Origin of the sequence: Caldimonas taiwanensis NBRC 104434, assembly GCF_001592165.1 — a bacterium.
Lineage (GTDB): Bacteria > Pseudomonadota > Gammaproteobacteria > Burkholderiales > Burkholderiaceae_C > Caldimonas > Caldimonas manganoxidans.
Genome location: NZ_BCWK01000007.1, coordinates 1 through 56381 on the forward strand (window position 1 = coordinate 1; position 56381 = coordinate 56381).

At 65.0% G+C, this 56381-nt stretch carries 51 protein-coding genes (1 of these 51 running past the window's edge); 24 read left to right on the plus strand and 27 right to left on the minus strand.

Going from position 1 to position 56381, the window contains the following annotated elements:
- A partial coding sequence (locus CTA01S_RS07690; protein ID WP_157451326.1) for a lysozyme occupies positions 1 to 249 on the plus strand: 249 nt, incomplete at its 5' end.
- Positions 250 to 335: 86 nt separating this feature from the next.
- Here the strand turns inward: CTA01S_RS07690 and CTA01S_RS07695 are convergent.
- The 9 genes from CTA01S_RS07695 to mads1 all read right to left on the minus strand — a co-directional run bounded on the left by CTA01S_RS07695 (position 336) and on the right by mads1 (position 15556).
- Entirely contained in the window at positions 336 to 1058 is a 723-nt protein-coding gene (locus tag CTA01S_RS07695; protein WP_062194120.1) for a hypothetical protein, read from the minus strand.
- A 5-nt stretch (positions 1059 to 1063) separates the two neighbouring features.
- Positions 1064 to 3058 carry a BREX-3 system phosphatase PglZ gene (pglZ, locus tag CTA01S_RS07700; protein ID WP_062194123.1) on the minus strand — a complete coding sequence of 665 codons (1995 nt, stop codon included), beginning with the start codon at positions 3056 to 3058 and terminating at the stop codon, positions 1064 to 1066.
- Complete coding sequence (locus CTA01S_RS07705; protein ID WP_232301022.1) at positions 3055 to 5679, minus strand: helicase-related protein; 2625 nt, start codon at positions 5677 to 5679, stop codon at positions 3055 to 3057. The genes pglZ and CTA01S_RS07705 overlap by 4 nt, the downstream gene beginning before the upstream one ends.
- 200 nt (positions 5680 to 5879) lie before the next feature.
- Positions 5880 to 7652: an RNA/DNA-binding domain-containing protein gene (locus CTA01S_RS07710; protein ID WP_062194126.1), complete on the minus strand. Its 1773-nt coding sequence runs from the start codon at positions 7650 to 7652 to the stop codon at positions 5880 to 5882.
- 19 nt (positions 7653 to 7671) lie between these two features.
- The gene (locus CTA01S_RS07715; protein ID WP_062194128.1) at positions 7672 to 10437 is read right to left on the minus strand and encodes a DNA methyltransferase; all 2766 of its coding nucleotides are present in this window, start codon (positions 10435 to 10437) and stop codon (positions 7672 to 7674) included.
- On the minus strand, positions 10434 to 11099 hold the full coding sequence (locus tag CTA01S_RS07720; protein WP_062194131.1) for a DUF8453 domain-containing protein: 666 nt from the start codon (positions 11097 to 11099) through the stop codon (positions 10434 to 10436). The genes CTA01S_RS07715 and CTA01S_RS07720 overlap by 4 nt, the downstream gene beginning before the upstream one ends.
- Positions 11100 to 11111: 12 nt before the next feature.
- On the minus strand, positions 11112 to 14837 hold the full coding sequence (locus tag CTA01S_RS07725) for a DUF6079 family protein (RefSeq protein WP_062194134.1): 3726 nt from the start codon (positions 14835 to 14837) through the stop codon (positions 11112 to 11114).
- Positions 14838 to 14849: 12 nt separating this feature from the next.
- On the minus strand, positions 14850 to 15317 hold the full coding sequence (gene brxF / locus CTA01S_RS07730) for a BREX-3 system P-loop-containing protein BrxF (protein WP_062194137.1): 468 nt from the start codon (positions 15315 to 15317) through the stop codon (positions 14850 to 14852).
- 11 nt (positions 15318 to 15328) lie between these two features.
- Positions 15329 to 15556: a methylation-associated defense system helix-turn-helix domain-containing protein MAD1 gene (gene mads1, locus CTA01S_RS07735; RefSeq protein WP_062194140.1), complete on the minus strand. Its 228-nt coding sequence runs from the start codon at positions 15554 to 15556 to the stop codon at positions 15329 to 15331.
- Between the two features lie 103 nt (positions 15557 to 15659).
- Here mads1 and CTA01S_RS07740 point away from each other — a divergent pair, with 103 nt between their 5' ends.
- The 4 genes from CTA01S_RS07740 to CTA01S_RS07755 all read left to right on the plus strand — a co-directional run bounded on the left by CTA01S_RS07740 (position 15660) and on the right by CTA01S_RS07755 (position 21191).
- Complete coding sequence (locus CTA01S_RS07740) at positions 15660 to 16802, plus strand: hypothetical protein (RefSeq protein WP_062194144.1); 1143 nt, start codon at positions 15660 to 15662, stop codon at positions 16800 to 16802.
- 11 nt (positions 16803 to 16813) lie between these two features.
- Positions 16814 to 18928, plus strand: coding sequence for an ATP-binding protein (locus tag CTA01S_RS07745; protein WP_062194486.1), 2115 nt, complete (start codon positions 16814 to 16816; stop codon positions 18926 to 18928).
- A 3-nt stretch (positions 18929 to 18931) separates the two neighbouring features.
- The gene (locus tag CTA01S_RS07750; protein ID WP_198150816.1) at positions 18932 to 20026 is read left to right on the plus strand and encodes a DNA methyltransferase; all 1095 of its coding nucleotides are present in this window, start codon (positions 18932 to 18934) and stop codon (positions 20024 to 20026) included.
- 643 nt (positions 20027 to 20669) lie between these two features.
- A complete protein-coding gene (locus CTA01S_RS07755) occupies positions 20670 to 21191 on the plus strand; it encodes a GFA family protein (protein ID WP_019562288.1) in 522 nt (173 codons plus the stop codon).
- An 82-nt stretch (positions 21192 to 21273) separates the two neighbouring features.
- Here the strand turns inward: CTA01S_RS07755 and CTA01S_RS17005 are convergent, their stop codons facing one another.
- The 7 genes from CTA01S_RS17005 to CTA01S_RS07785 all read right to left on the minus strand — a co-directional run bounded on the left by CTA01S_RS17005 (position 21274) and on the right by CTA01S_RS07785 (position 24315).
- Entirely contained in the window at positions 21274 to 21519 is a 246-nt protein-coding gene (locus CTA01S_RS17005; RefSeq protein ID WP_371326085.1) for a DUF6920 family protein, read from the minus strand.
- Positions 21488 to 21883: a GFA family protein gene (locus tag CTA01S_RS07760; RefSeq protein ID WP_062194153.1), complete on the minus strand. Its 396-nt coding sequence runs from the start codon at positions 21881 to 21883 to the stop codon at positions 21488 to 21490. Before CTA01S_RS07760 ends, CTA01S_RS17005 begins: the two co-directional genes overlap by 32 nt.
- A gap of 35 nt (positions 21884 to 21918) precedes the next feature.
- Positions 21919 to 22557 carry a dihydrofolate reductase family protein gene (locus CTA01S_RS07765; RefSeq protein WP_062194157.1) on the minus strand — a complete coding sequence of 213 codons (639 nt, stop codon included), beginning with the start codon at positions 22555 to 22557 and terminating at the stop codon, positions 21919 to 21921.
- A 75-nt stretch (positions 22558 to 22632) separates the two neighbouring features.
- Positions 22633 to 23106: an SRPBCC family protein gene (locus tag CTA01S_RS07770; RefSeq protein ID WP_062194161.1), complete on the minus strand. Its 474-nt coding sequence runs from the start codon at positions 23104 to 23106 to the stop codon at positions 22633 to 22635.
- Complete coding sequence (locus tag CTA01S_RS07775; RefSeq protein WP_062194164.1) at positions 23103 to 23387, minus strand: toxin-antitoxin system YwqK family antitoxin; 285 nt, start codon at positions 23385 to 23387, stop codon at positions 23103 to 23105. Before CTA01S_RS07775 ends, CTA01S_RS07770 begins: the two co-directional genes overlap by 4 nt.
- 5 nt (positions 23388 to 23392) lie before the next feature.
- On the minus strand, positions 23393 to 23809 hold the full coding sequence (locus tag CTA01S_RS07780; protein ID WP_019562293.1) for an SRPBCC domain-containing protein: 417 nt from the start codon (positions 23807 to 23809) through the stop codon (positions 23393 to 23395).
- Between the two features lie 26 nt (positions 23810 to 23835).
- A complete protein-coding gene (locus CTA01S_RS07785) occupies positions 23836 to 24315 on the minus strand; it encodes a VOC family protein (RefSeq protein WP_062194167.1) in 480 nt (159 codons plus the stop codon).
- 89 nt (positions 24316 to 24404) lie between these two features.
- Between CTA01S_RS07785 and CTA01S_RS07790 the strand changes: the two genes are divergently transcribed.
- Positions 24405 to 24890, plus strand: a complete 486-nt coding sequence (locus CTA01S_RS07790; RefSeq protein WP_062194169.1) for a MarR family winged helix-turn-helix transcriptional regulator — start codon at positions 24405 to 24407, stop codon at positions 24888 to 24890.
- 313 nt (positions 24891 to 25203) lie between these two features.
- On the opposite strand, the gene CTA01S_RS07795 is transcribed toward CTA01S_RS07790, so the two are convergent.
- Positions 25204 to 26223: an AraC family transcriptional regulator gene (locus CTA01S_RS07795; RefSeq protein WP_084362353.1), complete on the minus strand. Its 1020-nt coding sequence runs from the start codon at positions 26221 to 26223 to the stop codon at positions 25204 to 25206.
- A 210-nt stretch (positions 26224 to 26433) separates the two neighbouring features.
- Here CTA01S_RS07795 and CTA01S_RS07800 point away from each other — a divergent pair, with 210 nt between their 5' ends.
- On the plus strand, positions 26434 to 27492 hold the full coding sequence (locus tag CTA01S_RS07800; RefSeq protein ID WP_062194171.1) for an NAD(P)-dependent alcohol dehydrogenase: 1059 nt from the start codon (positions 26434 to 26436) through the stop codon (positions 27490 to 27492).
- 150 nt (positions 27493 to 27642) lie between these two features.
- Here CTA01S_RS07800 and CTA01S_RS07805 read toward each other — a convergent pair whose 3' ends face one another.
- The 4 genes from CTA01S_RS07805 to CTA01S_RS07820 are packed head-to-tail and all read right to left on the minus strand — an operon-like array spanning position 27643 to position 30499.
- Entirely contained in the window at positions 27643 to 28293 is a 651-nt protein-coding gene (locus tag CTA01S_RS07805; protein WP_062194177.1) for a flavodoxin family protein, read from the minus strand.
- A 13-nt stretch (positions 28294 to 28306) separates the two neighbouring features.
- Positions 28307 to 28618, minus strand: coding sequence for an NAD(P)H-binding protein (locus tag CTA01S_RS07810; RefSeq protein ID WP_232301023.1), 312 nt, complete (start codon positions 28616 to 28618; stop codon positions 28307 to 28309).
- 10 nt (positions 28619 to 28628) lie between these two features.
- Complete coding sequence (locus tag CTA01S_RS07815) at positions 28629 to 29555, minus strand: alpha/beta hydrolase (protein ID WP_062194182.1); 927 nt, start codon at positions 29553 to 29555, stop codon at positions 28629 to 28631.
- A 26-nt stretch (positions 29556 to 29581) separates the two neighbouring features.
- Positions 29582 to 30499 (minus strand): alpha/beta hydrolase, encoded by a 918-nt coding sequence (locus tag CTA01S_RS07820; RefSeq protein WP_062194490.1) that lies wholly within the window; start codon positions 30497 to 30499, stop codon positions 29582 to 29584.
- A 129-nt stretch (positions 30500 to 30628) separates the two neighbouring features.
- Here CTA01S_RS07820 and CTA01S_RS07825 point away from each other — a divergent pair, with 129 nt between their 5' ends.
- Positions 30629 to 31621, plus strand: coding sequence for a LysR family transcriptional regulator (locus tag CTA01S_RS07825; RefSeq protein ID WP_062194186.1), 993 nt, complete (start codon positions 30629 to 30631; stop codon positions 31619 to 31621).
- Positions 31622 to 31933: 312 nt separating this feature from the next.
- On the opposite strand, the gene CTA01S_RS07830 is transcribed toward CTA01S_RS07825, so the two are convergent.
- Positions 31934 to 32134 carry a DUF2905 domain-containing protein gene (locus tag CTA01S_RS07830; protein WP_062194189.1) on the minus strand — a complete coding sequence of 67 codons (201 nt, stop codon included), beginning with the start codon at positions 32132 to 32134 and terminating at the stop codon, positions 31934 to 31936.
- Positions 32135 to 32386: 252 nt separating this feature from the next.
- Between CTA01S_RS07830 and yajC the strand changes: the two genes are divergently transcribed.
- The 4 genes from yajC (at position 32387) to CTA01S_RS07850 (ending at position 38132) form a co-directional block, all read left to right on the plus strand.
- Positions 32387 to 32713, plus strand: a complete 327-nt coding sequence (gene yajC, locus CTA01S_RS07835; RefSeq protein WP_019561858.1) for a preprotein translocase subunit YajC — start codon at positions 32387 to 32389, stop codon at positions 32711 to 32713.
- A 137-nt stretch (positions 32714 to 32850) separates the two neighbouring features.
- Positions 32851 to 34725 (plus strand): protein translocase subunit SecD, encoded by a 1875-nt coding sequence (gene secD, locus CTA01S_RS07840; protein ID WP_062194192.1) that lies wholly within the window; start codon positions 32851 to 32853, stop codon positions 34723 to 34725.
- Positions 34726 to 34753: 28 nt separating this feature from the next.
- Positions 34754 to 35785: a protein translocase subunit SecF gene (secF, locus tag CTA01S_RS07845; protein WP_062194196.1), complete on the plus strand. Its 1032-nt coding sequence runs from the start codon at positions 34754 to 34756 to the stop codon at positions 35783 to 35785.
- 46 nt (positions 35786 to 35831) lie between these two features.
- Positions 35832 to 38132: a DUF1631 family protein gene (locus CTA01S_RS07850; RefSeq protein WP_019561855.1), complete on the plus strand. Its 2301-nt coding sequence runs from the start codon at positions 35832 to 35834 to the stop codon at positions 38130 to 38132.
- A 61-nt stretch (positions 38133 to 38193) separates the two neighbouring features.
- On the opposite strand, the gene CTA01S_RS07855 is transcribed toward CTA01S_RS07850, so the two are convergent.
- The 3 genes from CTA01S_RS07855 to CTA01S_RS07865 form a co-directional block, all read right to left on the minus strand.
- On the minus strand, positions 38194 to 38646 hold the full coding sequence (locus CTA01S_RS07855; protein ID WP_019561854.1) for a Smg family protein: 453 nt from the start codon (positions 38644 to 38646) through the stop codon (positions 38194 to 38196).
- 88 nt (positions 38647 to 38734) lie between these two features.
- Entirely contained in the window at positions 38735 to 39856 is a 1122-nt protein-coding gene (gene dprA / locus CTA01S_RS07860; protein ID WP_019561853.1) for a DNA-processing protein DprA, read from the minus strand.
- Positions 39857 to 39945: 89 nt separating this feature from the next.
- Positions 39946 to 41118: a LysM peptidoglycan-binding domain-containing protein gene (locus tag CTA01S_RS07865; RefSeq protein WP_062194199.1), complete on the minus strand. Its 1173-nt coding sequence runs from the start codon at positions 41116 to 41118 to the stop codon at positions 39946 to 39948.
- Positions 41119 to 41366: 248 nt separating this feature from the next.
- Between CTA01S_RS07865 and def the strand changes: the two genes are divergently transcribed.
- The 4 genes from def (at position 41367) to CTA01S_RS07885 (ending at position 44163) form a co-directional block, all read left to right on the plus strand.
- Positions 41367 to 41876 (plus strand): peptide deformylase, encoded by a 510-nt coding sequence (gene def / locus CTA01S_RS07870; protein WP_019561851.1) that lies wholly within the window; start codon positions 41367 to 41369, stop codon positions 41874 to 41876.
- Positions 41877 to 41885: 9 nt separating this feature from the next.
- Positions 41886 to 42842: a methionyl-tRNA formyltransferase gene (gene fmt, locus CTA01S_RS07875; protein WP_062194204.1), complete on the plus strand. Its 957-nt coding sequence runs from the start codon at positions 41886 to 41888 to the stop codon at positions 42840 to 42842.
- Positions 42843 to 42905: 63 nt separating this feature from the next.
- Positions 42906 to 43763, plus strand: coding sequence for a zinc metalloprotease HtpX (gene htpX / locus CTA01S_RS07880; protein ID WP_019561849.1), 858 nt, complete (start codon positions 42906 to 42908; stop codon positions 43761 to 43763).
- A 70-nt stretch (positions 43764 to 43833) separates the two neighbouring features.
- A complete protein-coding gene (locus CTA01S_RS07885; protein ID WP_019561848.1) occupies positions 43834 to 44163 on the plus strand; it encodes a hypothetical protein in 330 nt (109 codons plus the stop codon).
- A gap of 71 nt (positions 44164 to 44234) precedes the next feature.
- Here CTA01S_RS07885 and CTA01S_RS07890 read toward each other — a convergent pair whose 3' ends face one another.
- Positions 44235 to 44813, minus strand: coding sequence for a 5-formyltetrahydrofolate cyclo-ligase (locus CTA01S_RS07890; protein ID WP_019561847.1), 579 nt, complete (start codon positions 44811 to 44813; stop codon positions 44235 to 44237).
- A 7-nt stretch (positions 44814 to 44820) separates the two neighbouring features.
- Between CTA01S_RS07890 and CTA01S_RS07895 the strand changes: the two genes are divergently transcribed.
- From CTA01S_RS07895 to CTA01S_RS07910, 4 genes are all read left to right on the plus strand, one after another.
- Positions 44821 to 46845, plus strand: a complete 2025-nt coding sequence (locus CTA01S_RS07895) for a lytic transglycosylase domain-containing protein (protein ID WP_062194209.1) — start codon at positions 44821 to 44823, stop codon at positions 46843 to 46845.
- Between the two features lie 23 nt (positions 46846 to 46868).
- Positions 46869 to 47828, plus strand: a complete 960-nt coding sequence (locus tag CTA01S_RS07900; RefSeq protein WP_062194493.1) for a complex I NDUFA9 subunit family protein — start codon at positions 46869 to 46871, stop codon at positions 47826 to 47828.
- A 44-nt stretch (positions 47829 to 47872) separates the two neighbouring features.
- On the plus strand, positions 47873 to 49093 hold the full coding sequence (locus tag CTA01S_RS07905) for a multifunctional CCA addition/repair protein (RefSeq protein ID WP_062194212.1): 1221 nt from the start codon (positions 47873 to 47875) through the stop codon (positions 49091 to 49093).
- A 104-nt stretch (positions 49094 to 49197) separates the two neighbouring features.
- On the plus strand, positions 49198 to 49578 hold the full coding sequence (locus CTA01S_RS07910) for an MJ0042-type zinc finger domain-containing protein (protein WP_019561843.1): 381 nt from the start codon (positions 49198 to 49200) through the stop codon (positions 49576 to 49578).
- 24 nt (positions 49579 to 49602) lie between these two features.
- Here CTA01S_RS07910 and CTA01S_RS07915 read toward each other — a convergent pair whose 3' ends face one another.
- Complete coding sequence (locus tag CTA01S_RS07915) at positions 49603 to 51129, minus strand: YifB family Mg chelatase-like AAA ATPase (RefSeq protein WP_062194216.1); 1527 nt, start codon at positions 51127 to 51129, stop codon at positions 49603 to 49605.
- A gap of 282 nt (positions 51130 to 51411) precedes the next feature.
- On the opposite strand from CTA01S_RS07915, the gene CTA01S_RS07920 reads away from it, so the two are divergent.
- From CTA01S_RS07920 to CTA01S_RS07935, 4 genes are all read left to right on the plus strand, one after another.
- Positions 51412 to 52083, plus strand: coding sequence for a TorF family putative porin (locus CTA01S_RS07920; protein ID WP_062194219.1), 672 nt, complete (start codon positions 51412 to 51414; stop codon positions 52081 to 52083).
- Positions 52084 to 52140: 57 nt separating this feature from the next.
- Positions 52141 to 52479, plus strand: a complete 339-nt coding sequence (locus CTA01S_RS07925) for a P-II family nitrogen regulator (protein WP_019561840.1) — start codon at positions 52141 to 52143, stop codon at positions 52477 to 52479.
- Positions 52480 to 52504: 25 nt separating this feature from the next.
- Positions 52505 to 53908, plus strand: a complete 1404-nt coding sequence (locus tag CTA01S_RS07930) for an ammonium transporter (RefSeq protein ID WP_019561839.1) — start codon at positions 52505 to 52507, stop codon at positions 53906 to 53908.
- A 314-nt stretch (positions 53909 to 54222) separates the two neighbouring features.
- A protein-coding gene (locus tag CTA01S_RS07935) for a cupredoxin domain-containing protein (RefSeq protein WP_157451327.1) crosses the window boundary here: on the plus strand, positions 54223 to 56381 show its start. Its footprint extends 4981 nt past the window's final position; only the first 2159 of its 7140 coding nucleotides appear in the window; it begins with the start codon at positions 54223 to 54225; its stop codon lies off the right edge, out of view.

Sequence of the window (56381 nt, forward strand, 5' to 3'; positions counted from 1 at the left end):
CTGCGCTACTGCCCTGTGCTGGCGACCGAGCCGGAAGGGCGGCTCGCGGCCATCGTGGACTTCACCTTCAACCTCGGCGCCGGGCGGCTGCAGACCTCGACGCTGCGGCGGCGGGTCAATCAGCGGGACTGGGATGCTTCTGCGCGGGAGCTGAGAAGGTGGGTATACGGCGGAGGAAGGGTGCTTCCTGGTCTCGTTACCCGGCGCGAAGCTGAAGTTGCTTTGCTCCTCATCACAGAACGGCGTTGACCGTAGGAACTGCATCCTTTGTCAACCTGTCAGGGGCCGTTATGGACCGATTCCCATGCTGCGATCTTACATCGCTGCGCAGTCATTCACTCACTCGCTTTCAAGGAAACCACTTGGCTGCTTGACCCTTGGGAATGGACGGCCAGGTTCGGGCTCTTCGAAACGAGGTACCCCAGCGGCTGATCGAGCACGAATGGATAGAGGACGACCTGAGACGATAGGGCAGAGACGGACACCGCTTTGCCGACGTAACGCAGCGCGGCCTCGACCAACCAAGCTACGGCCTGCTCGTCGCTGACCACGATCGGCTTCATGCGCACGAGGCGCTTGCCCTTCTCGACGCGATCGATCGCGCCCCAGCTTGCCTGCGACTGAAGCACCATGTTGGTCATCCGGTACGTGCCTTCACGCTCGCCATAGGCTTCGCTCATTCGGCGATGGACTTCCGCCGAAGCACAATCACCCTGCAGCGCCGAGAGGCGCCCCACCAGCTCCGCCACCTTGCCGAAGAACGGATAGGTGGCAATGGCCATGCCCCAGGTCAGGGCGGCGATAGGGACGCTCGGGTCGGCCTTTAAGATCGCGACGCCACGCTCGGCGAAGTCGGCGAGTTCCGGGCGTGGCGCAAGCCACAAACGATTCAGCACGGTCCGTGTCTTCTTTCGTGCTGCTACACCCAGTCCAGCAGCATCCAGCAGGGCATTCAGCTCATCGAGCGTGCCGAGTTCGGCGCGCACCTTGAGCGCGGCAGCTGCCCATTCGATCGCTATAAAGCGATCAAAGCCAATCTGGGGTGATGACGACGCCATTCGATTCAATTCGCGTAGCTCACTTTCACGAAGGGCACGATTAGTTCCTCTACAGAGACACCGCCATGAACCACGACCTGGTCATCCTTCGGTACGAACGCTCCGCGTCCTCCTGCGAATAGCGGCATGAAGCTCGCCGGAAGTCCAGCGACATCCAGACGGAAGGTCTTCGGATTGGCTGCCGCCGTCTCCGCGATCAAAGCCTCGCTGCGATAAATCCTGACACGCTCCCCGCGCAGCTCAGACGCGACCCCTTCGTTCGGGCGGCCAATGCCCACCGCTTCGACGTTGCCGTGGTCTGCGGTTAGGTAGACGTGGAATCCGTTGTCCAGCAGCATCGAGAACAGACGATCCACGAAGCCCGACTCGCACCAGCTTGCGATCTGGGCTGCAATGCCACGCTTTCCAAGCACTGCCCCATGGATGATCTCGTCGACGGTGTCCACGACAAGGCCAGCCACTTTCAGAGACGGATGGGTCAGGGCTGCTTCAAGCGCGGGGAGGTCATCGGTGCGTTTGATCGACCTGCGGTACAGCACCTCATTTGCGCGAAGACCATGGTCCTGCCAGAACCGTGTCCATTGCGCCGGTTCCTGAGAGGTTGATTCGATGCTGTCGGCGAACTCACGTGGGCGCAAGCCGGAGAACAACGCCTGCCGGGACACTGAAGTCAGGGTTGGCAGCCACGCAAAGCAGGCACTCTCGTCGAACATCAGCCGCTGCGACCGACTGACCACGGTCTCCCGGATCAGTATCCACTGATCTACGGCCAGCCCGTCAAATACCACCAGCGCGATCTTCTTCTCGCCGTTGCCCCGGCGCATCGCCAGATACCTCGGCACATGGTGGACCATGATCGGTCCCTTGGCGGCGGGCAATGACGGCAGGTCCGCATAATGCTTGCCTACCCATTCACGCAGCCGATCGTCAGCAGAGACAACAAGGTCCTGCATCGCGTCCCTGAGGCTCTCCGCCCGAGCCGCATCCAATCGGTGAAACCGTGAGATGACTTCGCCTAGGCGACGTGAGAAATGGGTCCAGTCGCGGTGTGGTGACTCGATGGTTGGCACTTCCGCCTTAAGGCTCTTGACGCCTTCAAACACCAGGTTCTGCATCGACGCCGGGTCCTGCAACACGCCCGCCTTGACCCATTCAGGCAGGGTGGCCGGCACGCCCTGGACCACCAGCGGGTGCAGCGTGCCGTCCAGGAACATCGAGTCGACGATCACCCGGACGTCATGGTGGTCGAAAGGCAGGTCGAGTTTTGCGACGTAATCCGGCGGCGTGGGTTCACCAGTGCGGGTTCCAGTGACTCCCAGCTTGGTGAGATAGCGAAACCAGGCTTCCTGCACGACACGCAGCGTGAGGCTCTTGTGCGCAAACAAGTCGGCGATGGGTATGCCCTTGAAGGCGTTATGCTCACCGACCACTTGCTCCACGTGCTGCGCAAGCACGGGCGGGAGGACCGCCTCGCGGTAGTGCAGACGAAGGAGTTCACGCCAGAAGTCCTCCGGGCGCGTGATCAAGTGGGGGCTGATCCGGAAGATGTGCGTCAGCACGAACTCCTTGGTCGCCGCTTCGCCCAGCGACTGATGCGCGTGCCTCGCCTGCGCATCGAACAGCGCGGGCAGCATCTCACTACCCAGCTGCCTCACCACGGTATAGCTCAGCCTAGGGAACAACTCAGCGAGACTCAAGGAGAGCTTGCGCGCCTGACGCAGGTAGTCCCAAGGCAAGTCGGCGACGTTCATTCCCCGCAGATGGAGGATCAAGGCACGGGAGGGACCTGGCTCGCCGCGATCCCACGCCGCCCGATAGCGCTCCTCGTACTCTGCCCGGAACGCGATGCTGTCCTCGAAGGGCAGTACTTCAAAGCCGTGCTCACGCAATCCCGACAACACCTGCTCATCCAGCAGCACATCGTCCGGGTCGGCAACGATCCAGAGCCGGGCCAGATCGACGGGAAACTCCTTCAGGATGCGGTCAACCCAGGCTGTCATGCTGGCGTACCTCCCGGGTGACCAATGCGAAGCATCAGCACCGCATTGAGATCCGGCGTGCAGGCTTCCGCGTCCGCCAGCGCTGCCATGCGTGCCTCGTGCTCAGCTACGAGCCGTTTGCGGCGGTGCTCCCTGACGGCGGGAAGGCCGATCCGACCGATCGCCTGGTAACGCGCCTCGAAGGCGTAGCGCGCCCGTTCACGCTCCTCGGCGAGCCAGGCACGGTGCTCCTCCAGCAGCTCGGTAAAAAGCCGCTCCCCCTGTGCCTTGGCCGCAGCCAGCGACGTTTCGAAGCAGGCCAAGGCATGCTCTACCTCGACCTTCGGGGCGAGCGTCACGTTCTCGGTCAGCAGCAAATCCCAGATCCGCTTGGCGGTCGGCACGAAGGTGCGGCCATCGTCGGTAACAAACACGGGCAAGAATCGCCGCCGGTTGAAGTTCTCAGAGAGATTGGACGCGCTCAGACTGATCTCCCACAGCGACCACACGCCGTGCACCGTATCGGGCAAGCCGCTGACTGCCGCAATCGGCAGGGGCTGGCCCGCCACGCAGCGCGGCAGTTCGCTGATGACTGCGCGGGCACGTGGATCTTCCAACGTGATCCACTCCATCTCAGGGTTCTGTTCGGCGGTGCGCGCGTCGAAGCAGACACGGGGTGACTCGCTCCCGTCCGCCCACCTCACGCGCCAAGCGTCGCCTGCCTTCTCAGCCGCTCCACCTCTCGCAGGCAACCCGGCGGTGATCGCACGCTCCAACCAATACTGCGCTGGATGATCCCGCCACTTGCGGGCATCGTCTGCTTCCAGCGTGTGGTCTTCCGTCAACAGATCGGTGTCTTTGCGACTGGCGGCGACCTTCTCGCGCACCTGGCTGATGACCGCATCACATTCCTTGTCGATCAATGCTGGGTTTTGCAGTCCATGCACGAACAGCTCGTCGAACAGCGGCTCCACCTCCACCGAATCCATCACGTCGGCTGCCTTGTCGACACCGAACTCTTGGGCGATGACGGCAAGCTTCTCCTCCAGCACCTCGCGCACCCGGTGCTCTACCGTGTCTTCCAGCACGAGGTTGATCGCTCGCACGACATGGGGCTGGCCGATGCGGTCCACGCGGCCGATACGCTGCTCCAGCCGCATCGGGTTCCACGGCATGTCGAAGTTGACGATGACATGGCAGAACTGCAGATTCAGTCCCTCGCCGCCGGCGTCGGTGGAGACCAGCACTCGCACGTCGCGTGAGAAAGCCTGCTGCGCACGAGTGCGCGCGTCCAGGTCCATGCCGCCGTTGAGCAACGCCACCGAAAAGCCCCGGCTCTCCAGGAACTCCGCCAGCATGGCCTGGGTGGGAACGAACTCGGTGAAGACCAGCACCTTGAGCTGCGGGTCGTTCTCCTCCTGCTGGAGCTTGTAGATCAATTCCAACAGCGCTTCTGCCTTGGCATCCGTTCCCTGTCGCTCGGTTTCGCGGGCGAGATCCAGCAGCATCTCGACCTCCGACTTCTCCCGCTCCCACCCGCTGGCCTGCACGGCAATGTCGAGCTGGGACTGGCCGTCGAGTTCTGCCCACTCATCCGGGTCAACTGCCTCGAACAGGCTCGCCTGCGCCTGAGGCGCCTCCAGCACGGCCTGGCGCTTCTCCAGGGTGGCGCGGATGGCGGCCGTACTGGACGTCACCAGGCGCTGCATCAGAATCATGAGGAAGCTGATGTGCCGCTGCTTGGCAGCCATCGCCTGGTTGTAGCCGTGCCGGACGTAGTCCGTCACGGCCTCATAGAGCCTTCGCTGAGCGGCATGCCGCTCTTGCCAAGCTACCGGGTGAAGTCGTGTGGACCGAGGCTTGAACAGCGGCTGGCCATCGGCGTCGATGGCGGCCCGTTTCTCGGTGCGGATCACGAACGGGCGCACCCGGTCACGGTTGATGCTGCCTTCATCCGGAAAGGCCTCACGGTCCAGCAACTGCATCAGCCGCATGAACTGGTCGGTCTTGCCCTGATGCGGCGTCGCGGATAGCAACAGCAAGTAGGGAGCGGCCTCGGCCAAAGCGGCACCGAGCTTGTAGCGGGCAACCTGCTCAGTACTGCCGCCGAGGCGGTGTGCCTCGTCGATGATCACCAAATCCCAGCCTGCCGAGATCAGATCCTCGAAGCGCTCCCGGTTGTAGGTAGCGAGTTGCTCCAGGCTCCAGCCGCGCCGGCCCTCGATGGGTTTCACTGAATCCAAGGAGCAGATCACCTGGTCGTGCATGCGCCAGAGGTTGTCGTCGCCCTGTGCGCCGTTGTCACGCCACTGGCGGAACGCGGCCAGCTCGGAAGGCTCGACGAAGCGGAAGACCTCGCCGAAGTGCAGCCGCATTTCAGCCTGCCACTGGCGCACAAGACCTTTCGGTGCCACCACCAGCACCCGCCGCACCATGCCGCGCAGCTTCAACTCGCGCAGGATCAGCCCCGCTTCGATGGTCTTGCCCAGCCCCACCTCGTCCGCCAGCAAGTAGCGGATACGATCTTGGCTCATGGCCCGATTCAGCGCGTAGAGCTGGTGCGGCAGCGGCACCACGCTGGACTGGATCGGCGCCAGCAGCAGGTTGTCTTCCAGCGCGTCGAGCAGCTTGGCCGCGGCCACCGTGTGCAGGATCTGCTCCACCGTCGGACGCACGTTGGTCAGTTCGCCCAGATCCTGGGCGCGGGCGCGCACCACGGCATCCTTGGCCGGCAGCCAGACGCGGTAGGCGACCTCGCCCCACACGTCCTGGCGGTCGATCACCCGGCAGGGTGACGCCTGCCGGGCATGCCAGCACCAGTCACCGACGGCGAAACCACCACTCATGCCTCATCCTTCTTGAGCACTGCCCGTCCCTGTTCGGTCAAGCGGTACCGCTGCTTGCTGCTCTGGGGCTTGTCGGGAATCGTCATTTCCAGCAAACCGGCCTCCAGGGCGGGATGGAGATAGGCATCCCCGAAGTGCTTGCGGTCCTTAAGACCCAAGGCGTCCATCAGTTCCTGCCGTGCCATCTCCCCCGTAGCCTTCATCAATAGCGCGAGGACTTGCGGGGTAACTTGTGGGGTAACTTGGGGGGTGACATGGGGGGTCACTTGCGGGGTGACTTGTTCAGTCGCCCGGGCGAATCGTTGCCGCAGCGCATCCCGTACCTCGAACAGAGTCTCGCTCACAGGCTGAAGCAACTGCTGACGAACCAGGAAATCGGCGATTTGCTTGGCCTGCTGCGTCGTGCTTACACCCAGCCCGCGAATATCGGTCAGGCTGATACGCTCACCAGCTGAGCGTCCGAGCCCGAGGGCCAGCACGTCCGCCTGCTCTCGGGTCAGGTTCACCCCGATGGCCTGGCGGAAACGCTGCATCGCCTCGGTGACCAGCGGCCTGTTGATAAGCACCAGCTCGAACTCTTTACGCGCCTTGTCGTTCTTCAATTGCGGCGGTACGCGCCCCAGGTCGTGCCAGTTGCGGAAGATGGCACGGATGCCTGTTCCCGCCTGATCCGACAACCCGATTCGCCGGAACGCCTTCACAATGGTCGGGTTGCGTACTTCTTTCTCCGTCGGGTCCAACAGTTCCGCCTCGGTCGCAAAGGCATCGCCGGGATTCCAGAAGATGGTGCGATCGGCGAACAGGCGAATGGATGCTTTACGTCCGTGATCGCCGTAGTCCTGATGGATCAGCAGGTTGATCGCAGCCTCCCGGAAGGCCACATAGTCGGGCGGATCGTCATTGCGGCGAAGTGTCGCGGGGTCGAGCGAAAACGGGTGCTCGGCGATCCGCATGTAGCGGGCAACCAGGCCCTGCCATGTCTGGAATATGTTCTCCTCGAAGACGTAGCGGTCATGCCAGCGCTGATCCGCCGACCGCTGGTCGAAGGGCGTGTCGATGCGCTGATAGTCCAGCACCGGCCGCGGCAGAATCTGCCGCACATAGCGCCCATCGCCAAACAGCAATACGCCTGCGCGGGTGGGCAGCATGCTGCCGCTCTGTTCGACGATGAAATTCCAGTTGAGCAGAAACTCGATCGGGTCTGCGATCTCCGGGTGCTCCGGATTGCGACGGGCGAACTGCGCTTGATACCACTTGACCGTCTCCAGGTCGAAGCAGCGATCCACCGGGATGTCCGGAAGCGCCATACCGTCATAGCGATCCTGTGCGGCATCGCGCAGGAAACGCTCGAGCTCGCTTGGGGTGCATTGTTCATCGCCCGCGCCTCGGCGGATGTAGCTCTGGCGCGGATCACCTTTGAGATAGACCGGCTTGTCGGCCCGGGATGACTCGGGCACGTGGAAAGCGAAAATATGCTTGCCGTCGATCTCGAACTTCCGCGGCTCAACGGCGATGACGCGGTTCAACTTCTGACCGCCACGCAGCGCAGCCAGAAAATCGTTCTGCACCTTGTCCGGCTCCTCGACCCCGGTGATTTCCAGTTCCCCGTCGCGCTCGCTCACGCCGAACACCAGCCAGCCTCCGGCCGTGTTGGCGAAGGCCGAGACGGTCTTGTAGGCGTCCTCGGGCACGCCGCGCTGCGCGCGTTTGCACTCGAAATCGTTCCACTCGAAGCCGTTCAGGCGCGCGAGCAGCTCATCCTGGTTCATCGTGGCACCTCAATCGCCATCAGGAACCAGCCTCCGTACGCGTCAGCGCCTGGTCATACCAGAGCAGCAGCTTCTCGTCTTCCTGCAGCGCCTCGTCCGGGATCTTCTGGGCGACCTTGATGATGGTTGCGTAGTCCTTCTTGCTCCATGCGTCCTTGAAGCCGGCGCGCAGCACCTCCAGTCGGAACTCCTTGAGCTTGCGGCCGCTGTGTTGCTGGTACTGCTCGAACTCCTTCAGCAGTGCCTTTTCGCGCTTCTTCTCCAGATCCTGCGCCTTGTTCGGATCCGGCACGTACCAGCGATCCTTGGCCTTGGTGATCAGTCGTGGGTCGCTCTTCTCCAGCCCGCGCAGCTCTTTGAAGTTGGACGAAAGGTAAGCGTGGATCTGGCTCGGGACTTCCCCCGATCCGTCGTACTTCAGGAAGTTGTTCTCCAAGAGCGCCATCAGCTCCGGCTTGGCCTCATGCTTCTTCCAGCCGGCGCCGAGTTGGGTGGTGAACTCAGGGTGAATCTCCTGGTAAGTCGAGGGACGTCTTTTCAGGAAGTCAGCCAACCAGTCGATGGCGCTGCGCTCGTCGGAAACGAACAGCTCCATCTGCGGTGCCTGCGATACCGAAGCGCGCTTCTTGTCGTATTCCGCCACCTGTTCGGTCAGAAAGATCATGCCGTCGCGCTCGGAGAAGCGGCTGCGCAGGCCACTCAAGAACTCGTCCGACGACAGGGGCACCGGCGCATCGTGGCGCACGAACCAGGCCACCATCCGATCGTAGATACGCCGAGGATCGCGCTCGACGATGAACTCCAATTCGCCGTGCTTGGTCTTGGCCACCGGGAGATACTTGAGGTGCGTCTGCACGAAGTCCCAGGCCGAGGCTTCCGACGCGCCCCGTTCGCGGAATCGCTGCTCCAGCCCGCCGTTGGGCTTGTAGGCGGAGATCACCAGGTCTTGCTTCACGGCTGTCGTGGACGTCACCTGCCGATAGCTGCCTTGCACCTTGTCCAGGGCGGTGACCTCGGCCACGACGAACCCGGCCTGCTGCAAGGCCACCTGAATGGCATTCCACACCGCGGCCTTGCTGTTGGAAAACACCACGGTCATCCAGCGGCCGGGCTTGAGCACGCGGTGGTATTCGGCGAAACAGCGCTGCATCAAATGCTGGTACTCGGGCAGCGCCTTGTGCTTGAAGCGGTCGATGATGGCCTCGGGCTTCGCGTCCGTGGTCACTCCATGCCATGACTCGACCAGGAAGTTCAGGTCGGCGTAGTAGATGTTTTCGCCGAAGGGCGGGTCGGTGAAGATGTAATCCACCGAGTCATTGGGCAGCGGCAGCCGGGCCGCCGTGCCGGTGGTGATGGCCGTCCCGCCCGCGCCGACTTTTGCGTTGCGGAAGGCTTTGACCAGCCGATCCAGTTTTCCGCCCAGGTTGTACCAAGGGCTGCACTCCGCGTGCTGCGATGCGACGTAATAGACGCCGTTCAGCATGCGATTGACTTGCGAGAAGTGTGTCGGGCCGTAGCGGTTCAGCACCGATAAGCCCCAAATCGCCTGCTCGACCATGAAGAGCAAAAAGGAACGGATGCGCGCATCGGGATGCGCCTTTGCCTTCTCCCACAGCTTGCCCATGGTCTGCGCGGCACGAGGCAGGAAGAAGTGGTGGATGTGGGTGAATCCCTTGGGTGCAATTCGCGACCCGTGATACATGTCCTCAATGGGAAAGCGACTGGTCGGTACGGCGGCCGGTAGCGGCATTGATTCGATCTTGGCGATCACGGCCAGATCTTGGGGATCTGGCGCCTTCTCATAGCGGGTCTTCCCAACCGTGTAGATGATCAGAGACGGCTTGAACTTCACCCTTTGCCACGGCTCGCCGGTGGCCGGATCGAGTCGGTTCTCCAGCACCCGCTCCAGACGATCCTTGTTGAGTTCAGCACTGCAATGGGGACACGGGAAGGTGTCATGGACTCGCTTGCTTTCCTCGTCCAGGGCCTCGTTCAGGAAGTTCACCTCACCTGCGCACTCCGGGCAGGTGAATACCTCGCTCCACACCGTGTACTCGATCCGCCCCTTCGTCTTGCCGTCCGAGTGCAGGGTCTCGTACATCCAGCCGATCTCGGCTTCGAGCTCATCGAGCAGTTGCTTGCCTGCCTTGGCGAAGGCGTCCACATCCACCGGCAGGTTGTAGTTGGCGGCGATGAAGGTGGCCGCGGGCGACAGGTCGTTGAGGATGACGCGCCGCGCCCCCCATTTGGGCGCCGGACGGCCTTCCTTCTTCCAGGCCATCTCGATCTCGTGCCGGTAGCTGGCCGGCGCCGATCCACACCACTGCGCCGCCACGCCCGTCATGCCCGAACCCGCGAAGCCATCGAGCACGAGGTCGCCCGGCTCGGTGTAGTGCAGGATCGATGGCACGATGGCCAGGTGTGGCACCTTGGTGTGGTAGGAATGCGCCTTGTAGATCGGATCGGTCTTGCCCACCGAGACGTCGATGGCCAGCGGCTCGCGCCGGTACGGTTCGTTCGGGTCGTAGGGCTTGCCGTAGTGCTTGACGAAGTCCGCGAGCCACGGGTTCGGGCAGGCGGTGTAGTACGGCGGATCGGACATGGCGAGGATGGCCTCGTCCATTCCTATCGGGAAACCTTCCTGGTTGCGGAATGCCGGGTCCTCCAGCTTCTCAGCGAGCAGCTTCAGAAAGTGCTCGCGGCGCGCACGGTCGCTCGGAAAAGTCTGTCCGAGGCACTCGACGGGGACGTCATCGCGTGTTGTGCTCTTGAATAGGGTGCTCATTCATTTTCCTCGACGCGGCTGGCCTGAATCAGTGAATTCGCAGACTGCTTGACTGCACCACTGAGGTTGTCGATGGATTTTCTGACACGCTCCAGCTCTTCCACTACCGGATGATGAGGAACGCTGGTACCCATATACGGCCGCAGGTCGATGTGTGTTTTCTCGCTGTAGTCGATCTTGCCGTGTTTATACTCTGCCGACACGGTGAATGTCTGTGGACATTTCGCCGTATCAGCCTCATTAGCAAAAATGCTGGGGCCGGTGCCGAGATCGAAAAGTAGCTCTGACATCGGCGGTAGACAATCAATCGGGTTGGTGAACGCCGACTGCTTGGCCAGATTGCGTGCTTCCGACTTGTCTCCAAACTGGTGGAAGTCGCGATCTATATGAAGCCTTAGATCCTGCGCCGGCGATCGGCCGACATTCCTTACCAACAACTGCAACACCTGTGTCCCCATACGGACCTGGACTGACACGTGGACATAGGGCCGATTCTGGTCAGCAAGTTGATCGCGCATTGCTGCGACGGCCGCACGGTTGGCGCGCAGGATGAAGAACGTCAGGCCGGCGAATATCGCGGTCAATAGGACGTTCGCGAGCGTCAGCCATTCGGACAAGTTGGCGGGCATCGTTATCTGGCTCCCATCAATTACCGGGCTCATCTTCGCCGCGCATCAGTCGATGACAAACCGCAACTTGCCGGCATCCTTGCCCTTGCAGCGCTCGCTCAGGAACGACTCGAAACGCTTGCGCAGATCCTCGGGCGTCGCGGGGGATCCACCAGCGAGCAGCGCCCTCTTGATGTCGTCGCCGGTGACCACGATCTTTTCGAGGCCGGACAGCGCTTCCTGAACCGCTGCGACGAACTCGGGCGTGACCGGATCCGGCAAGGCTTTCGACGCAAGGAAGCACTTGATCAGGTCCCGCTGCTTAGGCCTCAGCAGTTCGAAGTTCGCCTGGATGATCGGGTCGTCGAGGTTGTTCAGCAAGGTTCGCTGCCACCCTTCCAGGAGACGATCGAGTTCGTCGTCCAGGGCCTTGAGCAAGTTGGCGGCCGGCAACAGGTCGCCCTGTTCGTTGGCGGGGCGAAAACCGCAGTGCGGGCATACCGGGCTTGTTTCCAGCTCCCTTTCCACCAGGGATGCGCAGCTCTTGAGCTTGTCCAGTCTGTCTTCGAAGGTGGTGAGCTGGCCGGTGGGCATGAGGGAGATGCCAGCCAAGGCGCGCAGGGTCACCATGCGCAGATCCTTGCGCAGAGCGGACTTGGTCTTGTCCTCCGCCACGCCGAGCCGGGCCTTACTGTGTTGCGCCACGTAGGCGGTGATGTAGTCCTTCTTCAACGTAGCCAGACGCTGGCGGTATTCAGCGGCATGCTGCGCACTGCGGTCCTCGGCGAGCTTGTCGAGAATGTCCTTGCGGGCAGCCTGTGCCTGCTGTACCCAGGGATGATCGCCGGGCAGCACCATTTCGGCTTGGGAGAGGTAGGCGGCAACATTGCCCAGCTCGGCAACCAGGTCACGCAGTCTCTCCACTGCGGCAAGCGCATCGAGGTTCTTCTTCTGAGTCTCGATGTCGTCCTGGGTGATGCGCAGATTCTTGAGCTTGCCGATAGTGTTGTAGGGCGACAGCCCTTCCAGGAAGCCCTTGAGTGCTTCCAGCCTCTGTTGTCTGTCGCGCAGCTCTTCTTCGCGCAGCAGGGATTGACCCCAGAAGCTGAGGCGATTCCGCAGGTCGGTGCCGACGGTCAGCACGCGGTTGACCAACTTGGCGACCGCATCCAGTAGCTCCTTGACGGGCTCCTCCTTGCCCTGAGTCGCCATCTGAGCCAAGCCACTGGGCAATCCCAGCAGCTCGAACAGCGAGCGCAGGACGGCGACATTGATTTCCTTGGGCGGTTCGATGTGCTTGAACTGGATCAGGTCGTCCAAGGATCGTTCGGCCAGGAGCGACAGCTTGCCGGCGTCGATCTTGTCGCCGGTAATCGCCAGCACGATGTCGCCCGAGTAGACCAGGCTGGCCAGCACCACCACGAGCAGGTCGGGTTCCAGGCGGAAACGCACGGGCGCGAAGTACTCGACGTCGGTGGCGCCGCTGATGAGCTCGCTGCGGTTGAGCACCTGGCCGTGACCTTTGGCCTTCAACCGGTTCAGCACTTCTTGGGCGTACTTGGATCGCGTGGGCTCGATGCGGTCGCCATCCAGCATCTCCAACGCATCCAGGATGGCGATGGCGTCCTTGGTGCGCGCTCCCCCCGCCAGCGCCTTGAGGGCATTGGTGATGAGCTGCTTGCGGTTGGATTCGGTGACCAGCACCGAGAAGGTCGGATATTCCGGCGCCAGATCCGCGAAGTGGGTGCCGAGGGCAAGGCCGGCAGTTACGTTGACGATGTCGCGGAAGTTGGCGCGCTCATCCGGCCCCAACCGGAGCTTGTCGCGCATCGACACGCCCTTGGCCCATTCCTGCAGGGTCTTGGTCTTGCCCTGGTAGGTGACTTCGAAGGCGGTCATCTGCTTGTCCTGCAGCCACTTGCTCATGTCGCGCAGGGCATCCTTGGCCTTGTCCAGGTAGACGGCCTTCGCCGCACCGCTAGCGGTCGATGCCAGTTCCTGGGCTGCGGCGTAGAACGCGAGATGGCGCTTGATGACGTCATCCAGCCCCTTCAACCGGAAGAACACCTCGTCCGGCTTGGCTTCGTCGCGAAAACGGGGTGGCTCGAACGGCTGGATGAAATAGATATAGAAGTCGCGCTCGGGCTGGGCGGTCGGCCGGTCGTTGGGCGCTCCGAGGAACAGGTAGCCGTTGCGATCCACGCGGCGTTCCTGCCATTCGACCTGGTGTTGCCAGATCTTGTAGCCGGTGACGTAGGCATGCTCATCGGTGCATTCCATGAGCTGCATGAGCGCGCTGTAGTAAGCGCGATCCAGCGCGTCGTCCGACAGGGCTTCGGCGCGCTTCTCGATCTGGGCGTCGTAGTCGACGTCCTTTTTGAGATCGAGGTAGTACTGCTCGGTGTCCGGTGCCTTGGAGATGAACTGGCCGTTGACCGTCTTGACGATCTCACGCAGGGTCGTCTGCACGGCGGTCAGCAGGTCGTCGGCGGGCTCACCACCCATATCCTCGATGCCGGGCTGGTACAGGCAAAGCGTGTCACGCAGTTCCTCGGCCGTGGGTCCCACCGGCACGTAGATGTCGCCGCCGGTCGTCAGCCGGTGGACAGACAGCCCCTTGATGATCCGCATGGCCATCGCCTTGTAAGCGGGACGCGTAAAGGCCTTTTGTACGCGCTCGCCAAGCACCTCGGCCACCTTCAATACTGGGCCGATATTCGGGTCTGAGCGCAGCACCGAGTTGGAGGTGACCGTGTCCCAGAACTTGTCGTAGCCGATCAAGCCGGGGCGATCGGTCGGCACCTCCTCATCCAGGAGAGCCTGGATCTGGTCGCGCAAAGTGACCAGCGCGCCGCGCTTTTCGGTGAAGATCAGCCGCTCGAAGGTGCCGATGTAGTCCGGATGGACGGGAAACAGGCGGACATACTCATCCATCCGCTCGTTCATGTTGCTGTAGAACTTGGCGAAAGGCGTGAGGTAGGTGCGGATCTTGTGCTGCTGGTCCGCCGACTTCTTGAGCAGACGCTCCGCCACCACAAAGCTCACGTCCTGGCGGGCCAGCAGGACCTGGGTGAAGCGCTCGTTCACGCGGCGCAGACTGTCGGCCACATGCTGGAAGCGGCTGCTGTCGAAGATGGCTTCCTGCACGCCGGCCACAAAGCGGAAACGCAGGTGCTTGGTGACCTCGCCGATCTCGCGCAGGAAGGACAGGTCCAGCACCAGATCGTGGTCCTTGCGGGAGCGCAGGTATTCGAGGAACTCGTCAACGACGAGGAGGACCCCATGGTTGGGGTGCACCTCGTCGAAGGCAGCCATCATCTCCTCGAAGGCGGCCTTGTTGTTGACCACTTTGTCGGCCGGCGGGAATGCGTAGCTGACGCCCTGGTTCTCCAGGAAGATCTCGAGCTCCTGCGTGATGATGTCGCGCAGGGACATCTGGCTGGAGATCTCGATACGGTGCACCTTGAACTTGCCGGCGATCGAACCGGCAGCCTCCGCGACCTTGGGGTGGTGGATCATCGGGACGTAGGCAGCGTCCTCGGCAATCAGCGAGAGCACCGACATCAAGTGCGACTTACCGGTGCCGTAGTTGCCGACCACGAGCACACCCTTGTGGTCGACCGATTCGTCGAACGAGAGCTGCGGGATCATCTGCTTGGTGATCCGCTCGGCCATGTCGTCGGAAATGACGTAGGTGGCGACGAGCTTCTTTGCCTCATCGGGCCGGTTGGCGTCGAGCAGCTGAATGACCGACTCGATCGGCTCGAACTGAATGAGATCCCCGTAGCGCATGCGTTTTCCTCTTTACCCCACCGTTTCAATCTCGAACGGGACCAGGCCGTCGAGGCCGTAGTCCTGATATTCCGGATGCCCCATCTCCGCGTAGATCAGGCGGCCATCCCGTAACTCTCCCGGCCACACCGCCACCACACGCCGGGCATGAGCGTGGCGCTTGAGCAGATCCAGCGGATCGAGCTTGAGCGACTGATCAAACAGCAGCTCGATGTTGTCGAGCAGGAGTAGATCGCCGCTTGCATATTCATCTGCCAGCTCCCGCAGGGCGACGTTGGCCTGGAGCGCCCGTTGCCGCTGCGGCAGCGCCGCGAGACGCTTTCCCAACACCGCTCCGACATTCATTACCTTCATACCGCGCTGATTGGCCAGCTCGGCCAGCAGCGCGCTCTTGCCGCATCCAGGGCGCCCAACAAGCAGGATCAGCTTGCTGTGCAGGGCCGCGATTTCGTCTACGAGACGGTCCAGTCGTGTGAGCATCCGGCAGCCCTTCACCCATTGCCGCCATGAGCCCCGCCAGGACCATCGTCGCCCTGGGCTTCCGCCGTCTGCCTCTTGATCCACTGGTCGATTTCCTGGCGACGAAACCGCCACGTACCCCCCACCTTGAATGCCGGGATCTTCTTGGCTGCCGCCAAGCGATAGACCGTGCGCTTGCCCACCTTGAGGTAGGCCGCCACCTCATCGAGGGTGAATATCTCTCCAGTGTCTTCTTTCATCGCTTCCTCACCCGGTACCAGGCAGGGGCCGGTGATGATGGTAATCTTGGCTAGGATACGGCAATATTGGACACGGTTGAACAGCTAGATGGCAGGAGGGGGGATGATCGACCCGGCAAGCCAGGCCCAACTGAAGGAGGCCATCGCGGACTGCATCGGCACCGACCAAGGGGTGCTGGATGCACTGCGCGAAGAGATTCGCCCTCTGAAGAGCGCCACACGCCGCATCCAACCACGTGCCACGACGTCGATCTCGCTGGTCGGCACCGATGGCGGCAACAACCAGCTCCAGTTCGACCCCTTCCTCATCCAGCTGGTCCGGGTGGTGGACAGCAGCAACAACGAGTACTGCCTGGAGGCGGTCTCGCCGACGACACCCATCGGCAAGCTCGACAAGCGCCAATTCGAACCTGATGGAACACCTCGCACGGCGCTGGGCGAGATGATGGCCTTTTTGGGTGTGGACAGCCTGCCGGCGCTCTCCCACATGATTCGGCCAACCGATAAGGGGAAGCCGGTTTCGCCGAGCTGGGTGCAGGTCTACAGGGAACTGGTCGAGTGGGCGATCTTGTTCGCCATCCTGAAGAAGGACTTTGGCACCGACACCTTGATCGTCTGCGACGGTCTGTTGCGCAGCAAGGCATTCGCGAAGGACCTGTTTCCAAAACTGCTCCAGGGCATGAAGGACCGCATTGAGACGCAGTGGAGCAAGAGCCGTCGTCGGGTGTACCTGGCTGGCGTGGCCAAACACAGCAAGGTGCTCTCACGGTACCGTCTAGCGATGGCCCTGGAAGGCGTCCTTCAGACCGACTACCCAGCCTACGTGGAGGTGCCGCGCGAGGTGGAGGAACAGGCCTACGTCTGGTCGGAATTCGCGCGAGGCGATGACCGCGCCGGGGAGGGTGGAGAGATCAACAAGTTCGTCGGCGGCAAGATGTTCCTGGTGAAGTTCGGGTCACACCGACGCGACCCCGTGTGGCCGGTCGACATCTTTGTGCCCCAAGTCGGAGAGTGCCAGATCATCCTCGGCTCGATGCTCGCTGACGCGATCAACGGCTTCCCAGTGCCGCACTATCCGCGTTGTCTGCAAAAGGCACATGAAAACGCGGCCCTGGTCGATTTCGATTTCGACATCCTGCAGGACTTCATTTACGAAGGTGTGCGATCGAGTCTCGGTGGCGACGCGGGGACATTGGACGCATTTCAGCTGCAGGACGCTGACCCAGCGCAACGCCGGTACGGATAAGGGTGAACAACATGGCAGAAATTCAACTCTTCCCCAGGGAACAGGTCGTCGGCATCTTCCGGGGCTTCCAGCAAGGAGGCATGGAGTTCCACGCCGACCTGGTGCTGCCGTACCGGAATGAGTTCCAGAACATCCCGATGCACGGGCAGTTCCTCCTCGTGCAATTGGAGACGCCTGACGAAGCCGTGCTAGGCCGCATCGCCTCCTTCTCCTCAGAGGGCAAGCTGTCGTTCGGCTCCGGCGAGGAGTTCAATATCCGTGCAGTCCGCGAGGATAGGCCGATTCCCGAAGACCTGCGCGAGCAGTACCTCAAGTACCGGGTCAACATCCGCGTGTTGGGCGTGCTGCGCAAGAATGGCAAGGGGCTGACCTTCGTCCCCTCGCATCGCCGACTCCCCCATGTCGGTAGCAAGGTGGCCTTTCCAAACGATGAGGTGCTGCGCGAGATCGCCGGTCACAACATCGATGGCGCTCCCATCGGCTATCTGGCCTTCGGCGAGTACATCTACGCCGCGGGCAGCAAATCATTCCAGGCAGAAGATTGGATGCAGGTGGTCAATCCGGAGGTGTTGGTCCGCTTCCCGATTGAGTCATTGGTATCTCGCCGCAGCTTCATCTTTGCCAGAGCGGGCTTCGGCAAATCCAATCTCAACAAGCTGCTCTTCTCGAAGCTCTACGAGACGACGCCCTTTGTCACCAAGCGTGCCGGCAAGCAGGTCCCTGTGGGCACGGTGATTTTCGACCCAGATGGCGAATATTTCTGGCCCGATGACAAGGGCCGTCCAGGGCTGTGCGACGTCCCCGCTCTGGAGGACAAGGTCGTCGTCTTCACCGACAGGAAAAATCCGAGTCCTTTCTACCAGTCGTTCGTGGCTGGCGGCATCAAGCTGGATATTCGCCGCCTACGCCCAGGAGACGTGATTTCAATCGCACTCGGACCGGAACGTCAGGAGCAGCAGAACGTTCGGAAGCTGCGCGGGCTTCCGCAAGACCGGTGGGAGTCGTTGGTCAACCTGATCGACACCAACGGCAACACCACGCCGCTTGACGATATCTGCCGACTGCTCGACCTTGATCCTCAGCGGCAGGAGGCCGAGGCTCTGGCCGCCAGAGGCAACATGACAGCGATCGTGAAGATGCTGCATGACAAGAGCAGCCAGCTTATGGACATGCTGGTTCACGCGCTCTCCGAGGGGAAGCTGTGCGTCATTGACGTCTCGCAGATGCGCGGCGGCCAATCGCTCGTTCTCTCGGGCCTGATCTTGCGCCGGATCTTCGACCGGAACCAACAGGAATTCACTGCGGCCGACCCAAAGACCATCCCGACCATCGCAGTCGTCGAAGAAGCCCAATCGGTGCTGAACGAAAACGCACCGGCTGCCGAGCCGTACATCGCCTGGGTGAAGGAAGGTCGGAAGTACGATCTGGGCGCGCTGCTGATCACCCAGCAGCCGGGCAGCATTCCTGTCGAGATCCTCAGCCAGGGTGACAACTGGTTCATCTTCCACCTGTTGTCCGCGGCGGATCTCACGTCCCTGAAAAGAGCCAACGCCCATTTCAGTGATGACTTGTTGAGCTCGCTACTCAACGAGCCCATTCCAGGCCAGGGTGTGTTTTGGAGCTCAGTGGGAGGCAAGCCCTATCCAGTCAGCCTCCGCGCCCTGTCGTTCGAGAGGATGTTCTCGATGCGGGACCATGACTACAACCAGCCAGCCGGTCACACCTACGCCCAAACGCTGCGCAGCACCTTCTCCGGGATGAGGCAGATCGCGACGACAGCGCGCGTTCCCGAAGCCGAGGGCGCAGGCACTTTGTTTCCTGCAGAGGCCGAACACGAAGACGCCGAGCCGGTAGACGTCATGGCAAACATCGAGCAGCGGGCTATCGACGCCCTGCGGGCCGATGCCAAGCTGATCGCAAAAATCGAATCCACCGATGGAGCCGCATGGGGCTCGATCAAGGCGTTCTTCCTCGATCAACTGCCGGAGCATCTGGATGACAGGGATACCCTGGCCTTCCGGCTTGTGAAGAAGGCGCTTGACCATTTCTATGGCCCACAAGACCAGGGGTGGGAGCAATACCGCCATCCGACCCGCAACACTGCCTACGTCAGAAAGAGGAGCTAGGCAGTGTCCACCGCACAAACGGCTCTGAACGGAATCTGCCCCTACTTCACAATGTTCCCGCTCGACTTTCCGCTCAACATCCTGAAGCGGCGAGCACAGGCAGGTGATGTAGTGCTTGATCCCTTCTGCGGCCGGGGCACCACCAATTTCGCTGCACGACTTGTCGGCCTCCGTTCCCTTGGGGTGGACTCCAGTCCGGTTGCTGCAGCCATCACGGCCTCCAAGCTCGCAACGACCACCGTTGATGACATCCTTGCCGAGGCACGCAGGATTCTGACCGAACGTGAAGCGCGCCACATCCCGACCAGCGAGTTCTGGCAATGGGCGTTTCACCCGACCGTGCTGGACGCGCTGTGTCGATTCCGGGAGGCATTCCTGGAGGACTGCACTACGGATGCCCGCATCGCGCTCCGCGGCATCGTCCTGGGTGCGCTGCATGGCCCTAAGCAGAAGACCTTCCCGAGCTACTTCTCCAACCAATGCCCCCGCACCTACGCCCCCAAGCCTGCCTATGCGACACGCTTCTGGCAGGGGCGAGGGCTTGTGCCTGAGCCCATCGATGTCTTGGCCGTGATTGAACGGCGGGCGAAGCGCTACTACGGAACGTCTTCCGACATCACGGGAGTCGTGCGATTGGCGGACAGCCGGGAGGCTGAGGCGCTCCAGCCAGAGACACCGGAAACCCGCTTCGACTGGGTGATCACCTCACCCCCGTACTACGGCATGCGGACCTACATCCCCGACCAGTGGCTCCGCAACTGGTTCGTGGGTGGCCCCGACGCTGTCGAATACACCAATCGCGCCCAGATCGTTCATTCAAGCCCTGAGGACTTCGCAGCCGACCTGCGCCAGGTATGGCGCAACGCGGAGAACGTGTGCGCGGAAGATGCCAAGATGGTCATCCGGTTCGGCGGCATCACAGACAGGCGCGCCGACCCGCTGGACCTCATCAAGAGCTCTCTCAGTGACAGCGGCTGGCGCATCACCACCATCAGGGAGGCTGGGACTGCCACAGAAGGCAAGCGCCAGGCGGATGCCTTCCTGCGCACCAAGTCCAAGCCGATGGTCGAGTACGACGTCTGGGCGATGCGGGTATGACACCCACGTCGTGAACGACGTACCACCAGCGGCGCCAAATCATCGAACCTCCGCCCTCAAGCCCGCTGACTTGCTATCTTGTTCGGAATCCGGGTTGTGTTTCGGTGGTGTCTGCACCACCACCATTCCACGCCCAACCGCCCTCGGTTGGGCGTTTTGCTTTGTGCGGGGCGCGACACCACGCGGGGTGGTGGGCCATGGTGCGTGTGCTGCGCGGTGGTGACGTGGCGTCCTGAAGTGACCCCGTTCGACTCTCTTTTGCTCTCTCTTCTCTCAAAACCGGCGCCAACGTCGTCGCCCAAGCACACGCAAAAGCCCTTGTGTGGCAGTGACTTGCACGTGCGTCACAACGAGCGGTTGTCCATCGCGCTTGGATGAGCAGGATCAGCAGGAAGTCGAAGTCCCAGCAGGCGAGGAACGTAGACGCGGAGCTTCTTCGGGGGCTGCACGAAGCGGGTCAGCCCGGCGAGCAACCGGGCCCCAGCGCCAGGCTGACGATCATGCTCAGCACCACACGGACGTGAATGAACTGCGCTGGGTCGATGGCGGGGTGGGGTCCATGCATCACTTCCTCTGTGAGCGACGGGTGCTTCCTGGCGCGCTAAGATGACACCGGGCCTCGTCCCTCCCGCAAGGACACCAGATGCTCCCCTCTGCTGCGTTTCTCATCGAAGGCGGCTGCGACTGCCGTGCGGTGCGCTACCGCATGGAAAGTGCCCCGCTGTACGTCCACTGCTGCCATTGTCGCTGGTGCCAGCGAGAGTCGGGTTCGGCGTTTGCGTTGAACGCCTTGATCGAGGCCGACCGGGTGGCGAACCTGGGAGAGCCCCCGGAACAGGTGAACACTCCGTCGCAAAGTGGCGCTGGCCAGCTCATCGCGCGCTGCCCGAAGTGCAAGGTGGCGGTATGGAGCCACTACGCCGGCGCCGGTCCGGTGGTGAAGTTCGTGCGGGTGGGCACTCTGGACAACCCCGACCTGTTGCCGCCGGACATCCACATCTTCACCGCCTCGAAACAGCCCTGGGTGGTGTTGCCGGCAGGGGTACCTTCGGTGCCGGAATACTACGAGCGAGAGCGCTACTGGCCGCAGGAGAGCCTGGAGCGGCGCCAAGCCGTCCTGCCGCTGATCGAGGCGTATCAGGCGGCGAAGGCGGGCGGGCGGTGAGGCTTGAGGTGCTCTTTGCGCTTGGATGGCCAGTCCTCGACATGTCGAGCATCAACGTGACAGCGTCCGGGTGGGTATTTCTCTACCGGTGGCATCTCAGATCGGTAATCGTTTGCCGCCAGTACGGTTTGCGACCCTCCGGCGTGACCCAAGCCACTTCGCCCTGAACCGGGGGCAGCATCCCGTCGCGCCTCTGTGAATTTGCTTTCATCCGGGACCGTTGTGTGACACGCTCCTGCTGGTTGCTGCTCGAGAGCGTCCACGTGGCTTGGTGGCTGCCACCGGCAAAGCTCAGGTTACAGATAGGACGTGACTGCCGGTGACGCATCCCAGCGGTCGTGTGCCCCGTCCACGTAGGTCACGGGCAGCGCTGCGAGTCGCTCGGGCGTAAGTTCGTCGAGGCAGTTCACGCTGATCGCCACACCGCTGCCGTCGGAGGCCATGCCAAACGGTTTGACGCCGCAGACGCTGCAAAACCGATGACGGATACGCTGGGCGCCAAAACGATAGTCGGAGAGTTTTTCTTCCCCTGCGAGCAGGCGGAAGCGCTCGGCCGTCACGAAGACCAACCAGAAGCGCGACCGAGTACAGATGGAGCAGTTGCAGCGCACGGTGCCGGCGTCGAGATCCGCGTCGGCTTCGAACCGTACGGCGCCACAGTGGCAGCGTCCGCGGTAGGTTGCTAGTGGCATCGTAGCTTCCTTCACTAAAGTTGATGGCGTGTCGCTCAGTCGCGCACGTAGCGCAGGTGGGTGGCCGTGTCATCGTGCAGCACGCGCTCGATGCGCCAACGCGGGAAGGGCTCGGCCAGATGCTCGAACAGCCGGCGCCCCCCGCCGAAGAGCACCGGGGCGAGCGCGATCTCCAGTTCATCGACGACGTCGAGATTGAGGTACTGCTGGATGACGTCGGCACCGCCCGAGATGCGGATGTCGCGGTCGCCGGCCGCTTCGCGCGCCAGCGCCAGCGCGCGCTCGGACCCGTCGCTGATGAAGTGGAAGACCGTACCGCCAGGCCGCACCCAGGGTTCGCGCGGCTGATGCGTGAGTACGTAGACCGGGGTGTGAAACGGCGCCTCTTCCGGCCAGCCCCTCTCGCCGCCGTCGAACATGCGTCGGCCCATGATGTGCGCGCCCGTACGTTCGAAGGTGTGGCGCAGCGCATCGTTGACCGGGCCGGTTTTTCCGCCTTCACCGAGTTTCAGCTTCTCGCGCAGATAGCGTTGCTCGAGCGCCCAGGTCATGAGCGCGCCCCACTTGGCGCCCCAGTTCTTGTAGCCGGGGTCGGCGAAGTGCGCCATGTCCATCCCGTCGGGGGCCAGGTAGCCGTCCAGCGAGAGGGCGATGTTGACGAAGACTTTGCTCATGTTGGCTCCTTCGTTTGGCGTTCGATCGAAAGATGCCACACTGCCGTGCGCGGCATCGCATCGGTGCCGATCCGGTCATCGGGCTGGCGGAGGGGTGCGTGTGGCGTTCGCCGCGACCACGCCGTCCTGACCGCGGGCAGCCGCTTCGGCATGCTGCCGCAGCGCGTCCAGATGGGCAGCCCAACCGGCGCGATGTGCCTGGGCGAGTACGGCGCCCGCCGTTCCCAGCGCACTCCAGCCCGAATGACAAAGCGTCAGCCGGGTCGAGGTGCCACAGGACTCCAGCGCGATCGAAACGCGCGTTGCGACGGGCCAGTCGTCGTCTTGCCACGAAAGGTCCAGCCGGTGTGGCGGTTCGATGTGCAGCACGGTGCCGCGCGTCGTCACCGCTCGGTTGCCGTTGCACCAGGTTTCGATGAAACCACCGCCTGCGCGGGCGTCCAGATGCATGTGCGTGCCGAACCACTGCGCCAGTGCATCGGCACCGGTCAAGCAGGTCCAGACAAGTTCGATGGGCGCGGCAATGTCCTGCGCCAGATCGATCGTCATGACCGCCCTCGCTTGGCCTTGCCGTCGGCGAAGGTTTCACGCTTCTCGACGGAACCATCGCGGGCGAAGCGCAGCCACTCCCCGTGTTTCAAGCCATCACGGAAATGGCCGACCTGCCAGAGTTCGCCCGTCTCGCGCCAGAAGCGCCACTCGCCCTGCATGACGCCGTCGATGGAAATGCCCTCGGCCTTCTTGAGGCCAGTCTTGAAGAAATGGGTGAGCCGCTCGCCGGTCTGGACGAAAACCGGCTGGCCGTTGGCGTAGTGGGTCTTGCCTCGCACAGCACTCAGCCTGCGCGGGTGGCGAAGGCCGCGTAGCTGTCGAGGATCGCCTGCCAGCCCTGACGCTGCATCTCGATGGAGTGCGTGCCCTCCGGGTCGAAGGTGGTGGTGACCCGAGTGCCGGCGCCTTCGGGAGTGAAGGTCGTGCGCGCAAGACGACCATCGTCGAGCCGCAGCGCGACGACGTGGGGCGCCTCGACCTCCTCGTAGGTGCCGGCGTAATCGAAACCGAAGGAGCCGTCGCGCGCCTCCATCCGGGCGACATGCCGCCCGCCGACCCGCAGGTCGACCGTCGCTCGGGGACAATGCCAATCAGGCGAGGCCTGGTTCCATTGCGTGATCGCCACGGGGGAATTGAATGCCTCCCAAGCCCGCTCGGGCGGGACGGGAACATGTGTCGAGATCTCGATCGGTGGCGTCATGGCGGATCTCCTTCAATGCGTTTTAGTCATCCGCGCCGCGCCGCATCGATCGCGGCGTGGTCGATCTTCTTCATCGTCATCATCGCGACGAAGGCGCGTTCGGCCTCGGCCCCACCCGCCGCCAGCGCCTCGGTGAGCGTGCGCGGCGTGATCTGCCAGTTCACGCCCCAGCGGTCCTTGCACCAGCCGCATTCGCTCTCGCGCCCGCCGTTGCCGACGATGGCGTTCCAGTAACGGTCGGTCTCCTCCTGCGTGTCGGTGGCGATCTGGAAAGAAAAGGCCTCGGTGTGCGGAAAAGTCGGCCCGCCGTTTAGCCCGATGCAGGGGATGCCGCAGACGGTGAAGCGCACCACCAGCACATCCCCCGCATTACCGCCCGGATAGTCGCCTGGCGCACGGCTGACCGCGGTCACGGCGCTGTCGGGGAAGACCGATGCATAGAAATGCGCGGCTTCTTCGGCCTCGCGGTCGTACCAGATGCATACGGTGTTCTTCGGGATCGGCATGTCGGTCTCCTGAATGGCGAGGATCTGGGGGCGAACGCGGGACGTGGGGACTGTGGACGATCTACGTTGATATCAACATAATTGCGAGTGTGCGTGACACCTTTCCCCATGTCAAGACCGTCGAAGTGGCCCAAGCGTGTCTGTGCCTGCACGCGCAGCGGGCGGCGCGGGTGCTCGCCCGTCACTTCGACGAAGTGTTTCGCCCGCTGGATCTGACCAACGGGCAGTTCTCACTGCTGATGGCACTGAACCGCCCGCACGCACCCACCGTGGGCGAACTCGCCCCGTTCCTGGCCATGGACCGGACCACGCTGACGGCGCTGATCAAACCGCTGGAACGACGGGGGCTGCTGGCGGTGATCGCCGATGATGAAGATCGCCGCAAGCGCCGCGTGCGCTTGACGGCGTCGGGGCATGCGCTGCTCAAGCGGGCCTATCCGCTGTGGTGCGACGCCCATGCCACGCTCGAACGGCGATTCGCGGATGCGCCTGTCCTTCGGGACCTGCTGAGCCAGGTGACGTCGCTGCCGCAGACGTTGCGTGCTGATCGGAAGACGCTGGAGGATCGGCCTTGACTTGCCAGCAGCGCTGGGCTGATGCAAGCGGTGCTGATGGCCTGTTACGACAACCACGCCTCCGCTGGCGAATCCGATCTCACGACAACGCGCTCGAGGACTCGGCCCCGTCCGACGCTCTTTTTGCTCTGTCCCCTTTCAAAACCGGCACCAACGTCTTCGCCCAAGCACACGCAAAAGGCCTTGCGTGGCAGTGACTTGCACGTGCGTCACCACGAGCGGTTGTCCATCGCGCTTGGATCAGCAAGGCATGAGGCCGATGCAAGACTCGTCACCGCCACGCAGGGCATAGCGTCCCAATGGACTGTCCGTCTCAACCCGTCCCTGGCCAATGACGGAGGGACCGTGACGAGGTGGAGGCGGTGAAGATCTGCAGGTCGGGCGCCACTGGGGTGCCCGTGCGTGTGCCGGCCCGCTGGCCGCGCGGCGTCACCCGCTCGACATCACGGCGCGGCGAGGTGCCAAACAAGCGCGAGTATTCGCGACTGAACTGCGAGGCGCTTTCATAGCCAACTCGGAAGGCAGCCTCAGCAGCCCCCAACCGTTCGTTGAACATCAGCCGCCGCGCTTCGGTCAGGCGCAGCCACTTCTGGTATTGCAGCGGCGTCATGCCCGTCAGTTGCTTGAAGTGCTCGTGCAAGCTCGAGGGGCTCATCTGCACTTGGGCGGCCAGGTCGGCGATCCGCAAGGGCTCGCGATAGTGGCTGCGCAGCCACTCTAGGGCTCGCGCAATGCGCTGCCCCGGCGTGCCCACCGAGGCGATCTGCCACAGGCGCGCGGCCGCTTCACTTTGCAGCAAGCGGAAGTGGATCTCGCGCACGATCAGCGGCGCAAGCACGGCCTGGCTTGCGGCATCCTGGTCCAGCAGATCGACCAGCCGCGCGAAGGCATCGAGCAGGGCGGGCGTGACCTGACCGAGCATCGCGCTGCCGTCGGCGGCTTTGTCCCGTGGCGCAGGCCATCCACTTTGGGCAATCAGCTCTGCCAGCAAGCGCAAATCGAGTTTGAGCACCAAGCCGAGGCAAGGTCGGTCCGCACTGGCCTGCAGAACCTGCGAGGCGGCCGGCACGTCCAGCGAGGTGACGAGGAATTGTCTTCCGTCATAGGGATAAGGCTTGCCGCCCAGCAGCAGCTGTTTCATCCCTTGCACGACCAACACCACCGCCGGCTCGACCCGGCACTCACACGGCTCGGTGGTCGTCTCGCGGCGAAACAGCGCAAGCCCGGGCAAGGCGGTCGCCCGATCTTCAGCGCCGCCTACGTGCCCGGCGATCGCCACGGCCAAATGGCCACGGACGCCGTCCATGTCGATGCCGAACGGATCAGTGCGCATGCCCTCTCCTGTGATTGCAAGCGCAAGCATACCGCCGCATGCCATGACCCGCATGCACAAACCTGGAAGATGCGGAGGATCAGGCAAGAAGCTTCCAAGATTTGGCTACCGGATTTCCAGCTGCTGCAAGAAAAATGAAGCCGTCCCGTTGCCTCGGGTCGATCGGCCTGCTCAGTTCAGGCCCGACGAATTGACAAGGAGAACGACGCGATGACCGCGACAGCTTCGACCGTGCGGGCCTGGGGTGCGCACGCGGCCGACCGCCCACTGGAGCCCCTGGTGATCACGCGCCGCGCGCCGGGCGCGCACGATGTGGTGATCGACATTGCCTACTGTGGCATTTGCCACTCCGACATCCACCAGGTGCGCTCGGAATGGGCCGGCACGCTCTACCCTTGTGTTCCTGGCCATGAAATCGTTGGACGCGTGGCCGCGGTGGGCGCCCAGGTGACGCGCCATCGCGTGGGGGATCTCGTCGGCGTGGGTTGTCTCGTGGACAGCTGCCGCCATTGCCCCGAATGCGAAGCCGGCCTGGAAAACTATTGCGACCATCCGGTCTACACCTACAACGGCCCCACGGCCGATCCGCCGGGCCATACCTTGGGCGGCTATTCCCAGCGCATCGTGGTGGACGAGCGCTATGTGCTGCGCATCCGCCACCCCGAAGCGCAGTTGGCGGCCGTGGCGCCGCTGCTGTGCGCCGGCATCACCACCTACTCACCGCTGCGCCACTGGGGTGCCGGGCCGGGCAAGACGGTGGGCGTGGTCGGCATCGGCGGGCTCGGCCACATGGGCCTCAAGCTGGCACGCGCCTTGGGCGCGCAGGTGGTGGCCTTCACCACCTCCGAATCCAAGCGTCAGGCGGCGCTGGCCTTGGGTGCGCACGAGGTGGTGGTCTCGCGTGATGCGGCCGCGATGGCCGCCCAGGCCAAACGCTTCGACCTGATCCTAGACACGGTCGCCGCCCCGCACGATCTGGATGCGCTGCTGGCCTGCTTGAAACGTGACGGCCAACTGGTGCTGGTGGGTGCACCGGCCACCCCGCACCCCTCGCCAAACGTGTTCAACCTGCTGCTCAAGCGCCGCGGCATCCACGGCTCGGCCATTGGTGGCATCCCCGAAACCCAGGAGATGCTGGACTTTTGCGCCGCGCACGGTATCACGGCCGACATCGAGCGGATTCGTGCCGATCAAATCAACGAGGCTTACGAGCGCATGTTGCAAGGCGATGTGAAGTATCGCTTCGTGATCGACATGGCGACGGTGTGAGCATGGCCGACTGATGGACGCAGCCCGTCTGGGCTTCGGGCGTGGCGCTGATCCAGGCCGCATGGCCGCCAGGGCACGTTGAGGAATCCGACGGGTCACGCGGTGTGCCGATGCGCCGAGCATTCGGCCGATCCGACGGGGTCTGTTGTTTCAATGGCGCTGCCCGAACCATTCATCATCGATGGCCTGCAGCATCTGCTCTGGCGTGAGTTGTCGCGTCATGCGCCCGCGCAGCACATGGCGGTGCTCGAAAGACTTGGCGCCCTGCGCCATCACCTTGGCCTTGAACTTGGCGATGTGATCCTCGCCGATGTGGCTGTTGAAGGTGTTGAACAGCACCACATGTTGGCCGTCGAAGCGGTTGTGCTCCACAAAGGCCCAGATCGGCGGCGCGGGGCTGTAGAGCCACACGGGAGACCCCAGCCAGACGGTGTCGAACGGTGTCAGGTCGATCGTGCGCGGCGTGATGTCGGGCAGCGCCTCGGGTTGGCTTTTGTGGGCATTCGCATCCTTGAGCGCATGGGCCAGACCTCGCATGCCCAGGGCGTGGTCGGGGCTGTCCAAAGCGAACAGTGGCGCTCCCAGCCTTTTGGCTACATGGCGGGCGGCCAGTGCGGTGTTGCCCGAGCGCGAGAAATACACCACTGCCGTGCGAGACGCCGAGGCGGCGGCAGGCGGCGCATAGGGCAGCTTGCCTTCCAGTTCACGGGCCTGGCGACGCTCGATCCAGGTGATGGCAAACAGTACAAGAGACGCTGCTGCCACGAGCACCGCCAGCGCAAGGGCAAACCACTTGAGCATCTTGCCTCTCCCTTTACATGAAGGATGGCTTGTCGCCATCGCTGCCCGGCTTGTTCACGCCGAGGCTCTCGCCCACGTACCGATCGGGACGGGTCACAATTCTGGTGATCAGATCGGCGACGCTTTTGCGCGACACCACAGTGCCCTTGAAGGGTTGGCCCTTGGCCGTGATTTCATAGTGCACCTCGTCTTCGTCCGTCAGCCAGGCCGGGCGCAGGATGGTGTCGTCCAAACCAGAGCCTTCGATGAAGTCCGCCGCGCGCCGATACGGCTTGAGGTCTTCTCCGATGGTGGCTTGGTTCCACTCACCGAACTTGCCCGGCACCTCGTCGTCGTCAGAGGTTGTTCTTGAAAAACGGCACCAACCTGGCCAGTGCCTGGCCCACCGGCCCGGGCTGGTCGTACAGGTCATAGTGCGTGGCCCCTTCGACGACGACCAGTTCCTTGACCTTGGAGGCCGCGCGCGCGTAGATCTCCAAACCATCGCGGTAGGCGCCAAAGCCACCGGGCTTGTCGCCGACCACCACGATCAGCGGCGTGGTCAGTAGGGTCTCGGCCAGATGGAAGGCGTCCCAGGCCACCGCGGCCGCGCGGCGCGAGAACAGGGCGCGCGTGCCGGCGTTGTCATGGGGACAACGGCGGGTGTAGTAGTCGGTCGCGCCAAGCACGTCGATGTCCGTGATGCCCGCCTGGGTCGCCGCGGCCATCGAGGGTGGCAAGAATGGATCGACCTGGAGCGCCGCGCCCCGCGCTTCCGCCGTGCGTTGCCGGGCCATGGCCTGCAGCTGTCCGATGGGATCGAAGCCACTGAAGCCTTCACGGCACAGGCGGCCGAAGTTGACCCCTGTGACGCTGGCCACGGCCTTGATGCGGCGCTCGATCATGGCCGCCTTGATGGCATAACCCCCGCCGCCGCAGATGCCCAGCGCCCCAATGCGATCGGCATCGACATAGGGCAGCGTCACCAGGTGATCGATGACGCGGCTGAAGTCCTCCACGGCCATGGCCGGGTCTTCGGTGTAGCGGGGCTCACCGCCGCTTTGCCCTTGCGTGCTGCGGTCGAAGGCGATGACGACGAAGCCCGATTCGGCCAGCGCTTTGCCGTAGACGTTGCCCGCGGTCTGCTCTTTGCAGCTGCCGATGGGGTGAGCGCTGAGGATGGCTGGGTATGTGTTGTTCTCATCGAAGCCGGGTGGGACATGCAAGTCTGCAGCAATGTCCCAATAACGGGTTTTGATCTGGACGGTTTTGACGGTGCTCATCTGGGGGCCTCTTGGGGGGTAGCGGTTCAGCGCAGCTTGGATTGGAAGAACGATGCCAGTGCCGTCACGGCTTCATCCACGTACCGCGGCACGTCGTAGAAGGACATATGGTTGCCGCCAGGCACGACATGCAGCCGCTTGTCGGTGCTGGCCGCACGCTGGATCAGGTCTTCGCTCATCCACTTGCTGCCCGCTTCGCTGCCGACGATGGCCAGCACGGGCTGCGTCAGGTACAGCTCTGCAAAGTTGAACGCGTCGTAGGTCACCAGCTGCGTCAGGTTGCGGGCCAAGGTAAACCCCGGTGCATTGGGGTGTTGGCAACGGGGGGTGTGGTAATACTCCCAGGCTTCGGCCAATTCGGCATTGGGCGCATCCTCCTTGCGCATCGGGGCCATCGGAATGGTCATCAGGGCTTGCGCCGTGGCGTCATGGCTGCGCGCTTGCGAGCCGTGCTGCAAGAGACCGATCGCATCCTTGGCAGGATTCTTTCCCTCCCAGCCTTGGCGGAACATCGCGCCGATGTTGACCGCGCTGACCGTCCCCAGCGCCTTGATGCGACGATCGTTGATCGCGGCATTGGCCGCGTAGCCGCCGCCGGCGCACACCCCCATGGCGGCGATGCGCTCGGCATCGACATAGGGCAGCGTGATGAGGTGGTCGATCACGGCGCTGAGGTCTTCGGTGCGGATGTAGGGGTTCTCCAATTGGCGGGGCTCACCCGTGCTGGCCCCTTGGTAGGAAGCGTCGAAAGCGACGGTCACGAAACCATGCGCGGCCAGCTTGGCCGCATACAGGCCAGCGGCCTGTTCCTTGACGCCGCCACCAGGATGGGCCACCACGATGGCGGGGTAGCGCTTGGCCGCGTCGAAGTCAGCAGGCGTGTGGATGTTGGCGGCCATCGTGATGCCTTGGCCGTTGCGGTTTTGGAACGTGATGGTTTGCATGTCGTGCTCCTTGGGGTCGAGGCTGTTGCACCGAACCGCTCGTGGCGGCATGAGGTGAACTGTAGAAACTCGATTGGATTCTTCAAAGCTCCCAATCATTAGCGCAGACGTAAGCTAAACTAAACAATCATGGATCCGGCCCAGCTGCCCTCTCTGCTCCCTTCCCTGGCTTGGTTCGCCTTGGTGGCCCAACACGGCAGCTTCACCAAAGCAGCGGCCAAAGCGGGCGTCACCCGCGCGGCGTTGTCGCAAAGCATCGCTGCGTTGGAGCAACGGCTCAACATGCGCTTGCTCCATCGCACGACGCGCAGCCTGTCCCTGACCGAAGAAGGGCGGCACCTGCTGGATACGCTGCAGCCGGCTCTGTCGAGTATTCAGCGCGCGGTCCATGAACTGGACGACGCGGGTCTGGAGCCATCGGGCTTGCTGAGGGTGAATACCTCGCGCGTGGCGGCCCGGTTGCTGCTGGAGCCGCACTTGGGCGAGTTCCTCACGCGCTTTCCCAAACTGCAGCTGGAGCTGGTGATGGACGATGGTTTGTCCAACATCGTGGCCGAGGGCTGCGATGCCGGCCTGCGGTTTGGCGAGAGCCTGGCCGAGCACATGGTCGCCGTGCCGGTGAGTCCACCGATGGAAATGGCCGTGGTGGCCACACCGGGCTACTTCGAGCGGCACGGCATTCCCAAAGAGCCCGCGGATCTGGCGCGACACAACTGTGTGAGATATCGGCTGAGCAGCAGCGGGGCGATCTTTCGATGGGAGTTCTCTGCGCCGACCCGGTCAGCCAACGCAGCTCGACACGAGTTCACGGTCGAGCCTCACGGCAACCTGGTCACCAATGACGATGAGGGGATGATCCGTGCTGCTTTGCAGGGAGTGGGCCTCGTGCAGCATTTGGAATGGGCAGTGCGTCCCTACCTGCAAGATGGGCGTTTGGTGAGGGTGCTGCAAGCCTGGTGCAAACCGTTTCCCGGCTTGTACCTCTACGTGCCCACGCGGGACAAGATGCCGGCCAAGGTGCGGGCACTGATCGATTTTCTGGTGGAAAAGCGAGAGCGGCTCACCCCACCGGCCGCGCCGGCCCCGAGGCGGCGCCGTCGTCCACGAACCGACGCAAGGTGACGCAGGCGCGGAGGCGCTCGGAGGACCCAAGCCCGCCGGCTTTGAATCAGCTTTGAATCGCTCGGCGACTTCGATTTCAGCCCGAACCCAACGGAAATTGGCCTGCAAGAAACGCTTTTCGGAAGAACCATGGCTTGGCGCTTCTCGTGTGCAGTACCGGCATCCGGCAAGCGGCCGCGCCGATGGCCCGGGAGACGCTGGGCGTGCGATATGAAGGTGAAAGGGGAACGGGCAGAACGGGCAGGCCGGGGGAGCTGATGCTGGCGATTGCCCCCCGTCGGAGCGGGCGCCTCGGGGGCATCGTGGGCGGCTTTACTTCCGCCACCACCACAGAATCAGGCTCAACAGCAGCGAGATGAGAACCGAAGTCGTCAGTGGAAAGTGAAAGCTGAAGCCCTCGCGCTCGATGTGCAGGTCGCCCGGCAGGCGCCCCAGGGGCAGCTTGGACAGCCAAGGCCACAGCAGCCCAAGCAACAAGCAGACGATGCCCACGAGGATCAGCCAGCGTTGCATGAGCGTGTAGTGCGTGAAAGCCCAAGGACGTGAGAGCCGCCGCCACTGCCTTGCATCGCTTGTGCGGTCGTGCCGCCACAGCAGGGCGGCAGGGAGGCGACGGCCCTGCCAGACTTGAAAAGTATAGGCGCCGAGAAGCCCCACGGCAGCCCGGGCAAACCGTGACCCGGCCGCTGGGGTCTGACGCAGATCGGTTCCTGGCCTGCCGGCATACAATCGTCCGTTTGTATCGACTCATCCCGGAGACGTCCCGTGTTCATCTCTGACGCATTCGCCCAGGCAGCCCCGGCCGCGCAAGGCGGCACCGAATCGACCCTGCTGAGCCTGCTGCCGCTGGTGCTGATGTTCGTGGTGCTCTACTTCATCATGATCCGCCCGCAGATGAAGCGCCAGAAAGAGCACAAGGCCATGATTGAGGCGCTGGCCAAGGGCGACGAGGTGGTCACCGCCGGCGGGCTGTTGGGCAAGATCGCCAAGCTCGGCGACACTTACTTGCATGTCGAGGTGGCCGATGGCGTGCAGATCCAAATTCAGCGCACGGCCGTGGTGCAGGTGTTGCCCAAGGGAACGATCAAGTAATTTCCGCCTCAGACCCGGCTTGAGCCGGGACCGGGAAGGGCGCCGATGCGGCGCCCTTCATTCCGTGAGGCCCGGCGGCTGCCCCTGTGGTTTGGCGAGCGGGGCGGAGCCGTCATCCTGGGCATGAAAGAGCTGTCATGAACCGCTACCCCCTGTGGAAGTACGCGATCTTGGTGATCGCGGTGATCGTGGGCTTCATCTATACCTTGCCGAATTTTTATGGCGAGGCGCCAGCGGTGCAGGTCTCCAGCGGCAAGGCCACGGTGCGTGTGGACGAGAGCGTGGCCGAACGGGTCCGTCAGGCCCTGAGCGCCGCTGGCGTGGCGGCGGAGTTCGTGCAGCTCGAGGGTCATTCGGTGCGCGCCCGCTTCGCCGACACGGACACCCAGATTCGCGCCCGCGACGTGATCGACCGTGCGCTCAATCCGGATGCCTCGGACCGGTCCTACGTGGTGGCACTGAACCTGGTGTCGCGCTCGCCCCAGTGGCTGGCCTCGATCCATGCGCTGCCGATGTATCTCGGCCTGGACCTGCGCGGCGGGGTGCACTTCTTGATGCAGGTGGACATGGAGGCCGCGCTGACGCGCCGCATCGAAGCCTATGCGGGGGATGCGCGCACCTTGCTGCGTGATCGCAACCTCCGCCATGCTGGCATCAACCGACAGGGCCAGCAGATCGAACTGCGTTTTCGCGATGCGGCCACCTTGCAGCAGGCCCGCCAGGTGCTGGCCGAGCAACTGGCCGACCTGGCATGGGTGGAGTCGACCGAGGGGGCGGATCTGCGGCTGCTTGGCACGCTCAAGCCCGAGGCCGCGCGCCGCATTCAAGACCAGGCGATCAAGCAAAACATCACCACGCTGCACAACCGTGTCAATGAGCTGGGCACCAGTGAGCCGGTGATCCAGCAGCAGGGCTTGGACCGGGTGGTGGTGCAACTGCCCGGCGTGCAGGACACCGCGCGGGCCAAGGACATCATCGGGCGCACGGCCACCTTGGAGGTGCGACTGGTGGACGACAGCGCCGAAGCCATGGCGGCCTTGGCCGGCAGCGGGCCGGTGCCTTTCGGCACCGAGCGTTATGTCGAACGCGGCGGCGCGCCGCTGATCGTCAAGCGCCAGGTCATCCTCACCGGCGAAAACCTCACCGATGCCCAGGCCGGCTTCGACGAGCACCAGCAACCGGCGGTGCACCTCACCCTCGATGCCAAAGGGGCGCGCATCTTCCGTGAAGTCACGCGCGAGAATGTCGGCCGCCGCATGGCCATCCTGCTGTTCGAGAAGGGCAAGGGCGAGGTCGTCACCGCGCCGGTCATCCGCACCGAAATCGGCGGCGGGCGGGTGCAGATCTCCGGGCGCATGACCACGCAGGAGGCCAACGACGTGGCGCTGCTGTTGCGCGCCGGCTCGCTGGCCGCGCCGATGGAGATCATCGAGGAGCGCACCATCGGCCCGGCGCTGGGCGCCGAGAACATTGCCAAGGGCTTCAACAGCGTGGTGTGGGGCTTCGTGGCCATCATGGTGTTCATGGTGGCTTACTACATGCTCTTTGGCGTGTTCTCGAGCCTGGCGTTGGCGGTCAACCTGCTGCTGCTCATTGCCCTGCTGTCGATGCTGCAGGCCACGCTGACGCTGCCGGGCATTGCGGCGATCGCGCTGACCTTGGGCATGGCCATCGATGCCAACGTGCTCATCAACGAGCGCGTGCGTGAGGAACTGCGCAATGGCGCCTCGCCGCAGGCGGCCATCCACGCAGGCTATGAACGGGCCTGGGCCACCATCCTCGACTCCAACGTCACCACGCTGATTGCCGGCGTGGCCTTGCTCGCCTTCGGCTCGGGGCCGGTGCGCGGCTTTGCCGTGGTGCACTGCCTGGGCATCCTGACCTCGATGTTCTCGGCCGTGCTGTTCTCGCGGGGCTTGGTGAACCTGTGGTACGGGCGGCGCAAGAAGCTCAAGTCCATCTCCATCGGCCAGGTGTGGATCCCCGGCGCCGAGCGCGCCCCCAAGGCCTGACGGCGGCCCACGCACAGGAAGCACGCACATGGAACTGTTCCGGATCAAGCGCGACATCCCGTTCATGCGCCACGCGCTGGTGCTCAACATGGTGTCGGTGGCGTTGTTCGTCGCGGCGGTGTTTTTCCTCATCACCCGCGGGCTGCACCTGTCCATCGAGTTCACGGGCGGCACCGTCCTGGAGGTGCAGTACGCGCAAGCGGCCGACGTGGGTCGCGTGCGCAGCCAGATCGAATCGCTGGGCTTCGGTGAGGTGCAGGTGCAAAACTTCGGCACCTCGCGCGATGTGTTGATCCGCGTGCCGCTGCGCGGTGAGGCGGCTCAGTCGGAGGTGGTGTCCCGGGTCATGGAAGCCCTGTGCCGCGCCGAGGACGGACGCCTGGTGCAGCGCCAGGAAGTCACCTCCCAAGGCGAGGCGGTCAGCCGCCAGGTGTGCGAAGCCGCTGGCGGCGAGCCGCTGCGGCTGCAGCGCAGCGAGTTCGTCGGCCCGCAGGTGGGCGCCGAACTGGCCCGCGATGGCGCCATCGCGCTGGCGATGACGATCGTGGGCATCATGATCTACCTGGCCTTTCGCTTCGAGTGGAAGTTCTCGGTGGCGGCCATCGTCGCCAACTTGCACGACGTGATCATCATCCTGGGCTTCTTTGCGTTTTTCCAGTGGGAGTTCTCGCTGTCGGTGCTGGCCGCGGTGCTGGCCGTGCTGGGCTATTCGGTCAATGAATCCGTGGTGATCTTCGACCGCATTCGCGAGTCGTTCCGCAAGTACCGCAAGATGACCACGGCGCAGATCATGGACAACGCGATCACGCGCACCATGAGCCGCACCATCATCACGCATGGCTCCACGCAGATCATGGTGCTGTCGATGCTGATCTTCGGTGGCCCCACGTTGCACTATTTCGCGTTGGCTTTGACGATTGGCATTTGCTTCGGCATTTATTCCTCGGTGTTCGTCGCTGCGGCCACGGCGATGTGGCTGGGGGTCAAGCGCGAGGATTTGATCTCGCCGACGCGCAAGGAGACCGACCCGGACGACCCGAATGCCGGTGCCGTGGTGTAGAGTTCGGCGAAACCACTTTGCCAACGCTGGCCCGATTTCGCTGACCATGACCACCCCTGCCGACCCCAAGGCGCTCGCTGCCCAGGCCCGCAGGACGTTCCTGAACGTGGTGCTCTATGGCGCAGCCCATGCGATGGCCGCGGTGGAAGAGGGGGCCAAGCTCTTGGCCACGCAGCCGGCGCCGCCCGAACTCTTGCTGCGACGCCGCGAAGCCTGGGCCGATGTGCAGCGCCTGCGCGAGGCTTGGCGTCAGCAGCTGGCCGAGCAGATTCAGTCCTGGCAGGGGACGCTGTCGTCCACCGGGGCCAGCCCCACGGCGATGGCCGGTCTGTCGCGCAGCGCCGAACTGTCGCTGGTGGACGATGCCACCATCGAGCACGAGATCCTGAGTTCGCGCTTGGCCTTGGCGGCGATGGATCAGGCCAGTTCCGAGTTCACCGACCTGCGCTCGCGCATTCTCGCGCTGGAGCGCCGGGATGAATTGCCGCCCTCGGACTTGCTGCGTCCACAGGCGATGGGGGGGCTGATCCTGCGCACCTGGCGCAATGCCGGGCTGGGGCTGGAGGCATGGCGCTGCCTGCAGCCGGTGCTGCATGAAGAAATGGGCCACCTGATCGTGCTGGCCTACCACGAAACCAACAAGTGGCTCATTGCCCATGGGGTGCTGCCCGAGATCGACTTGCGCCCGTTGATCCGGCGGGCTCGCGACGCCGGCGTGGCTTCCACAGGACGTGCGGCGGCGGCTTTGGCCGGTGGGGCGGCAGCCCCCGGCGGGTCCACCGGAGGGGGGCTGGGCGGCTCGACGCCGGGCAGTTTCCACGGGGGGGGCGACGAGACGCGCTTGATGACGCGCGCGTCTCAGTTGCTGCGCGCCTCCGAGCAGGCGCAGGCAGTGCTGGGACGACTGAACCGGCTGGTGGGGCGGCAGGTGCCCGAGTTCGAAACCACCGCCCAAGTGCGTCCGGCCTCGCCGCGGCTGTCCGAGGCCATGGTCCATGCCGAGCGCGAGCTGGCGCGGCAGTTCCAAGCCAGCGCCCAGGCAGGCCTGGAGGTCCAGCCCGCAGCACTGGCACGAGGCCTGCAAGAGCGCAAACAGGTGCTCAAGCAGGCGGCCGAGTCGCCGATCGAGCGAGCCACCATCGAGATCGTGGCGCTGCTGTTTCAAAGCTTGTTGATGGAAGAACGCCTGCCCGCCTCGGTGCGGGTGTGGTTCGCCCGGTTGCAAATGCCGGTGCTGCGTGTGGCCATCAGCGAACCCGATTTCTTCGCCACCATCGACCATCCGGCGCGCAAGTTGATCGACCGCATGGGCGCCTGTGTGATGGGCTTCGACGATGCCACTGCCGGGGCCAGCGAGGCGCTGGAGAAGGAGATCAAGCGCGTGGTGCAGGTGGTCGAGGCCTATCCCGACACCGGCCGTCGTGTGTTCCAGACCGTGCTGGTGGAATTCGAAAAATTCCTCGAGCACTATTTCCGCAACGAGCACGAGCCCTCGCGGCGCGGGGTGTCGCTGGCGCAGCAGGTCGAGCAGCGGGAGATTCTGGCCATCCAGTACACCATCGAGCTGCGCAAGATGCTCAACGAGGTGCCGGTGCAGGAGGGCGTGCGCGACTTCTTGTTCCAGATTTGGGCCGACGTGCTGGCGATGACCGCGGTCAAACATGGTCCGCAAAGCGAGCAGACCAAAGCGATGAAGCGGGCGGCGGCCGACCTGATCTGGTCGGCCAGCGCCAAGGTCTCGCGCGAGGAGCGCGCCGAGGTCATCCGCCGCCTGCCGCCGCTGCTCAAGACCCTGCGCGATGGCATGGCCAGCGCCGGCGTGCCGCCCGACAAGCAGGACGAGCACATCCAGACGCTCAACAACTCGCTGGCTGCGGCCTTCACCGCCAAGACGGCGGCCATTCCGCCCGAGCGGCTCAACGAGCTGATGTTGCGGCTGGAAACGTTGGAAGAAATCCTGCCCGATACCGAGGTCGAGATCGACGAGTCGATGGTGCTCGACCTGTCCGGCCATGAAACGGCAGACCTGGAGGTGGTGGCCGAGGGCGGCTCGATGCCCAGCCCGGCCATGGTCGCTTGGGCGCGGGGGCTACAGGTGGGCGCTTGGTTCAAGCTGGACTACCGCGGGCGCAACGAGGCCGTGCAATTGGCCTGGCAGGGCTTGCGCAAACAGCTCAGTTTGTTCGTCGCGCCCACCGGGCGCTGCGTGCTGTTCCAGCAGCACCGCCTGGCGGCCTTCCTCCAGGCCGGCTTGCTCGTGCCCGCCGAGGAAGAAGCGCTGACGGTGCGAGCCACCCGCGATGCGCTGGCCAAGCTCGACGCCGACCCCAGCCGATTGCTGAACTGACTCGGCGCCCGCACCGCGCAAGTGCGGCGTGGCGCGCGGCCCGTCGCTGGAGGCCGAGCCCTCAGTGAATCAGCCGGTCCTTGGCGTCCACGAAGAGTTCGTCGAGGATCAGCGCGTCGGGCTCTTCGCCCAGGCTCCAGAAGACCATCAGCACGATGATCTTCAGATCCTCCAGGGCCACCGGGCCGCCGGGGATGGCCATGGCACGGTCGATCACCATTTCGCGCATCGGCGCGGGCAGGACGCCTGCCGATTCCAGGAAGCTGATGAACCCCAGGCAGTCGGGCCCGAAATGCTCTTGCTCGGCCGGGGTGTACACCCGCACCCCCGAAGCGCTCTGGGCCTTGGCATGGATCTGGGCCGAGACGGCCAATCCGTCCAACCAGTTGAGGGCCTCTTGAATTTCCTCGTTCTCGAAACCCACGGCCGACAGTTTGCGGGCCAACTGGTCGTGGTCCGGGCAGGCGTCGGGGCGCCAGTAGTTTTCGTAGAGGTACACGAGCACGTCGAACATGCTGGGACTATACCCGAGGCGAACGGGGCGGCAAGCGCGCAATACCGCTGTCATCCACCGGGGTATCGCCCGTTTCATCCTACGGAACTCAGGCCCGGTGGCAACGCTGGTACAGACCGCCGGGCAGCCGCTCGACGCGGCCTTCGAGTTCCAGTTCCAGCAAGCGGGCATTGAGCTGGTCGGTGGGCCAGCCACAGCGGGCTTGCAGCGCGTCCAGCGAGGCTGGATCATGGCCCAGGGCCATGAGCAGCGGGTCCTCGGTCTCGTCGGGGCTGCAGGCCGAGGGGGCCGCCTCGGTCGGGGGACGCACCTCGGGCCCGAGCAAGTCCTCCAGAATGTCCTGTGCCGACTCCACCAGCTTGGCGCCTTGCTTGATCAAGGCATGGCAGCCGCGCGATTGCGGGGCATGGATGGAGCCGGGAATCGCGAACACCTCCCGGCCCTGTTCCGCCGCCAAGCGCGCGGTGATCAGCGAGCCGGATTGCAGCGCGGCCTCCACCACCAAGGTGCCGCGGCTCAAGCCGGCGATCAGCCGGTTGCGTTGCGGAAAATGCTGCGGCAAGGGTGGGGTGCCGAGCGGGTACTCACTCAGGAGCAAACCTTCGGCGGCAATGCGTTCGGCCAAGGCGCGGTGGCGGCGGGGATAGACCTGGTCCAAGCCGGTGCCGACCACGGCGATGGTGCGTCCGGGCCCGCTGAGGCCGCCTTCATGGGCGGCCGCGTCGATGCCCAGGGCCAGCCCGGAGACGATGGTCCAGCCGGCCTGGCTGAGGTGGTGGGCGAAGGCGCGTGCATTCTCTTGCCCTTGCCGGGTGGGATGGCGGGTGCCCACGATGGCCAGGCAGGGGGCTTGCAACCAGGCCAGATCGCCGCAGGCATAGAGCAAGACTGGCGGGTCGGCGGTGGCCAACAGCCACGGGGGATAGGCTGGGTCCCCGAGGGTCAGCACATGATGGCGCGCATCGGCCTGTAGCCACTCCAGGGTCCGCGCCACCAAGCCAGCCAACTGCGGCGGCTCGTGCTCCAGGGCCTGGGCCGCTGGAGCCGAGAGCAGGTGGCGCCGCGCCTGTGGCGCGGCCGCGCAGGCGGCCTGGGGCGAGCCGAAGGCGGCCAGCAGCCGTCGCACGGCCTGGCGGCCCAGCCCTGGGGTTTCCAGCAGCCGCAACCAAGCGGCCAGTTCATCGGCAGACAGGGAAGAGGAAGCAGCCATCCGGAAAGGGGCCCGGCCCGGGCCAAGGTGCTGCGGCGATTCGGGGCCCAGCCGGGCAGGGAGGCGCCGGCCGGCTTGCCCCGTCTGGTTCAGGGCTGGGTGAAGCGGTCGCCGACCACCACCGGGTTCTTGACGTTCAGGATCAGGGCGTAGGACATGCGATCGAACACCCGGAAGACGAACAGCAGGCCGTGGCGCTCGTCGGGCAAGCGCAGCGTGGCTTTGTCCGGCGAGGTGGTGTCCCGGACCACACGGCCAGCCGACCACAGGGCCAGCACATGGCCGCGCTCCAGGCCGTCGCGCTTGCCCTTGTTGAGGGCGACGACCTGATTTTGACCGGCCGTGGCACCTTCGCCGTAGATCGAGACGATGCGGCCTTCGACCGGTTGTTGCGGCGCATGGGGCACGTAATTGATGAACTCGCGGGGCGGCTGCGGGGCCAGGCGGTCGCCCACCCCCATTTCCAGGCGCACCGATTGCACTTCCACGGTGGCCGGCACGATCTCGCCCTGGGCCGTGCTACCCCCCGGCCGCACATAGGTGGCCGCTCCCACGTAGGCGGCTTCATAGCCCAGCACTTCCCGGGTGTCGGGATCGACCAACGCTTTGGGGTTGCGGAAGACGCGCCAGTCACGCTGGTTGCCCAGCTCGCCGCGCACATAGGCACGGTCACCGCGCGACATCAGCACGCGGCCTTCTTGCGCGGCCACCACGCGCGGGGCGGTTTCGAGTTCGTCGCTGTTGAAGATGACGGCTTCGTTCAGGAAAGGCTCGATCAGGTGCAGCGGTACCGAGGTGATGCCGTCGATCAGTTCGGTGCTGCGCACCCGCGGGGACAGGCGCACCGTGTCGCCGCTGACGGCCTGCGCCACACGCAGTTGGGCGCGACCATCGCGCTTTTCCAGCACCAGGATCTGGCCGGGGAAGATCAAATGGGGGTTGCGGATCTGATCGAGGTTCATGCCCCACAGCTCGGGCCACCGCCAGGGGCTGCGCAGGAACAGGCTGGAGATGTCCCACAGGGTGTCGCCACGCTTGACGGTGTAGACGTCGGGCGCGTTGGGGGCCAGCTCGGACAGCGGCACCCCGGCCTGGGCGACTTGTTGGGCCGTGGCGCGCTGCTGCGGGGTGATCGGATAATTGACCGCCCAGGCCGCCGCGGCGGCGGTGGCCAGGGTCAAAGCGACCAAAGCGTGGGCCCCGCGGCGCGCCCGCGCGGGGGCTTGCGTCGGACGGGCTTGCGGCGTGAGCTGAACAGTCATGCAGGGGTCTCCGCGTACCGGCATGGCCTGGTGTTGGGGGCCATGACGCCGTATGGTTAATGAGTTGTTGTTCCGCCCGGGGACGACAGATCGGCGAAAATCCTCACATAGTTTCGGAGATTCTGCCCATAAACCCTTGATGCCGCAATGAATTTTGCCGGACGTTACTGGTGCGACGGCATTGGTTCACGAAAAGCGGCGTTGCAAGTCATCCACACCTGCCGCCCTTGGCGGGCGGCCCCGCACCCATGGCCCTGTTGAACATTCTGCGTTATCCCGACCCCCGCCTGCACAAGGTGGCTCAGCCCGTGGCTCAGGTGGACGATCGCATCCGGCGCCTGGTGGACGACATGCTGGAGACCATGTATGCCGCCCAAGGCATTGGATTGGCGGCCACCCAGGTGGATGTACACGAACGGGTGATCGTGATCGACGTCTCCGACGAACGTGACGATCCCCGGGTGCTGATCAACCCCGAGTTGATCGACAAGAGCGAAGAAAAAATCGTCTGGGAAGAGGGCTGCCTGTCGGTGCCGGCCATCTACGACAAGGTCGAGCGCCATGCCCGCGTGCGCGTGCGTGCGCTGGACCGCGATGGCCAGCCCTATGAATTCGATGCCGAGGGCTTGCTGGCGGTGTGCGTGCAGCACGAAATGGACCATCTGATGGGCAAGGTCTTCGTCGAGTACCTCTCACCGCTGAAGCGCAACCGCATCAAGACCAAGCTGCAAAAGCGCGCCAAGGAAGCGGCGCGCTGAAGCCGGGCCATGCGCATCGCTTTTGCCGGGACGCCCGAGTTCGCACAGACGGCCTTGGCCGCGCTGGAGGCCGCCGGCTTCGAGATCGTGCTGGTGTTGACCCAGCCGGATCGGCCGGCCGGCCGGGGGATGAAGCTCCTGCCCAGTGCGGTCAAACAATGGGCCCAAGCCCATGGTGTGGAGGTGGCCCAGCCCCGCGGCCTGCGCCTGGACGGCCGCTATGGGCAGGACGCGCGGGCGGTGCAGGAGCGCTTGCGGGCCTTGCAGCCCGAAGCCATGGTGGTGGCGGCCTACGGACTGATCCTGCCGCCTTGGGTGCTGCAGCTGCCGCGCCTGGGATGCCTGAACATCCATGCCTCGTTGCTGCCGCGCTGGCGGGGGGCGGCTCCCATCCAACGGGCCATCGAGGCCGGCGACGCGCACACCGGCGTCACGATCATGCAAATGGATGAGGGGCTGGACACCGGCGACATGCTGCTGAGCGCGCCCGAGCCGATCCGCCCGGACGACACCGCCGCGTCACTGCACGACCGGCTGGCCGCACTGGGCGCCCGGCTGATCGTCGAGGCCTTGGCCTTGGCGGCCCGTGGCGGCTTGCGTCCTGTGAAGCAGCCCGAGGAGGGCGCGACCTACGCGCGCAAAATCGACAAGGCCGAAGCGGCGATCGATTGGACGCAGCCGGCGGTGGTGATCGAGCGCAGGCTGCGGGCCTTCGACCCGTTTCCCGGGGGGGCGGCGCGGCTCGCGCAGCAGCCCTTGAAGATCTGGGCGGCCCGGCTGGCTGTCGGTCAGGGGCGGCCCGGCGAGGTGCTGCGCCTGGACGAGGCCGGGCCGGTCGTGGCCTGCGGCGAGCAGGCGCTGTGCCTGACCCAGTTGCAAAAGCCCGGCGGCCGGCGCTTGAGCGGCAGGGAGTTCCTGAGCGGCCACCCGGTGGCGCCGGGCATGGTCCTGGGGCCGCCGACTTGAGTTCCTCCCGGTTCGTCCCCAGATGGGGCGTCGAGATTCCACGCCATTGAAAGGAACGCATCCATGTTCAATATGCTGAAGACCGCCGTCCTGATGGCGGCCATCACCGGACTGTTCATGGCCATCGGCTCCGTGTTGGGCGGGCAGCAGGGCATGATGCTGGCGCTCTTGGTGGCGCTGGGGATGAATTTCTTCAGCTACTGGTTTTCCGACAAACTGGTGCTGAAGATGTACAACGCCCAGGAGGTCGACGAGACCACGGCGCCCCAGTTTTACGCGATGGTGCGCGAGCTGGCCGGCCGGGCGGGGCTGCCCATGCCGCGGGTCTACCTGATCCACGAGGAGGCGCCCAATGCTTTTGCCACCGGGCGCAACCCGCACAACGCCGCCGTGGCGGCCACCACCGGGCTGATGCGTATCCTCAATGAGCGTGAGTTGCGCGGCGTGATGGCCCATGAGCTGGCCCATGTGAAGCACCGCGACATCCTGATTTCCACCATCAGCGCCACCATGGCCGGTGCAATTTCGATGCTGGCCAATTTCGCGATGTTGTTCGGGGGGCGCGACAGCGAAGGTCGGCCGGCCAATCCCATCGTGGGCTTGCTGGTGATGATTCTGGCGCCGCTGGCCGCCAGCCTGATCCAGATGGCCATCAGCCGTGCGCGCGAGTTCGAGGCCGACCGCGGCGGCGCCGAGATCTGCGGCGACCCGCAAGCCCTGGCCAGTGCCTTGCAAAAGATCCAGCGCTACGCGCAGGGCATTCCGCTGGAGGCGGCCGAGCGCCACCCGGAGACGGCGCAGATGATGATCATGAACCCGCTGTCCGGTGGGGGGCTGAGCGGGCTGTTTTCGACCCATCCGTCCACCGAAGATCGGGTGGCGCGCCTGCTGGAGATGGCCCGCAGCGGCGTGTACCGTTGAGCGCTGGAGGGGCTCAAGTCGGCTTGCCGGTGGCCGATACCGGTGAGAACGGACCATTTGCTGCCTTGCCATGCGTGCCCTGATTGCCCTTTTGCTGCTGCCCGGCCTGCTGGTGCTGGCGGGCTGCGACCAGCTTGGCATCGAGTCGGCGCAGGCCGTGGCCGAGCGGCGTGAGGCCGAAGGGCGTGCACTGGGTGCGGCCTGCCGCCATGCCGGCCGGGCCATCGAGGACTGTTTCACGCTCAATCCCAAGGCCGACAAGGCGGCCATCTTCGCCGGCTGGCGCGAGATGAACGACTACATGACCGAGAACAAGCTTTCGGAAGTGCCGCCCCAGCTGCCCAATCCGCGTCAGGCCCGTTTGCTGGCGCCGGCCGAAGGCACGCCCGCCGAACACTGAGGCGCTCGCGCGTCGCACCCCGCCCGCTTCAGGGGGGCAGTGAGGCCGATCGAGCGACTCTTTTCCCGCCGCTACGGGGCGAGCACCTCGTGTTCGGTGACCACGATCGTCAGTGGGCGGTCATGGTCCTGGGGTTCGAGGGCGATCTGGCTGTCGGCATAGGCCACGCCCACGGCGGTCACGCCCGGGTGCGCGGCCAGCCAGCGGTCGAAGTAGCCGCCGCCATAGCCCAGCCGGTAGCCCGCGCGGCTGAAGCCCACGCAAGGCACCAGCACCACATCGGGCACGACCTCGGCGCCTGCCGTGCTGGGGATGCCGCAGTCATCGAGCAGCTCGGGCGGGCTGCGGCCGTCCCAGTGCCGGTAGACCATCGCCGCGGGACGACGGCGGGCAAAAGGCAAGGCCAGCCCTGCGGCGAGCTCGGGCATGTCGTCGCCCCAGGCTGACACTGCGTTAAATTCCCCGTGGACCGGCCAGTACAGCCCCAGCACCTGCGGCTCCAGAGTGACGAGCACGTCGCGCAGCCGCCGCCCCAGGGTCTGATGGGCCGCCGCACCTGCAGGGGAGGCCACGAAGCGCTCGCGCGCTTGGAGCAGTTGCTGACGCAACGCGGCCCGCTCCAGGGACTCCGACTCCGAGATCCAAGGCATCTGCTCGATGAGATTTTTTCCCAAAGGATTCGATTATCGGCGCGCCTTGTGCGTGGTGGTGGCCGCGCTGCTGACCGGCTGCGCCTGGGGGCCCTTGCGCGCGCAGCAGGTGGCCGACTTGGCGGTGCAGGCGCGTGACGCCTATGCACGCAAGGACGCGGCTCGGTTGCAAAGCCTGCTGCGCGAGGCCCGAGCGCAGAACCATCCCTTGACGCCTTGGATCGATTATTGGGCGCTCAACCTGCGTCTGAGCGAAGCCAGCGCGGGCGAGCTGGCCGAGTTTTACGCGCGCTGGGGCGGCACTTATGTGGAAGACCGGCTGCGCAACGACTGGCTGCTCGAGCTGGGCCGCCGCGGCGACTGGGCGCAGATGGCCGTCGAGCTGCCGAAGTTCCGCATGCGCGATGACCGCGAGCTCCACTGCTATGAGCAGATCCTGCGTCACCGCGACGGTCATGCGCAAGAGGCGCTGCGTCAGGCGGCCCGGGCGGCTTGGTATGCCCAGCGCGACGCCGACGTGGGCTGCGCGGCGATGGCCTCGCAGCTTTACGCGGCTGGCGTGCTCACGGCCGACGATGTCTGGCGCAAGGCCCGGCTGGCCCTCGAGCAGAACCGCCCGCGGGCGGCACGTCAGGCCTTGGAATTGCTGGGAGCCTCGGTCGTCATCAATTTCAACGAGCTGCTGGAGAACCCGGCCCGCTACGTGGTGCGCGCCGGCCGCACCGACCGGCGCGAGGCGGCCGAGCTGACCGCGCTGGCCCTGATCCGTCTGGCGGCCAACGATCCGCAGTTGGCTGCCACTCAGATGCGTGACCGCTGGGCGGCCTGGCTGCCCGACGAGCTGGCGTCCTGGGTGTGGGCCAGCATCGGCCGCCAAGCGGCCCTTCGGCTGATGCCCGAGGCGGTCGAGTACTACCAGTATGCGGCGCGCAAGGCCGATGTGGGCTCGTGGTCGGACGAAATGCTGGTTTGGAAGGTGCGTGCAGCCCTGCGTGCGGGCCGCTGGTCGCAGGTGTTGCAGGGCATCGAGGCCTTGTCGGGCGCCGAGCAGCGCGAGCCGGCCTGGATGTACTGGAAGGCACGTGCCTTGCGCGAGGTCGCCCGGGAGTCGGCCCAAGCCGAAAGCTTACGCGCCCAGGCCCAGGCGCTGCTGGAGACCTTGGCCGGCCAATACCATTTCTACGGGCAATTGGCGGCCGAGGCCTTGGACCGGCCGCATCTGCTGCCACCTGCGCCAGCGCCGTTGACCGCCGAGGAACGGGCCCGGGCGCAGGCCAACCCCGGCTTGCAGCGGGCGCTGCGACTCATCGAGCTGGGCTTGCGCAACGAGGGCGTGCGCGAATGGAACTGGACCCTGAGCTTCGGCGGCCCTGGACGCATGGGCGACCGCGACCTGCTGGCCGCCGCCCAGTTGGCCTGCGATCTGCAGGTGTGGGACCGCTGCATCAACACCAGCGAGCGCACCCAGGCCGAGGTGAGTTTCGAGCAGCGCTTCCCCATGCCTTTTCGGCGCGAAGTGGTCCTCAAGGCGCGTGAGGTGGGCGTGGACCCGGCCGTCGTCTATGGGCTGATTCGTCAGGAATCTCGGTTCATCCTGGATGCGCGCTCACACGTGGGGGCCTCTGGGCTGATGCAGTTGATGCCGGCCACCGCCCGCTGGACGGCGCGCCAAATCGGCCTGAAGTATCAGCCCTCGATGCTCAATGATCGCGAGATCAACCTGTTGTTGGGGATGAGCTATCTGAAGCTCGTGATCGAGGACCAGGGCTCGCTGGCGCTGGGGGCGGCGGCCTACAACGCCGGACCGGGTCGGCCGCGCCGCTGGCGCGACGGACCGGTGCTGGAAGCCGCCGTGTGGATCGAAAATATTCCATTCAACGAGACGCGGGACTACGTGAAGAAAGTGTTGTCCAACGCCACGTACTACGACGCGCTGTTGCATGGGCGGGTGCCTCGGCTGCGTGATCGCCTGGAGCCCCGCATCGGGCCACGCGCCCCGGATGCACCAGCGCCCCGCGCCGATTTGCCCTGATGGCCCTGTTTGGTGGACACCTCATGAACAAGATCCTCGTCCTTGGCGGCACCGGCTTCGTGGGCCGCCATCTGTGCGAACGCCTGGTCGAACGCAACGGCGGTGGCGGAGGCCTCATCCGTGTGCCCAGCCGACGGCCCGCGCGGGCCAAGCACATCCAGATGTTGCCCACGGTGGAGCTGGTCCAGGCCGATGTGCACGATCCGGCCCAGTTGCGCCGCCTGGTGGCCGGCTGCGATGCGGTCATCAATCTCGTGGCCATCCTGCATGGCCGAGCCGCCGACTTCGAGCGCGTGCACGTGGCGCTGCCGCGCCAGCTGGCCCAGGTGTGTGCCGAGCAAGGCGTGCGCCGCTTGCTGCATGTCAGCGCTTTGGGCGTGGGCGAAGGCGCCCCCTCGCATTACTTGCGCAGCAAGACCGAGGGCGAGGCCGTGCTGCGAGCGCAGTCCGGGCTCGATCTCACGGTGCTGCGGCCTTCGGTGATCTTCGGGGCCGAAGACCGCTTTCTCAACCTCTTTGCGGCGTTGCAGCGTGTCTTTCCCGTGGTGCCGCTGGCCGGTGCGCGGGCCCGCTTCCAGCCGGTGTGGGTGGGCGATGTGGCCCAGGCCCTGGTCCACGCCTTGGACCGCCCCGACTCGATCGGCCAGACCTACGAATGCGCCGGACCGCAGGTCTACACCCTGGCCGAGCTGGTGCGCCTGGCCGGCGAGCTGTCGGGCCATCCCCGGCCCATCGTGCCCCTGCCCGAGGTCCTGGGCTGGCTGCAGGCGCTGGTGCTTGAGTGCCTGCCGGGCGAGCCTTTGATGAGCCGCGACAACATCGCGTCGATGCGCGTGCCCAACGTGGCCAGCGGTCGGCTGCCGGGCCTGCAGGCTCTGGGGATTGCCCCGGTGGACCTGCCTTCGGTGGCTGCGGGCTATCTGGGTGGGCGCGAGCCGCGCAGCCGCTACCTGCAGTACCGGGCTTTTGCCCGTCGCGGCTGAGCGGGGGCGCACCGGCTGAAGCCGGCCCGCTACACTTGCTGGCCATGAAGGTCTACATGGTCGGGGGTGCCGTGCGCGACCGGCTGCTCGGCCTGCCGGTCAGCGACCGCGACTGGGTGGTCGTGGGCGCCACCCCCGAGGCCATGATCGCCTCGGGCTTCACGCCGGTGGGGCGCGATTTCCCGGTGTTCTTGCATCCTCAGACGCATGAGGAATATGCGCTGGCGCGCACCGAGCGCAAGACGGGCCACGGCTACCATGGCTTTGTCTTCCATGCGGCGCCGGACGTGACCCTGGAGCAGGACCTGCAGCGCCGCGACCTGACGATCAATGCCATCGCCGAGGACGAAGACGGCCGCCTGATCGACCCTTTCGGCGGTGTGCGCGATCTGCAGGACCAGGTGCTGCGGCATGTCTCACCGGCGTTTGCCGAGGATCCGGTGCGCATCCTGCGCGTGGCCCGCTTTGCGGCGCGCTTCACCGAGTTCAGCGTGGCGGCCGAGACGCTGATGCTGATGCGCCAGATGGTCGAGCACGGCGAGGTCGATCACTTGGTGCCCGAGCGCGTGTGGCAGGAGCTGTCGCGTGGGCTGATGGAGAAGAAGCCCTCACGCATGTTCGAGGTGCTGCGCGAGTGTGGCGCCCTGGCACGCCTGCTGCCCGAGGTGGATCGGCTGTGGGGCGTGCCGCAGCGGGCCGAATACCACCCCGAGGTGGATACGGGCATGCACCTGATGCTGGTGCTGGACATGGCCGCGCGGCTGAAGGCGTCGTTGCCCGTGCGGTTTGCTTGTTTGACGCACGATCTGGGCAAGGGCACCACGCCGCCGCAGCTGTGGCCGCGTCACATCGGGCACGAGCAGCGCAGCGTGGGCCTGTTGCGCCAGCTGTGCGTGCGTCTGCGTGTGCCCAGCGACTGCCGCGAGATCGCCGAAGTGGTGGCGCGCGAACACGGCAACATCCACCGCGCCGGCGAGTGGACGGCCGCGGCCCTGGTGCGCCTGCTGGAGCGTTGCGATGCGTTTCGCAAGCCCGAGCGCTTCGAGGAGATCTTGCTGGCCTGTGAATGCGATGCCCGGGGCCGGCTCGGTTTGGGCGAGCAGGACTATCCGCAGGGCCAGCGGCTGCGCCGCGCCTTGCGCGCCGCGCAAGGGGTGGACGCTGGCGAGATCGCCCGACAGGCCCAGGCCCGCGGCCTGAGCGGGCCTCGCATTGCCACGCTCATCCACGAGGCCCGTGTCGCGGCCGTGGCCCAAGTCTTGTGAGGACCCAGCCGAGCCCATCGTTCCGATGGGGGCTTGCCGGGCGGGCTGCGCCGGTGCGATCATGAGCCTTCGGGCCAGGCGCCGTGGGGCGGCAGGAGGGTGCGATGACGATGGCACAAATGATCCGCCAGCACGGCTTTCGCAAATGGTACGAGCGTGAACTCGTCCTCAGCCACCTGCACCTCGTGCTGTTGGTGCTGTCCCTGGTGGGCCTGCTGGGCAGCGCCGAGGCTTATGAGCGTGGGGCCCCACTGCTGGTGCAGGCATGGGTTGGCCTGTGCGCTGCGGCCAGTGCAGCCATCGGGCTGTGGGCGCTGCGGCGCTATCTCGCTTTGCTGATGCATGCCGAGCACGTGGCCCATCAAGCGCAATGCCCGGCATGTCACGCCTATGCTCGTTGGAGTCTGATCGACGAGGACCAGGGCGGCCAGCGGCTGCAGGTGCAATGCCAGCGATGCGGCCATCGCTGGCACATCGACGGCTGAGCGCGCGTGGGCGCGCCAGGGCCTTCACGAGGCGACCAGGACACGCCGCAGCTGGATCGCTTCGGCCACATGGGCCATGGCCAGCAAGTCGGCGCCGGCCAGGTCGGCGATGCTGCGGGCGATTTTGAGCACCCGGTGCAGGCTGCGTGCCGACCAGTCCAGCCGGCTGGCTGCGGCCTGCAAGAAGCGCTGCGCATCGTCGTGGAGCCCACAGTGGGCATCGAGCTGCGCCCCTTGGAGCTGGGCGTTCGTGCATCCCTGGCGGGCCAGCTGCCGTTGCCGGGCCCGAGCCACACGCTCGGCCACGGCGGCGCTGGGCTCGCCTTCGGGCAGCCGCAGCAATTCCTCGTGCGGCACGCTGTTGACTTCGACCTGGATGTCGATGCGGTCCAGCAGTGGCCCGCTGAGCCGGCCTTGGTATCGTGCCACGGCCTCGGGGCTGCAGCGGCAGGCGCGCACTCGCGAGCCCAGGTAGCCGCAGGGACAGGGGTTCATCGCGGCGATCAGTTGAAAGCGCGCCGGAAACTCGACATGGTGCGCTGCGCGCGCGATGGTGATCTGGCCGGTCTCCAAAGGCTCACGCAGGACTTCGAGTGCCGCGCGCGGGAACTCGGGCAGCTCGTCCAGAAAGAGCACGCCTTGGTGGGCCAGCGAGATTTCGCCCGGTCGCGGAGGCGAGCCCCCACCGGCCAGCGCCACCGGCGAGGCGCTGTGGTGCGGGGCGCGCAGTACGCGCTGGCCCCAGCGCGCTGGATCGAAAGCGCCCACCAGGCTGAGCACGGCCGCCGACTCCAGGGCCGCTTCGGTGTCCAGCGCAGGCAGTAAGCCGGCAAAGCGCTGCGCGAGCATGGACTTGCCCGTGCCTGGCGGGCCCACCATCAGCACGCTGTGGCCCCCGGCGGCGGCGATCTCCAGCGCCCGCTTCGGGCCGGCTTGGCCCTTGACTTCGCGCAGATCGGGGCCAGCGACAGCTTGGGCTTGAGGACGCTCGCACACCCGCACCCAGCCGTGGGGGGGTGGCTCGCCTGCGCGCGGCGGCAGCAGCGACTGCACCACGTCCAACAAATGCCGCGCGCCATAGACGGTGGTGCCTTCGACCAGGGAGGCTTCGCGGGCGCTGTCCAGGGGCAGCACCATCGCGCGCGCGGCGCCTTGGCGACGCAGTGCCAGGCTCATGGCCAACGCGCCGCGCACGGCCCGCAAATCGCCGGCCAGCGACAACTCGCCGGCGAACTCGTAGCCGTCCAAGGCGGCGGCGGGAATCTGGCCTTGCGCGGCCAGGATGCCCAGCGCAATGGGCAGGTCGAAGCGGCCGGTTTCCTTGGGCAGATCGGCAGGGGCCAGGTTGACGGTGATGCGTTTGTTGTGAGGGAAGTCCAGCCCGCTGTTGATCAGCGCAGCGCGCACACGCTCACGGGCTTCCTTGACTTCGGTGTCGGCCAGGCCCACCAGCGTGAAGCTGGGCAGGCCGTTGGCCAGATGCACCTCGACGGTGACGGGCGGGGCCTGCAAGGCGGCCAGCGCCCGGCTGTGGATCACGGCCAGCGACATGGACGGGAGTCCTCCTGAACATGGTTGTTTTGCTGGGCACGCCAAGGTGCCCAAGCCTGCATTGTGGCGGCAGCCGCCGGCTCCGAGGCCTTGCCGCAGTCCCCGTGGCTGTGGGGGCACAGGTCTGGTGCATCGGCCTCGAATGCACCGAGGTCGTGCGTCGAGGTGCCGATATGGGCTCGCGATGTGCCGTCCTGGGGCGATCTGGGCCGGCTTGGCGATGGCATGTTTCCTGCAGTTGCAGCTGCGGGTTCATTTCTTCACCCCTTCAGGAGTTTGTCCATGCCTCGCAAGACCCTGCTCGCACTCGCCTTGGCCTCTGCCGTGCTCGCCGCTCCGGCGATGGCCGAAGGCGTGGCCACCAACTTCAGCCTGACCACCAATTACAAATTCCGCGGCCAGGACCAGACCGGCAACAAACCGGCCGTCCAAGGCGGCTTCGACTACAGCCTCGGGGGCTTCTACGTCGGCAACTGGAACTCCAGCATCAACTTCGCCAATGGCATCGAGATGGATGTCTATGGCGGCTACAAAGGGGAAGTGGCCGGCCTGGGCTACGACATCGGCGTGCTGCAGTACCTCTATCCCGGACTGTCCGATGCCAACACCACGGAAATTTACGGCGGTCTGAGCTACGGCCCGTTCGCGCTCAAGTATTCGCACACGGTCTCCGACGAGTACTTCGCCGTGCCCGACAGCCGCAACACCGGCTACTTTGCGCTGTCGGCCAACCTGCCGCTGATCGACAAGCTCACCCTCAATGCCGGGCTGGGCTACACGCTGTGGGCCAGCGATGCGGCCCCGCCCGATTACTACGACTACAAGCTGGGCGCCACCTATGACTTGGGCTCGGGCTTCTCGCTGGGAGGCCATGTGGTGGGGGCCAACAAAAAGAACTATTACGGCGACATCAACAAAGCGCGCTTCATCCTCACGCTGACCAAGGCCATGTAAGACCGCGGGTGCCCGGTCGGCAGCGGGCACCTTCTTTCACTTTCAAAGGAGCAAGCCATGAAGATGGTGACTGCCATCGTCAAGCCCTTCAAGCTGGACGAAGTGCGTGAAGCCCTCAGTGCCATCGGGGTACAAGGGATCACGGTGACCGAAGTCAAAGGCTTTGGCCGCCAGAAGGGCCACACCGAGCTGTACCGGGGGGCGGAGTATGTCGTCGACTTCCTGCCCAAGGTGAAGATCGAGGCGGCGGTGGACGATGCCATCGTCGATCGCGTCATCGAGGCCATCGAGGGCTCGGCCCGCACCGGCAAGATCGGTGACGGCAAGATCTTCGTGTCCGCGCTCGAACAGGTGGTGCGCATCCGCACCGGCGAGACGGGCAAGGACGCCCTGTGATTCCATCGACCCAGAGAGACAACCCATGAAGAAATTGCTAGCCATCTTGGCGTTTGGTCTGTCGACCCTCGGGGTCGTGGACCTCGCCTTCGCTCAAGACGCTGCGGCCTCGGCGCCTGCGCTCAGCGAAGCGGCCGCGCCTGCCGCTGCTGCTGCCGCCGATACCGCACCGGCGGCTGCCGCAGAGGCCCCAACGCCCACGGTGAACAAGGGCGACGTGGCCTGGATGTTGACGGCCACCCTGTTGGTCATCCTGATGACCATTCCCGGCCTGGCGCTGTTTTACGGCGGCCTGGTGCGAGCCAAGAACATGCTGTCGGTGCTGATGCAGGTGTTCGTGATCTTCTCGCTGGTGACCGTGCTGTGGGTGCTCTACGGCTACAGCCTGGCTTTCGGCGGCGGCGGTGCCTTCATCGGCACGCTGGACAAGGTCTTCCTGATGGGCGTGACGCAGGAGTCGCTGGCCGACACCTTCTCGCCGCAGGCCAAGCTGCCGGAGTACGTGTTCATCGCCTTCCAGGCCACGTTCGCGGCCATCACCTGTGCGCTGATCATTGGCGCCTTTGCCGAGCGCATCAAGTTCTCGGCGGTGCTGCTGTTCACGGTGCTGTGGTTTACTTTCAGCTACCTGCCCATCGCCCACATGGTGTGGTTCTCCGAGGGGCTGCTGTTCAAGGACGGCGCGCTGGACTTCGCCGGCGGCACGGTGGTGCACATCAACGCGGGGGTGGCCGCGCTGGTGGGCGCCTACATGGTGGGCAAGCGCATTGGCTTCGGCAAGGAGGCCATGCCGCCGCACTCGCTGACGCTGACCATGGTGGGCGCCTCGCTGCTGTGGGTGGGCTGGTTTGGCTTCAATGCCGGCTCGGCGCTGGAAGCCAATGCCCAAGCCTCGCTGGCCTTCATCAACACCATCGTGGCCACGGGCGCGGCCACCCTGGCCTGGTGCATCGGTGAAGGTCTGGCCAAGGGCAAGGCCTCGATGCTCGGGGCGGCCTCGGGTGCGGTGTCTGGCCTGGTGGGCATCACCCCGGCGGCTGGCTTGGTCGGCCCGATGGGCGCCATCGTCATCGGTTTGGCCGCTGGCTTCATCTGCTTGTGGGGGGTCAATGGTCTGAAGCGCATGCTCGGCGCCGACGACGCGCTGGACGTGTTCGGTGTGCATGGCGTGGGCGGCATCGTCGGCGCTTTGCTCACCGGTGTGTTCGCGGCGCCCGGCCTGGGGGGTGTTGGCGCGGCCGACTTCTCCATCGCTTCGCAAGTGTGGATTCAAGCCAAGGGCGTGCTGCTGACCATCGTGTGGTCCGGCGTGGTGTCGCTCATCGCCTACAAGATCGTCGATCTGGTCATTGGCCTGCGCGTGTCCGAAGAGGACGAGCGCGAGGGCCTGGACATCGCTTCGCACGGCGAGACGGCCTACAGCAAATGATCTCTGCGGCCTGCGCGCCTGCGTGCCCCTGCGGCACGCAGGCGCCGGCCCCAGCGCCCCGACGCCACCGTCACTGCAGGTGGCGTTTTTTTATTGGCGGGGGCAATAGCGCGTTCTCGGGCCGGGCGCCGGTGCCTTCGTTCCCCCCAGGTCGAGGGGGAAGGCCGGAGGGCTACGCTTTGTCACAAGCTTTTGCTTTGAAGGTTGCGGCGCCCTGACCTATAAGAAAAGCAGAAGAAGCAGCAGGTGCTATCACCTACCTTTGAGGGGAGGGACGGGGCATGGCGTGCTTTTGGCGATGGAAGGCGGCCGGTGTGTCCGCCTTGGCGGCGATGGCCTGGACCGTTGGGGGGGCCGTCCGTGCGGATCCAGTGTGTCCGCCACGGAATACCGTGGTGGCCGAGGTCGTGGCCATCGACATGCCCATGGTGTTCAACCGCCTGGGCGCGCAGAACGTCAACTGGCAAATGTATGCCTTGGCGCACGATCTGGTCTGGCGCGACCCCAAAGGGGTGCCCCGACCGGTGGAGCGGGCGCAACTGAAGCAGCCGAAGGCACTGCTGGGCAAGGTGACGCTGCGGCCGGACCTGCGGCCGCGTCCTTTGGTGTTGCGGCTGCACGCGGGGCAGTGCTTGCAGGTGCATCTGACCAACTTGCTGACACCCCGGTCCAATCCCTACGAGGCTCATCGGCCCGAGCCCGAATTGTTGCCGCACGGGCATCCGATGGACGCGCGTTCGCGCGACCCCAACCAAGACATCGACGACCAAGTCGCCAGCCGCTTCGTCGGCTTCCATCCCAACGGCCTGGAGTTGGTTGGCTCGATCGCCTCGGATGCCTCGTATGTCGGGCGCAACCCCGGCTCGTTGGCCGCGCCCGGGCAGTCGCGAACGTACGTGTTTCGTGCGCCAGCCGAAGGCAGTTTCTTGGTGACCAATCCGGGCGCGGTGTTTGGCGGGGAAGGCACCGCCGGCAGCAGTGGGACGGGGCTGTTTGCCGTGGTGGCGGTGCAGCCCGTGGGTGGCCGTGCGTATCGGGGGCAAGTCACCGAAGAGGAACTGCGCTTGGCCACCCGCTGGCTGGGAGATCCGGCCTTGGCCGGCCAGCCGGTGCGGCCTTGTGCGCATGATGCGCAGCGCGCCTGCACGCCCGGCGGGCATCCGATCATCGATTACGAAGCCCGTTATCCCGATCGGGCGCCGTGGAGCTTGGAGGGCAAGGCGGGGCTGCCGATTCTGGCCATGACGCAACCCGAGCCCGACGGCAGCGTGCGTGTGGTGCATGGCGACATCAACGCCATCGTGCTGGGCCCCAACAAGGATGGCAGCTTCCCGCCGCACACCTATCCGTTGGAGAGCTTGGGCCAGCGCAACCCGACCCTGCCCAATCGGCTGGAGCCGTTTCGAGAGTTCGTCTCGGTCTTCCATGACGAGAACGCCGCAGCCCAGGCGTTCCCCGGGCTGTTCGAGGACCCGGTGCTCGGCCACACACTGCATGGGGTGCGCGATGCCTTCATGATCAATTACGGTTCGGCGGGCGTGGGCGCCGAGGTGATTGCCAACCGTCTGGGCGTGGGGCCGATGCACGATTGTGTGGATTGCGCGTTCGAGGAGTTTTTTCTGTCCTCGTTCACCGTCGGAGACCCGGCTTTGCTGGTGGATCGCCCGGCCAACATAGGGCTGGAGCAGCTCACGCCGGCCCATGATCTGCCCGGCCCGGACTTGGTGGGCATCAGCGCCCAGAAGCTCGAGGCGCTCAAGGCCGAGGATGCCGAGCGGCCGCTGCAGCACAAGCGGCTCGGTCCCAAGGCGCAGCGCGTGTTTTACCCCGCCGACCCGGCCAATGTGCATCACAGCTATCTGGGGGATGCGGTGCGCTTCCGCAATTTGCATTCCGGCAAAGAGCAGCACATCTTCCACTTGCACAACCACCAGTGGCTGTTCAATCCGAACGACGACAACTCGAACTACATCGATGCGCAGGCCATTGGGCCGGGCTCGGGCTACACCTATGAGATCGCCTTTGGGGGCTCGGGCAATCGCAACAAAAGCGCTGGCGACGCGGTGTTTCACTGTCACTACTATCCCCACTTCGCCCAAGGCATGTGGTACTTGTGGCGCATCCATGACACGTTCGAGTGGGGCACGCGGCTGCAGGTCAGTCAGTGGGGCGAGGGCTTTCATGTGCGGCCGTATGCCTTGGCCGATGGCACGCCAGCGCCCGGTGCACGCGCCTTGCCCGATGGGGAACTGGCGCAAGGCTCGCCGATTCCGGCCGTGGTGCCGCTGCCGGGCAAGGCCTTGCCGCCGATGCCCGGCCGGGTGGAGGTGGTCGCGCACCCGCGCAAATTGCCCGATGGGCGCATCAAAGGCTCCTTGGCGCGGGTGATCGAGCGTGATCGCAACCCGGGCTTTCCGTTTTGGGTGGCTGGCATCGAAACCACGGTGGGCTCGCGTCCGCCGACGCCGCCGCT

What these genes read in the sequence shown, in the direction of transcription:
- CTA01S_RS07695 (WP_062194120.1), bottom strand. Translation starts at nt 1,058, where the DNA reads ATGGCGTCGTCATCACCCCAGATTGGCTTTGATCGCTTTATAGCGATC.
- pglZ (WP_062194123.1), bottom strand. Translation starts at nt 3,058, where the DNA reads ATGACAGCCTGGGTTGACCGCATCCTGAAGGAGTTTCCCGTCGATCTG.
- CTA01S_RS07710 (WP_062194126.1), bottom strand. Translation starts at nt 7,652, where the DNA reads ATGAACCAGGATGAGCTGCTCGCGCGCCTGAACGGCTTCGAGTGGAAC.
- CTA01S_RS07715 (WP_062194128.1), bottom strand. Translation starts at nt 10,437, where the DNA reads ATGAGCACCCTATTCAAGAGCACAACACGCGATGACGTCCCCGTCGAG.
- CTA01S_RS07720 (WP_062194131.1), bottom strand. Translation starts at nt 11,099, where the DNA reads ATGAGCCCGGTAATTGATGGGAGCCAGATAACGATGCCCGCCAACTTG.
- CTA01S_RS07725 (WP_062194134.1), bottom strand. Translation starts at nt 14,837, where the DNA reads ATGCGCTACGGGGATCTCATTCAGTTCGAGCCGATCGAGTCGGTCATT.
- brxF (WP_062194137.1), bottom strand. Translation starts at nt 15,317, where the DNA reads ATGCTCACACGACTGGACCGTCTCGTAGACGAAATCGCGGCCCTGCAC.
- mads1 (WP_062194140.1), bottom strand. Translation starts at nt 15,556, where the DNA reads ATGAAAGAAGACACTGGAGAGATATTCACCCTCGATGAGGTGGCGGCC.
- CTA01S_RS07740 (WP_062194144.1), top strand. Translation starts at nt 15,660, where the DNA reads ATGATCGACCCGGCAAGCCAGGCCCAACTGAAGGAGGCCATCGCGGAC.
- CTA01S_RS07745 (WP_062194486.1), top strand. Translation starts at nt 16,814, where the DNA reads ATGGCAGAAATTCAACTCTTCCCCAGGGAACAGGTCGTCGGCATCTTC.
- CTA01S_RS07755 (WP_019562288.1), top strand. Translation starts at nt 20,670, where the DNA reads ATGCTCCCCTCTGCTGCGTTTCTCATCGAAGGCGGCTGCGACTGCCGT.
- CTA01S_RS17005 (WP_371326085.1), bottom strand. Translation starts at nt 21,519, where the DNA reads ATGCGTCACCGGCAGTCACGTCCTATCTGTAACCTGAGCTTTGCCGGT.
- CTA01S_RS07760 (WP_062194153.1), bottom strand. Translation starts at nt 21,883, where the DNA reads ATGCCACTAGCAACCTACCGCGGACGCTGCCACTGTGGCGCCGTACGG.
- CTA01S_RS07765 (WP_062194157.1), bottom strand. Translation starts at nt 22,557, where the DNA reads ATGAGCAAAGTCTTCGTCAACATCGCCCTCTCGCTGGACGGCTACCTG.
- CTA01S_RS07770 (WP_062194161.1), bottom strand. Translation starts at nt 23,106, where the DNA reads ATGACGATCGATCTGGCGCAGGACATTGCCGCGCCCATCGAACTTGTC.
- CTA01S_RS07780 (WP_019562293.1), bottom strand. Translation starts at nt 23,809, where the DNA reads ATGACGCCACCGATCGAGATCTCGACACATGTTCCCGTCCCGCCCGAG.
- CTA01S_RS07785 (WP_062194167.1), bottom strand. Translation starts at nt 24,315, where the DNA reads ATGCCGATCCCGAAGAACACCGTATGCATCTGGTACGACCGCGAGGCC.
- CTA01S_RS07795 (WP_084362353.1), bottom strand. Translation starts at nt 26,223, where the DNA reads ATGCGCACTGATCCGTTCGGCATCGACATGGACGGCGTCCGTGGCCAT.
- CTA01S_RS07800 (WP_062194171.1), top strand. Translation starts at nt 26,434, where the DNA reads ATGACCGCGACAGCTTCGACCGTGCGGGCCTGGGGTGCGCACGCGGCC.
- CTA01S_RS07805 (WP_062194177.1), bottom strand. Translation starts at nt 28,293, where the DNA reads ATGCTCAAGTGGTTTGCCCTTGCGCTGGCGGTGCTCGTGGCAGCAGCG.
- CTA01S_RS07815 (WP_062194182.1), bottom strand. Translation starts at nt 29,555, where the DNA reads ATGAGCACCGTCAAAACCGTCCAGATCAAAACCCGTTATTGGGACATT.
- CTA01S_RS07820 (WP_062194490.1), bottom strand. Translation starts at nt 30,499, where the DNA reads ATGCAAACCATCACGTTCCAAAACCGCAACGGCCAAGGCATCACGATG.
- CTA01S_RS07825 (WP_062194186.1), top strand. Translation starts at nt 30,629, where the DNA reads ATGGATCCGGCCCAGCTGCCCTCTCTGCTCCCTTCCCTGGCTTGGTTC.
- CTA01S_RS07830 (WP_062194189.1), bottom strand. Translation starts at nt 32,134, where the DNA reads ATGCAACGCTGGCTGATCCTCGTGGGCATCGTCTGCTTGTTGCTTGGG.
- secD (WP_062194192.1), top strand. Translation starts at nt 32,851, where the DNA reads ATGAACCGCTACCCCCTGTGGAAGTACGCGATCTTGGTGATCGCGGTG.
- secF (WP_062194196.1), top strand. Translation starts at nt 34,754, where the DNA reads ATGGAACTGTTCCGGATCAAGCGCGACATCCCGTTCATGCGCCACGCG.
- CTA01S_RS07850 (WP_019561855.1), top strand. Translation starts at nt 35,832, where the DNA reads ATGACCACCCCTGCCGACCCCAAGGCGCTCGCTGCCCAGGCCCGCAGG.
- CTA01S_RS07855 (WP_019561854.1), bottom strand. Translation starts at nt 38,646, where the DNA reads ATGTTCGACGTGCTCGTGTACCTCTACGAAAACTACTGGCGCCCCGAC.
- dprA (WP_019561853.1), bottom strand. Translation starts at nt 39,856, where the DNA reads ATGGCTGCTTCCTCTTCCCTGTCTGCCGATGAACTGGCCGCTTGGTTG.
- CTA01S_RS07865 (WP_062194199.1), bottom strand. Translation starts at nt 41,118, where the DNA reads ATGACTGTTCAGCTCACGCCGCAAGCCCGTCCGACGCAAGCCCCCGCG.
- def (WP_019561851.1), top strand. Translation starts at nt 41,367, where the DNA reads ATGGCCCTGTTGAACATTCTGCGTTATCCCGACCCCCGCCTGCACAAG.
- fmt (WP_062194204.1), top strand. Translation starts at nt 41,886, where the DNA reads ATGCGCATCGCTTTTGCCGGGACGCCCGAGTTCGCACAGACGGCCTTG.
- htpX (WP_019561849.1), top strand. Translation starts at nt 42,906, where the DNA reads ATGTTCAATATGCTGAAGACCGCCGTCCTGATGGCGGCCATCACCGGA.
- CTA01S_RS07885 (WP_019561848.1), top strand. Translation starts at nt 43,834, where the DNA reads ATGCGTGCCCTGATTGCCCTTTTGCTGCTGCCCGGCCTGCTGGTGCTG.
- CTA01S_RS07890 (WP_019561847.1), bottom strand. Translation starts at nt 44,813, where the DNA reads ATGCCTTGGATCTCGGAGTCGGAGTCCCTGGAGCGGGCCGCGTTGCGT.
- CTA01S_RS07895 (WP_062194209.1), top strand. Translation starts at nt 44,821, where the DNA reads ATGAGATTTTTTCCCAAAGGATTCGATTATCGGCGCGCCTTGTGCGTG.
- CTA01S_RS07900 (WP_062194493.1), top strand. Translation starts at nt 46,869, where the DNA reads ATGAACAAGATCCTCGTCCTTGGCGGCACCGGCTTCGTGGGCCGCCAT.
- CTA01S_RS07905 (WP_062194212.1), top strand. Translation starts at nt 47,873, where the DNA reads ATGAAGGTCTACATGGTCGGGGGTGCCGTGCGCGACCGGCTGCTCGGC.
- CTA01S_RS07910 (WP_019561843.1), top strand. Translation starts at nt 49,198, where the DNA reads ATGACGATGGCACAAATGATCCGCCAGCACGGCTTTCGCAAATGGTAC.
- CTA01S_RS07915 (WP_062194216.1), bottom strand. Translation starts at nt 51,129, where the DNA reads ATGTCGCTGGCCGTGATCCACAGCCGGGCGCTGGCCGCCTTGCAGGCC.
- CTA01S_RS07920 (WP_062194219.1), top strand. Translation starts at nt 51,412, where the DNA reads ATGCCTCGCAAGACCCTGCTCGCACTCGCCTTGGCCTCTGCCGTGCTC.
- CTA01S_RS07925 (WP_019561840.1), top strand. Translation starts at nt 52,141, where the DNA reads ATGAAGATGGTGACTGCCATCGTCAAGCCCTTCAAGCTGGACGAAGTG.
- CTA01S_RS07930 (WP_019561839.1), top strand. Translation starts at nt 52,505, where the DNA reads ATGAAGAAATTGCTAGCCATCTTGGCGTTTGGTCTGTCGACCCTCGGG.